Origin of the sequence: Butyrivibrio sp. WCD2001, assembly GCF_000424485.1 — a bacterium.
Classification (GTDB): domain Bacteria; phylum Bacillota; class Clostridia; order Lachnospirales; family Lachnospiraceae; genus Butyrivibrio.
Map to the genome: position 1 here is coordinate 1 of NZ_AUJZ01000020.1, position 50,142 is coordinate 50,142.

The window sequence follows — 50,142 nt, forward strand, 5'->3', positions numbered from 1 at the left end:
TTCTGTCCGTTTTTACCTAAGTTAGGTTGTTTTGTTCTCTGAATATTCTTTTTGGAATTTTCAGGGTTGCATTACTATTTTATTGTCAAAGTGCTGATAAATACTGGGCTCGCGGGCTTTCTGTTTACTGCCGTGCGCCGCAGCGATATTTAATATATCACTAAGGTTATATAGTGTCAACAATAAATTTGAATTTTTTTTCAAAAAATCAAAAAAAATTTTTGCGTTTCCCATATCCCCTGATATATACTGAGTTTTCACGTAATAACATCTCTATATTTTCTTGGATTTTTCATATTGCAATGCCGTTTTTGATAAAAATCCAATTACTTCCACCGGATATTCACCGATCGCAGTCTCTCCCGTAACCATTACAGAGGATGCTCCATCCGCAACAGCATTATAAATGTCGCTTACTTCTGCTCTGGTTGGAATGGGACTGTGTTCCATCGATGCCAGCATCTGGGTAACTACCATAAAACGTTTTGATCTGGTTCGGCATTCTTTTGATATACGCTTCTGTACATACGGCAGCTCCCAAAGAGGCATCGCATTTCCAAGGTCGCCTCTGGCAATTACTATCTCATCGCATTCATCCATTATATCCGGAAGCATTCCAACGCCATCCATGTTTTCGATTTTGGCGTATATCTCTATTTTATCTCCACCTGCATCATCCAATGTTTTTCTAAGTATTTGAAGATCCTGCCTGTTCCTGACAAAAGGCTGCATGACACCGGTCACCCCGAGCTTAACTGCGTCACTGATATTGCTAATATCATCAGATGTAAGTGTTGGCATCAGAATTGTTTTTCCTTTAATCAGAATACTTTTCCTACTATTAAGTATTCCGCCTCTGATTATTTTGAGTATTGCCTCATTGTTGCTCCTATGTTCTACTCCGGCAAGTATCTTCCCGTCATCAAGAAGTATCTCATCTCCTTCTTCCATCTCTTCAAATATTCTTTTATCGAGAGGGATAACATCAGAGATTACTCCATGATAGCCTTCACGCCTAACCGGTATTTCATCTCCGGAACATAAATTTATTTCTTTTTGAAGATTGCCGATTCTAAGCTCAGGTCCTTGCAAATCGATAAGGATTTTGGGATCTATACATACAGATTCGGCAGCCCTTTTTACAAAATTAAGCAGTTCCTCATTATCTCTTAGCATAACGTGTGACAAATTAATTCTTACCCCTGTCATGCCTGCCATAAACATAGCTTTTAGCGTTGCTTCATCATTACAGCTTGGTCCTAGTGTTCCAAAAATATCCACCATAAATTTAATCTCATTCTCCAATCCGACTATACTATCAGTCCCATGTATCTCCCCATACCTCATTGCACAGCTCTATGCACTTTTCTTTTGAAAAGGAACTGTCCTGTGCAATTATTGCATTTACTGCTGCAAGCTCCTCGGGATAATCTCGCAGCGGAAAAACCCTGATTCCGCCTTTTTCATCTGACACATGACAGACAAGGGCCTTTACTCCATAATCAGATATGGAAGTAACACCATCACTGTCCTTTTTTATGGTAACACCTGCCATTCCGCCAACCATTCTGTTGGTGGTCCCTTCACCTGTTCCGGAAGTCCAGTTTACAAAATTGCCTAAAGAATAGTAGACAAGCATTTTGTCGTCAATAAACTCAATAGGCTCTATAACATGCGGATGCGTTCCAATGACAAGATCTGCTCCATGCTCCTCAAATATGCCTGTCCATTTTTGCTGTGACGAGTCCGGGGTAAGACGATACTCCGTACCCCAATGCGGAAATACAACAGTAAAATCAGCATTTTGCTCTGCATATTCCAGATCTTTTATGACTTTATCTTCCTCCAGAAGGTCAACTGCATACGGCATGTCAGCAGGCTGCGAGATGCCATTTGTTCCGTATGTATAATTAAGAAGCGCGATTTTGATCCCGTTTCTTTCTATAATATCTACACGTTCTTTATCTTCCGCTGCCTCGTTTATACCTATGACTGTTATGTCCGGATAGTTTTCGTTCCAAAAGTTGCAAGTATTTAAAAGACCGCTTTTTCCTTTATCAAGTACATGATTTGTTGCATGGCATATGACATCAAAGCCGGAGTTTACAAGGGCATCTCCTATAGCATAAGGAGCGTTGAAAGCAGGATATCCGCTTATGCCCAGTTCTTCACCGCCTATGATAACTTCCTCGTTAACAACCGCAATATCATAAGATGAGATATCATCCTTCATCTCTGAAAATATGGGTGCAAAATCGTAAGTTCCGTTATCGTCGCGTGATCTCTCCTCTATAGGTGTGTGCAGCAAAATATCTCCAACCATGCAAAGTGTCAGGGAATTTTCCGCAGGTTGAGCCTCTGATTGATCGGATTGATCCGGTTTGTCCGGTTGATCTGTCTCTTCTGCCTCTACTGTTTCTATCTCTACTTCTTCCTGCTCAGATTGTCCGGTTTGTCCGTCACTATTCTCTGATGGTTTTTCTGTATTTTCCAAATTTTCCTGATTCACAGATTCAGGCTGCTTTTGAGTCACCGTATGTTCTTTACTGCAACCACAAACAAATAGTAAGATGACAAGCATCTTAGTCAAAGGTCTTTTCATAATATTATCACTCATATTTCCTTAGTAGTTCATTGCTGATAAATGGTTGATTCTTTTGCCTAAGAGCAAAAATTTCTTTGAGATTTCCAAGTACATAGTCTCGGTCGTGAATCGTGTTATCATGACTAAGGACTGCCTTGCTGAAAGTTATACTCTCAAGAAGCGCTATTTCATCATGCAATAGCGATACGTTGTATCCCTTTGTGCTGCTGTAAAAGGAATCACCCAGAAAAAGATACTCATCATTAACAACCACGCAGAGAGAATCTTTTGCATGACTGTTTTTTATAGGAAGAATTCTTATGTTAATTCCGTCATTTATTTTTATTTCTGTTTCAACTATCGTTCCTTTTCCTATAGTTTTCCGGGTGTGTTTTCCAACATAAAGATTATCGTCGGAAATATTGATTCGATTCATGTTTTCGCAGTGATCCTGATGAAAATGAGTGATGATAATTTTCTTTTTATCGATGCTGTTTATATACTCAAATGCTGCATCATTGCTGCCTGCATCTATAATATATGTATATTCGTTTCCTTCTATAAAATATATATCTGCAGACAGCGGTTTTTCAGATGATTCCAGGAATTTAATTTTTTCATCTATTCGTGTCATGTTATGAGCCTCTATTAAAATCCGTCAAATTAAAATCCCAGAATATCGTTTACAAGAATTACATGTATTCTGCCTTCATGTCTTGAAAATCTAGTAATCAAAAACTGACAGCAAATTGTATCCGGAGATTTACAATCCATGCATGCACCGGTTTTTGCACATGGTGTGGAGAGTCCAAAACGCTGAGCATTAATCGGAGCTGCCACATTTCGTGCTCTCTTCATAGCGCCGTCAAGATCGTCACAGATTTTATTCATTCCTACTATAAAGAGAACCTTTTTAGGCCCCTGGGCTATAGCGGATACTCTGTTAGAATTTCCATCAATGTTCACTATTATGCCATCTTCTGTCATTGCATTTGCGCTTGAAAGAAATACATCCGCATCATAAGCCGCAAGCATTGCAGCTCTTTTATCCGTAGCAGCATCTCTGTCGATAAAGTTGTAGTTTCCGTTTTTCACAGCATCTACAAGTCCTATCTCGTGAGCCGACATCGCTCCGCCCATGGTAACCGTGCTGCCTTCCTCAATGATTTCAAGAGCCTTCTTTACAGCTTCTTCTCTTGTAGCTGCGTAGTAACCGCTCATATTTCTTGATTCAAGACCTTTTATTACTTTCTGAGCCAGCAGTTCGTTTCTCTTTGTAATATTCTCGTTCATGTGATCTCCTCCTGTTTTCTTTTAATTTTAACTGTTTCCATTATGAAAACAAAGCCAAACATCGATTTTTATTTTATTGAAAGCTAGCTGCTTTCTGTGATATTATATTTTTGTTAAATATTTTACTTTTATTTAAAGGAGTAGTCATGCTTCATATTAAATCTTTATCAGAAGGGCTCGACCTCTTCAAGGCTCTGGGATCTGATGTCAGAATCGAAATCATCAAAATTCTATTGGAAGAAAACGGAATGAACATGAATGAGCTCGCAAGCAGGCTTAATATTACCAATGGTGCGCTCACAAGCCATATAAGAAAGCTTGAAGAATGCGGTATGATTACTGTCAGCAACGAGACAAACGGACATGGTAATCAAAAAATCTGCTCTGTTCATGTAGACAAAATTCTTATAGATATTCAGGACGAAGAAAAGAACGAAAATATATATACTGCAGACATCAAGGTTGGACAATTCGCTGATTACGAAGTTTTTCCTACCTGCGGTCTTGCATCCTCAACCAATATTATCGGTGAGGTGGATGACACCAGATACTTCTCTCATCCCGATCGCTACAATGCAGATATTCTCTGGTTCACAAAGGGACATGTGGAATATGTAGTTCCAAACTTTATTCCTTTCAATCAGAAAATAGATGAGATATGTATCTCTGCAGAGCTTTCAAGTGAAGCTCCCGGAGTTAATAATGTGTGGCCTTCAGACATTCATTTTTATCTCAATAATGAGTTTCTTGGAAAATGGATTTCACCCGGAGATTTCGGTGATGTGAAGGGTATCTTCACTCCGGACTGGTGGTTCCCCAATTGGAATCAGTATGGATTACTTAAAATGCTGGTGATAAATCATCGTGGTACTTTTATTGATGGCTTACAGATTTCAGACATCAACATTGATCACTTCAATCTGACAAGCAAAAGTTCAATCAAGTTTAAAATGGCTGTTCCCGAAGACACTGAGCATGTGGGCGGTCTGACAATATTTGGTAAGACTTTCGGAAACTACAGTCAGGATATAAATGTAAAGATTGCTTACAGTCCTATTTCTACTGAGGCATAAAAATAAGAGCTTCCCCTCATCCGGCACTTCGTGCCACCTTCCCCCCAAAGGGGAAGGCTTTAATCGATGTGCCACCTTCCCTCCAAAGGGGAAGGCTTTAATTGGGGAAGCTTTTTTATTAATCAAAATTTTATTTAATACCACTTATAGCAATAGATTCAATGATTACTCTCTGGAATAAGAAGAATAATACCAGTGTAGGAAGCATTGCTATTACCGAAGCCGCCATAATAAGCGCATAATCACTCTGGATTGCATAGTACGAATTAAAGGATCTGATAACCACCTGCAATGTCCAGTGTTTCTCACTTCTAAGGAAAATCGTAGGTGCAAGATAGTCATTCCATATTCCCATAAACCAAAGCATAAGCTGTGTTCCAAGAGCACCCTTCATAAGAGGCAGGAATATTTTGTAGTATATCTCAAAGTAGTTACAGCCATCGATTTTTGCTGCATCCATAAGCTCTGTCGGTATGCTGTACAAATTCTGTCTTAGGAAGAATATCATACTGACATTGCCAAAACATCCAGGAATGATAAGCGGAGCCAGTGAATTAGTCCATCCAAGCTTTGTAAACAATACATACTGTGGAATCATAACAACTGCAAAAGGAATCATTATTGTTGCAAGAAGCGCAAGGAATAGTGCATTTTTCCCGCGAAAGTTCATCTTTGCAAATGCAAATGCCGCAAGCGATGATGTAAATCCACCGATTAACAAAACCGGGATCTCAACCGTAACAGTATTGATAATTCCCGAGATAAACTGTCCTTTGCTGAGAACCTGACTATATTTTCCTATAAGAATAGGATTCGGAAATAGTGTCAATGATCCTGATAATATTTGATTTTTTGTCATAAATGATGTTGCTACCATATAAATAAGCGGAAACACCATTGTAATTGCAAACAGAAAAAGAACTATGAAGATCACCACGTTCATGGCCTTCTCTTTCGAAGATGTGACGCGATCACTCTGGTAATCTTTTGCGTTTGCTTTTGATCTTCTTGATGAGTCTGAATTCGCATTTGATTTTGCTTTCAGTGCAAGTTCCATCTGTCACACCTCCTTAATCTATAGTTTTTACCCATTTATCCTGTCCCCAAAAATTGATGGCAGTGATAATGAATATGATAATCGCAAGAATTACTGCTACTGCACTACCGTAGCCGAGCTGACCGTTGGTAAACGCCTTTTCATACAGGTAGAACACTACTGTTGCTGCACTGTAGTTCGGTCCACCTGAAGGTGTCATAACCTGCACTTCTACAAATACCTGGAATCCTCCAATAAGTGAAGTAATAAGTACGTAGAATGTAACAGGTGAAAGCAGCGGCAGTGTGATGCTCTTAAACTTCTGCCAGCTGTTAGCGCCATCGATCATTGCTGCTTCATAATAATCTCTCGGAATGTTCTGAAGTCCTGCAAGATATAGGATAATTGTGCCTCCAAGTCCCTTCCATACCATGAAGATGATGAGGGATATTTTTACCATCAGCTCATCTCCGAGCCAGTTAGGACCATGAAGACCGGTGAGTGCCTTATAGATTCCGTTTAAAAGACCATAGTCATAGTTGAAAACCCAAGCCCAGAGAATCGACACAGCAACCAGTGAAGAAACAACCGGTACATAGTACATTGTAGTGAGAAATCTCTTTCCGGGAATCTTTCTGTTCAATCCCATAGCTACAAGAATTCCAAGAATCATCCCAATCGGGATCCCAATCATATAAATGATAGTAGTTCCCATAGCTTTCCAGAATTTTGCGTCATTTAAGATTTTGATGTAATTCCTAAGGCCTACAATATTACCCCATAGTGAGTTAATGCCTGTCCATTTGCTTGTACTGGCAATCAGGGCAAACACAATTGGATATGCCATAAAAAGCATGAACCCCACGAACGGAGCCGCAATAAAGAGCCACGCCCAGCGTTCTTCTCTCTTTGCCATCGCAGACATCTGAACTTTTACTTTTTTTGATGCCATAAAAAAATACTCCTTAAAAATCCAGCCCCTTCATTTGTGAAGGGGCTAGAATGATAACCCATTAGTTTGTCGCAGAATTCTGAAGCTCGATTGCTTCGTCAAGAGCTTCCTGCATTTCAGGCTCAACCTGCTGTAAATAATCCTCTACACTGATATCGCCATTCTTGATATTGAATACACCTGACCAGAAAGGAGTGAACCACTCAGCATTGTATGTGTAATCTGTTTCCTGAAGTGCTGCTGCATAGTGATCATTACCATCAAAATATCCGAATATTACATCTACATTTGAAGCATAAGGAACTTTGCCGCTGTTTACAGCATCCTTGAACTCACCATAAGCAAGCTCTGTGATATTAGGAAGCTGGATAGACTCACCAGTTGTGATACCTGATACAGCCTTCTGACCTTCTTCGTCTGTTGAAAGCTTAGCTGCGAGCTGTGCTGCAAGATCAGGATTCTCAGATGTTGCAGATACACAGTAACCAACTGATCCCATCCATGTGTGTGATCTTCCGTCACCTGAAGGTCCTACAGGCCATCCGCAAAGGTTCCACTTGTAAGGGAATGTAGCGTCATCCATGAATGCTGCAACGTCCCATGTTCCACATGCATAGAATGCAACCTGTCCATCAAGCCATCTCTGGTATCCACCAAGAGCTGTATCCTGCTCAACTGAAGGTGTAAGACCGTTCTTTGTAAGGTCTGTATAGAATGTAAGCGCTTCCTTAAGAGGCTCATTGTTTGCAACGTTAACCTTAGTCATGTCATCGTTAAGGAACTTAACTCCGTTTGAATAAAGGAAAGGAGTCATACCAAACTGATCAGCGTTAGCTACACCCCACTGGTCAATCTCTCCATCACCATCCTTATCAATTGTGAGCTTCTCACAAACTTCTATGAATTCATCGTATGTATAAGGCTTTTCCGGATCAGGATACTCAAGACCTGCTGCATCGAAAAGATCCTGGTTGTAAGCAAATGCGAAGCAGGAAAGATCCTTGGGAAGTGCGTAAAGTGAACCGCTTCCAACATTCTTACCATCATAACGGTAAATCTCCTGTGTTGTTCCCCATACGCTTCCGATTGTGTCAGCATCAACATAATCGTCAAGAGGAAGAACATATCCATTATCTACATAAGAACGAACTGCTGCAGGTCCTACATAGAATACATCAGGCATATCATTAGCTGTCATGTTAGCAATCATCTTCTGATTGTATTCATCCTGAGTTGTTACTTCAAAAACAACTTCCTTGATCTCGTCCTTGTGCTCATCTACGAACTGCTTTACAAGCTCTTCGTAAATCTTCTTCTCATGCTCCTGCATGTAAAGAAATACATGGAGTGTCTTATCTCCGTTACCTGTAAGTGAGTCAGTTGAAGAACCGTCTGTACTCTCAGCCTCTGCTGCATCAGCAGTTTCTGTTGCATCTCCTGCGTCTGCAGTTTCTGCTCCACTACCTTCCTCTGTCTTAGCTTCTGTGCTCTCAGCCTCTCCAGCTTCCTCAACTGTTGTTGTAGCACAGCCTGTCAGAGCACTAAGCCCCATTACACTTGCCATTGCAATACCTAAAAACTTCCTTCTCATGTTAAATCCTCCTAAAAATCCTCAGTTAGTGATTAACTTATATAGTAATCTTAAACAAACAAATTTAGAACGTCAACAATTATTTTAGATTTTTGTAAAACATTTTACATTTTTGTTGTTTTTAACAAATTTGTAAAATAGTTTTTGTATATTCAAACAAACTTATCAATAATTGCTGAATTCTCTTTACAATATTGCTATTATGTGTTCACTGCCATAATCCATGGTCACAACACTATAGTATAGCCTTCTTATAATTTACCAATGCCTATTGCAGATACTTAACAGCCCATATTGTCTTGTTATCATTACCCTTTGCAGAGATACATAAAGTGCTGTTTCCGGCTTCATCTGTCATGGTAAAAGCGCAGCCTTCATACTCCACTCCGTCAATTGTAATAGTCACGTAAGGCTCGCCACTATTTATAGCATAAGTTCCACCGGTCATTTCGCCGCCTTCATCAGGTGTAATACTGCCATTTTCAAAGGTGCATTTTACGGGCTTATTTACAAACTCATTAACATCAAGACCATGATTCAACAGATAAAATGTACCATTTAACATGTCAGGGGTTACATCCGTTTTTTCACTTATTGAAGACATTCCTTCATCGCCTGTGTACTCAAAGGGCGCTGCCGTAAACCAGCCGTCCTTTGTCATGAAAAGCTTATGTACTCTGGGTTCATGGAATTCCTGTCCATCATCAAAGCGCTGGTGATAAACTATGTAGTATTCGCCATTTTCATCCTGAAAAACAGACTGTCCACCGGGAGCCATGTATGTCACCGACAAACTGGGAAGACTGTAATTCCCCATCATTTTAAGGCCATAGCTCATGTAGTTTTCTTCATCTCCCAGCCTGTTACCGGCTGCATCAACGTATGGTCCTGTGGAATTTTCGCTTCTAAACTGCCTTATCTGATATCCACCATTTGAAGTAAGTCCTCCATAGGATACGAAAAGGTAATAGTATCCGGTTTCCTTGGAATATGTAATATAAGGACCTTCAATAGCGTGGTGTCCACCACCTACAAGTTTGTAGCCATAGTAAGGATCAGGCGCATCCTCTCCGCCCTTTGCTGCTTCTTCAATAGGATGAATAGGCCTCCCCGTTTCAGGATCAAGCTCCAAAAGGAAGATTCCACCTGACCAGGAGCCGTATACCATCCACATGCGGTCATCTTCATCTGTGAAAACTGCAGGGTCTATACAGTTGGGCCATTTGTTATTATCATATCCTCCAAGCTTTAAATATTCTGAAAGATCAGCGTCTTCTCCAAGGACGTCATAAATATCTGTCTCAGCAGCATGGGAGCTAGTAAAACCGGAATACAGGATTGTGTCTGTATATGTATATTTCCCTCCGGGTTCATCCGATACTGCCATGCAGAGATTTGACTTAATATATGAAGAAGTAGTGCAGAAATACATCACATACTTTCCCATTGTTTCATTGTAGAAGGTGTTGGCTGCCCATACGGAATAGCCACCTTCCTCATTTTTCCCGACATATTTAAATGCATCGAGATCTCCTGAAAAGAGATTATCAAAAACATTGTTACCGTTACCTATGTAGCTCCACGACTTAAGGTCATCCGATTTTGCAAGAACCTGATGGCTTCCTGTCATGTAGTAAGTACCATCCGCCAGGATTACCTGAGGGTCATGGCAACAAACGGCATTTTTATAAACTCCTGTCTTTATGCTGGTTTCAGCTTTATCTGTCATACCATCATCCTCCACCTTGGCTTCAAGATTGCTGCTATCTGATGAATTGCTGTTATCTGCCGATTCTACCGTTTTCATCTTGTCCGATTCTCCAGTTCCTTTGGAGCAACTTGCAGAAACCGCGAAAGCTGCTGTCGCAAGAGCAATTGCCGCATAGTTTATATATTTAGTTGAATGCATTTTGTGCTCCTCTTATTTATGTCCTCATCTGCATGAAAAGATGGGATATCCCTTTTCGTCATATCTGATTTTCATTAACATAGTATGGCGATTAGGATTATACAGAGGATCTCCCTCTATCTCAGTTTCAGTTCGTGCATGATATACCATTACATCCTCGCCATCATCATTTACAGTAAATGAATTATGACCGGGGCCATAAACCACAGCTTCTGCATCACTCTTAAGCACAGGATATCTCTCCTTAGTCCATGACTTAGGATCAAGAAGATCTGCGTCTTCATCGGCTGTTAACATGCCGACGCAATATGCAACACCGGTCTCACTGGCTGAATAGGTCATGAATATTTTCCCGTTTCTCTTTAAAATGCCGGGGCCTTCGTTGACCCAAAAGCCAACTCTCTCCCAGTCATAATCGGGAGTTGTAAGAAGAACCTGAACTGTCTTAAGCTCATAAGGGCTCTTCATTTCTGCGATATACAGGTTTGAAATCTGTTTGCCGACGCCAACCTTCTCAGCCCATATGTAATACCACTTGCCTCTATGCTCAAATACAGTAGCATCAAGCGAAAAGGCTCTGAAGGAGAATTCATCATCCTCTGCGCACTTCATCTTACCTTTTTCCACCCAGGGACCGGCAATGGGATCATCGCTCTGACATTCAAGCACGTAAGGTCTTATCTTCCAGATATCCTGGGTCTCACCGCCCGCAAAGTATATGTACCACCTGCCCATAACCTTATGAAGTTCGGGTGCCCAGATGTGCTTACTCATTATTCCACTGTCATGCTTTTTCCAGATTGTGTGTTCCTCTGCATCAGCAATGCCAGCAAGTGTCTCTGATCTTCTAAGCACTATTTTGTCATATTCAGGTACAGACGCCGTAAAATAGTAAAAGCCGTCATCTGCCTTAACAACATATGGATCAGCTCTCTGCAAAATCCATGGCTCATTATATTTAAGCTCTTTTTCCTTGCTCATAATACCTTTCCCACAAAACATAAATAATTTTTGTTTCAAAATGTTCAGCTAATAAGTTAATCACATTTTTAAAATTCATAAGTTAATTTATAAAGTTAATCACTATTATCACTTTCATTATTTGCTGAACTATTTTATATTATTCTAAATTATATTATTATTATCTAAACATTTCAACTATTTTATAAAAAGGTACTTGAAAACAAATTTGCATTGGAATAAAATCATCTGACTGTATAAATTTTGCAAAACTTAATTATTTATTACTAGACATATTTTGAGGAGATAAGAAATGAATGGAAAAATGACTGAAGGGAAGCCCCTTCCGATACTTTTAAAGTTTGTAATACCGATACTTTTAGGATTTATTTTCCAACAGTTCTACAACATGGTAGATACCGTAATCGTCGGACGTTTTGTAGGTCCCGAGGCTCTTGCGGCCGTTGGGTCCACAGGAACTATAATGTTTATGATAATGGGACTTGCCAATGGTATGACAACAGGTTACACAGTTCTCATAAGCCACCAGTTTGGAGCGGGAAGTAAGGAAGGTACAAGGCAGGCTTTTGTAAACGCGATCATTCTTGGTGTTATCAGCACTTTAGTGGTGACGGTAATTGCCATAATCAGCATGCCAAGCCTTCTTCATATAATGAATACTCCGGATGACATCTACGATTATGCCTATGCCTATATCATTACCATATGCGCCGGAAGCTTTGCTCTTATCGGATATAATCTTTTTGCTGCTTCTCTAAGGGCAATCGGAAACAGTAAGACGCCACTGTATTTCCTGATTTTTTCAGCTGCACTTAATATCGTTCTGGACCTTTTATTCATCATTGTATTTGGACTGGGAACCTTCGGTGCTGCCCTTGCTACAGATATATCACAGGGTGCGTCAGCCATTCTGTGTATTATTTACATTTATAAAAAGGTGGATATTTTAAGACCTGTAAAAGGAAGTTGGAAGCTGGATAAGGGCTTTGCCATGAAACAGCTAAACATCGGTATCCCTATGGCTCTTCAGTTTGGAATCACAGCTTCCGGAACAATGGTCATGCAGGCATCAATCAACATCTATCAGTCAGTTGCGATAGGCGGTTTTACAGCTGCAGGAAAAGTAGTAAATCTTATGACTGCCGGAATGCCTTCCATAGGACAGACTACTGCTGCTTTCGTCGGTCAGAACTTCGGTTATGGTGATCTTGACAGAGTACATCAGGGAACGAAGGATGCCATGAAGATCTCTGTAATTTATTCTGTAATAACCGGTATCCTCAGCGTAGTTATGATGCCCTACATTGTAAGTATGTTTTTCGACAAGGGCGTAAACCTGGCTGACTATCTTCCTTATAGCAAGATTTATATTACAGAGGCAGCTCTTTTCTATATCCCGCTTGCCATGATCTTCATTTACAGAAATGCAATGCAAGCCTGCGGATACGGAAAAACAGCCCTGATGCTCGGTATTATGGAGCTTGTATCAAGGCTGCTTACCGCTTTTGTCTCCATGAGAGTTCACAGCTTTGCTATCGCTGTTGCAGGTGATGCACTCTCATGGTTTACGACAGGTGTATTTTCTTACATTCTGTATATGCTTGTAATGAAGCAATTAAGAACAAGATTAAATAAGAACTGATATAGTTTATTTTTTCAAACGGAGCATGAGAACTGAGCAGGCAGGAATCTTTACTGTTACTCCGTTCTCTTTTTCGTTGTAATCAGTAAACTTATCTTCTGTTACAACATCGGGGTTCTCAAAGGTGTTGTGATCTGCCATTTTACCTGTTACCACTGAAGCCTCTGCAACTTTATATGAATCGGAATCACTTGTGAAAGCAATTTCAACATCCTCAGCTGCTTCAAGGGAATTGTTGGTCAGTGTCACTGTCACTACTCCGTTTTCATCCTCGGAAACTGATTCAAACAGCTTGGGAAGTTCATTCTTGCCTGAACCAACCTTACTATTGTTGATAAGTTCACTATCAAGAAGGTTCGCTCCCTGATGATATCTGAACATCTTAAATACGTGATAGGTAGGAGTTTTTATCATCTTCTCATTTTCAGTAAGAATAACTGACTGAAGAACATTAACCATCTGTGCAATGCATGCCATCCTTACCCTATCTGAATGCTTGTTGAATATATTCAGGTTCATTCCTGCTACAAGTGCATCACGCATAGTATTCTGCTGATAAAGGAATCCGGGATTAGTGCCTGGTTCAACATCAGTCCATATTCCCCACTCATCAACCATAAGACCGATCTTCTTATCCGGATCATACTGATCCATGATCGCTCCATGCTTTCTGATAAGTTCATCCATGAAGAGACTTCTCTTAAGTGTCTGATAGAATACTTCCTCTGTGAACTTTGTAGCTGATCCCTTTACATTCCAGTCATCCTCTGTTTCAGGAAGAGTATAGTAATGTAATGAAAGTCCATCCATAAAGCCATGGAACTGCGGGGGTGTATGATCAAAGCAGGTTTCAAGTACATTTTTTGTCCAGTTATAATCATCAACATTAGGTCCACAGCAAATCTTTGAAATTGGCTTAGAACCGTTGTAGTTTCTTACATATGTCTGATATCTTCTATATTCATCGGCATAGTATGTAGGTCTCATGTTGCCCCCACATCCCCAGTTTTCATTACCAACTCCAAGATAGTCTACCGTCCAGGGCTCCTCATGACCATTCTCTTTTCTGAGATCAGCCATAGGTGATACGCCGTTAAAGGTCATATATTCAACCCATTCACTCATCTCTCTTACTGTACCTGATCCCATATTGGCATTAACATAAGTCTTACAGCCAAGCTGCTTTGTAAGCTCAAAGAATTCATGTGTTCCCAAACTGTTGTCCTCAACTACACCGCCCCAATGTGTGTTGATCATCTTCTTTCTCTTTTCTTTGGGGCCAATGCCATCCATCCAATGATACTCATCCGCAAAGCATCCGCCGGGCCAGCGAAGTACCGGTATCTTCATTTCCTTAAGTGCCTTAACCACATCACTTCTCATACCATTCACATTAGGAATGTCAGAATTATCCCCGACATAAAGGCCTTCATAGATACACCTTCCGAGATGTTCTGAAAAATGTCCGTAGATTTCAGGTGCAATCTTTGATTTTTTACTCTCGTTGTTGATTAAAAGTTTAGCCAATTTCTCTTCCTCCTCTAAATAATGGATTTACCATTTTTTCTTAGGGCAATGTGTACCAATGCCCAGTGCTCTTAACTCCACATAGCATCCGCAAACAAGACAGGTCCCTATTGATAGCTTGTCGCACTGTGTACATATACCTAACCTGTTCTCATATACTGTATCCGTAACCCTGCTATCAGGAGTTATGGCATCGCGATATTTTTTTATCATTTTCTTCTCTTCGCCTTCAATATCCCGTAGAAGACAATGCTTACAAGCTCTGGTGTTTTCCATATTTTTCCCATTTATTTTAGACGCATGTAAATTATTTTACATTTTATCATAATGCATTTGTTTTGCAAACACTTATTAGCACTTTCAGGGTAGGAATTATGCTTTTCTCAAAGAGCAAAAAATACCCTCCTTACCGTTTTGTCCGGTAAAGAGGGTACATATCACTCATGAAGCGTTTTTGATAAAGATTAGAAATCTACTTCTGTATCATAGTAGCAGCACTTAAGGAGTTTCTCCATCTCTTCCTGGCTGGGCTGACGAGGGTTGGAACCTGTGCAGGCATCAAGAATTGCGTTAGCAGCAATGTCATGGAGTCTCTCAAGGAATACATTCTCCGGAACAAATCCCTGTTCAGCCGGAAGTCCGTCGGGACCATAATGGTTTATGCTGTGAGGGATGTTAAGAGAATCATTCATCTTGCGAAGATAATCAATGAGGAGTTCAACCTTCTCATCGTCATCCTTGCCGCCGAGGTGCATGTAATCAGCGATAACGCCATAGCGCTTCTTAGCTGTCTCGTCCTTAGCGTTGAATGCAACTACCTTAGGAAGGTACATAGCATTAGCTGCGCCGTGGATGATGTGAGCTCCGAGGTCTGCAAAAGCAGCACCTGTCTTGTGAGCCATTGAGTGAACGATTCCAAGAAGCGCATTGGAGAATGCCATACCTGCAAGGCACTGAGCATTGTGCATAGCATCTCTTGCATCCATGTCTTCATTATAGGACTTAACAAGATTCTTCTGGATCATCTCTATAGCGTGAATTGCAAGCGGATCTGTGTAATCACAATTTGCTGTGGAAACATAAGCCTCAACAGCATGTGTCATAGCATCCATACCGGTGTGAGCAACAAGCTTTTTAGGCATTGTATGAGCAAGTTCGGGATCAACGATAGCTACATCGGGAGTAATCTCAAAATCAGCGATCGGGAACTTAATGCCCTTCTGATAATCAGTGATGATGGAAAATGCAGTAACCTCGGTAGCTGTGCCGGATGTTGATGAAATAGCACAGAATTTAGCCTTTGTGCGAAGCTTAGGAAGGCCAAAAACCTTACACATATCTTCAAAAGTGGTATCCGGATACTCATACTTAATCCACATAGCCTTTGCAGCATCTATAGGTGAACCACCACCGATAGCAACGATCCAGTCAGGCTGGAACTTCTGCATTGCTTCAGCACCCTTCATAACCGTCTCAACTGACGGATCAGGTTCGATACCCTCAAAAAGCTCTGTCTCCATTCCGGCTTCCTTCAGGTACTCTTCTACCTTCTGAAGAAATCCGCCCCTTTTCATAGAACCGCCACCTGTACAAATGATGGCTCTTTTGCCCTCAAAAGTCTTCAGCGCTTCAAGTGCGCCTTTCCCATGATAGATATCTCTGGGCAGTGTAAAACGTGACATACAAATACCTCCTTAAAATAATTATTTTGTTAAATAAATAACATAACCCACAAAATAATTATAAGGAGGTAATTTAAATAAATCAAATCTTGACTTTTATATGAAAGTTGTTTTTTTATTTCATGCCCTCATCCGGCACTAGCGTGCAATTGCTTTCTGAATAGCAAAGTACTGATCAAGTTTATCTCGGAGGGCATCTCTTCCGATGCTCTTAAGAATATAATCCACCGGTTTCAGCCTCATAGCTGTCATGACACTCTCTCGGCTCTTTTGCCCTGTCAGGAACATTACCGGAAGTTCATCTGTTTCCGTATCACTTTTTAGCATTTCAAAAATTTGCGGCCCTGTGGTTATGGGCATCTGATAATCAAGCAACACAAGATCTGCTTTGTTAACCGTAAGCCAACGGATTGCCTTTATACCTGTATTAGCCATAACCACTTGATAGGAATCCTTAAGCCAGTCACGAATCATCTGCATATAGGCCACATCATCATCCACTATAAGCACGACTTTTCGTGTCTGCTGCAACATTCTCTGACTAAATACATCCGACACTGTATCCAGGAACGCCTTCATATCCAAGGGACGTTCAAACCAAGCTGTGATGCACCTTCCCGGTATGGTTTTAATAGCTTCATTGTACTCTTCATGCTTACCAATCAAAATAAGACTTTTTTCCTTCTCCATGCAAAGGTCTTTTAAATATACCAGGAATGAAGCACTATCAGAAACAGTCTCATCCATATAATAAACTATGAGCTCGCAGCTCTCAGTATTGCTTTGTAGCTTTTTCATATCAATCGGTATGTATTTGCTAACACATCCTATTTCAGCAAGCTTCATTTCCATTCCGTGCACCGAAAATGTTTCCTGCGAGCTTAAAATAACCACGTTTTCCTTACCCATTTTTTCCTTACCCATTTGAACCCCCTCAGATGGCATTGGTAATATTACGAATTTCATCCCACTCAAGACTATTCAGATAGATTTTTATCGAAGATATTTTCTTATAGTCTTCAGGCTTTAAAGCACGTTTCATAAGAGAATCCACTATTGACTGAACTATATCAAAGTCTTCTTCTATAGCAAACTCTCTTATTGCCATAAGTGCATCCTGGACCTCCTCATCAGATATTTCTTCCTTCTCCTCCTCTTTTGTCCGATCCAAAAGTGCTTTCTCATGCCTTCTGCATTCTTCAATAAAAGCGATATGATTATTCTTTATAAACTCAATGTTATTTTCATTCGCTGCGTTTTCCATCTCTAAGGCCTTAGCTGATAAAGTCATACATCCTATTATTCTGGATGTACTTTTAAGCCCGTGAGCTTTAATCGTATAATTCTCTATGTCACCTTCTGCAAAACACTTTTCAAGTATTTCAATATTATTCGAAATATGTCTTATAAAAATATCGATTGATGAAAGATATGCCTCGGCAGAAGCACAGTTTTTTATCCCCTCCCGGGCATCGATCAGCGGTTCTTCAATTATCCATTCGGGAAGTTTTTCAAGTTCCCGGTCTATAAATTCATTGTCCTTTGGATCTGTTTTTGAAATATCTGCATTATCATTATCTGAGACTGTTTTACCGGCTGCATTGTCAAAAACACTGTTTACTCTTGAAAGAAGTTCATCGGCCCTGACCGGTTTTTTAATATAATCGGCCGCGCCCATTTCAAGTCCTTTATTCTCGCTCTCTTTACTGTCATCGGAAGTAAGAAAAATAAATGGAACATTCACTCCTGCCTTGGACTTTATCAGTCTCTGCAATTCATAGCCTGACATAGAAGGCATCTTAATATCCGAGATAACCATATCCGGAAGGCTTCTTACGAACAGTTCAACAGCAGCTTCTCCGGAATCAACCAGGATAGTCTCATAATCATTCTTAAGTGCACGATCCGCTATCTTCAGCATCATAAGTTCATCGTCAACTATCAGTATCTTCTTCACTTCGAACCTCCAAGTTTGCTCTCACCAAGACACCATCGTCTACCTGAGCTTACAGGAAAATCATTTTTCCGCGGATGTCCCCACTGTGTACATAGAATCCCTACATTATAAATATTTTAGCTTTATATGAACAAAAAAACTATTAACTGCATATTAAATATGTACCAATATAATGAATTTGCTGTAAATCAAAAAGGAAGACAATCTATTTCGAATAAATCGATAGACTGTCTTCCTATTTTTTTAGATAATGCGATCTATATCTAATTTAACATTATGGTTGATTCATCCTTATGGATTACATCATTCCCATTCCTGCACCGCCTGCAGGCATCGGAGGTACGGGCTCCTTGATTGTAGCAACAGCTGCCTCAGTTGTAAGGAAGCTTGATGCAACAGATGTAGCATTCTGAAGGGCACTTCTTGTAACCTTTGCAGGGTCAATGATACCATCCTTGATCATATCAACGTACTCCTCTGAGTATGCGTTGAATCCAATTCCCTTCTTGGACTCCTTAACCTTATTAACAATTACAGATCCGTCAAGACCGGCATTGTTTGCAATATGGTAAAGAGGAGCTTCGAGTGCCTTAAGAACTACCTTAGCACCTGTCTTCTCATCACCCTCAAGTGAAGCTGCTACCTTCTCAACATCCTTGCAAGCATGAATGTATGCACTACCACCACCAAAGATGATACCTTCCTCAACAGCTGCTCTTGTAGCATTGAGAGCATCCTCCATACGATACTTAGCTTCCTTCATCTCTGTCTCTGTAGCAGCACCTACTCTGATAACTGCAACACCGCCGGCGAGCTTAGCAAGTCTCTCCTGAAGTTTCTCTCTATCAAAATCAGAAGTTGTGTCATCAATCTGCTTCTTGATCTGAGCAACTCTTGCCTGAATGTCGCCCTTATTGCCAAGGCCATCAACGATTGTTGTCTTCTCCTTCTCAACCTTGATGCTCTTAGCACGACCAAGATCATCCATTGTAGTATCCTTAAGCTCAAGACCAAGGTCAGAGCTGATAACCTTACCACCTGTAAGAATAGCGATATCCTCAAGCATAGCCTTTCTTCTGTCACCATAGCCGGGAGCCTTAACAGCAACTACATTGAAGGTTCCGCGGAGCTTGTTAACGATAAGAGTTGTAAGAGCCTCACCGTCAACGTCCTCAGCGATGATAAGAAGCTTAGAACCTGTCTTAACAATCTGCTCAAGAAGAGGAAGAATATCCTGGATATTGGAAATCTTCTTATCTGTGATGAGTATGAAAGGATCATCAAGGTTAGCTTCCATCTTGTCCATATCTGTAGCCATGTAAGCTGAGATATAACCACGATCAAACTGCATACCTTCTACAAGATCAAGCTCTGTGAGCATTGTCTTGGATTCCTCAATTGTGATAACGCCATCATTGGAAACCTTCTCCATAGCGTCAGCGATCATCTGACCAACTTCATCATCACCTGATGAAACAGCGGCAACTCTCATGATCTGATCCTTGCCCTTAACCTTTGTAGCCATCTTGCTGATAGAAGCTACTGCTGCATCTGTAGCCTTCTTCATGCCCTTTCTAAGAACAATAGGGTTAGCTCCTGCTGCAAGGTTCTTAACACCTTCATTGATCATAGCCTGTGCAAGTACTGTAGCTGTTGTTGTACCGTCACCTGCTACATCGTTAGTCTTTGTAGCAACTTCCTTAACAAGCTGAGCGCCCATGTTCTCATAAGCATCCTCAAGCTCGATCTCTTTTGCGATTGTAACACCGTCGTTTGTGATTGTGGGTGCACCATAGCTCTTATCAAGAACTACATTTCTTCCCTTAGGTCCGATTGTTACTCTTACTGTATCTGCAAGCTTATTAACGCCTTCTACCATAGCTGTGCGGGCGTCAGCACCGTACTTAATTGTCTTTGCCATTTTTATATGCCTCCGTATATTGTTTTTCCCCTCATCCGCCCTTCGGGCACCTTCTCCCCAAGGAGAAGGCATAGATGAGATAATTACTTAATGATAGCGAGTATATCGTTCTGCTTAACAATGATGTAGGTAACGTCGTCGAGCTTAACCTCTGTTCCTGCATACTTGGAATAGATAACGTTGTCACCCTTCTTTACCTGCATCTTCACTTCCTTACCATCAACGACTCCGCCGGGGCCTACAGCGATAACCTCTGCCTGCTGCGGCTTCTCCTTCTCTGCACCGGGAAGTACGATTCCTGACTTAGTTGTCTCCTCAGCTTCAAGCGCCTTAAGTACGACTCTGTCTGCAAGTGGTTCTAACTTCATTTTTTTTGCCTCCTTATATCTTCAACATATTATTGACTTTTTATTGTTAGCACTCATATGATTCGAGTGCTAATCACCAAGAAATATATTACCACACACGATAAAAAATGCAATACCCACATGTGAATATTTGCAGAAATGCAAAGAAATAGTGTTTTAATTATTATGCTTTGGGCGCGGGATATCCTTGCCCGACAAATCCACATAGTTTTCCTTAAGAGCCTCTGCCCAGTACTGCTCAGGTATTGCCGGCCATCTTACCATTCCCCTGTCCTCCTCACAAAGCTTCATCGCCTGTAGAAGAATGGATTCGCTTAGATCCACACCGGTTCTGATTGTATGCATAGTTATTGCCGCCCATGCAGGTGCATATTCCATAAGACCGCTTGACTGAAATTCCTTAAGGATTTCATGCCTGTCATATTTTACCTGTACCAGTTCTTCCTCCCAACCGGTCTTACCGCTGTGGATAATGGCGAACTCAGCATAGCAGTTCTTATTTCTGGGAAGTCCCATAGCTCCGGGATTCACCGCTCTTTTTTCTCTGTATAAAAAGCACTCCTGTACATGAGTATGTGCATGCAGGAGCATGTTTGTTTTTATTTTATTAAGTGTGCGCTTGGTGTTTCTCTTATCCCCGAATAGAAGTTCCGACGCATTTGACGGTGATCCGTGACAATATTCAAAGCCTGCCGAACCTTCCGGATTCCATATTCCGTAAATCGGAAGTTCCTCAAACAGATTAAAATCCTTCTCTGTCAATTGCTCATATGTATAAAGAAGAGCGCCGCTTCCTGAACCTTTCATCCAACCGTTCTCACCGGATTTTCTGTAATTCAGCATGCTTTCCTCGCGATTTCCGCGAACAGTATAGCACGTGAAATACTGTCTGAGCACATATATGAGATCCATTGTCTTTCTTACGCCCGGGCAATCCGAAATATAATCTCCAAGTAAAATGTAATTAGTTATCCCCTTCCCCATGCAATAATCTATACAGGCCTGAAGGGCTGAGTGATTTCCATGAATATCACCGAATACTGCAATATCCAATAGTTTCTCCAATCTATTCTCAAGTTTTTTATATTTTTATAATAAGTAGTTAATAGTCAAAAAATAACCTCTGTGCGAAAATATATTCATAAGTTGGTTCAATAATCGCATCTTCGAATGGAGGTTAATTATGGCAGACAATCGTGAAGATTTAATCCGTTCTCTGGCAGGTGTCATGGGCATGAGTGGAGAAGCAAAGAAGAAAGATTCTCACTTTGACCCCTCAACCGGTACACTTTATTGCGGGAGTAAAGTCTTTTCACAAAGTGATATTGCCGAGGCAAAGAAATTCTGTGAAACCAACATGAAAAAGATGGCTGATATAGGCGACAATGCCGCAATGTATTATGAAATTGCTGCATCTGCCGTTGAACTTCTTGAGCAGGACAGTGTTAAAAACGGCGGAAAAGTTGTTGTGAAGGATTCATGAGGTGACCCCCATCCGTCAGCTTCGCTGCCACCTTCCCCCATGGGGGGAAGGCTTTTTTATATCACTATCACCTCCCTTGGGGGAAGGCATTTTTATTTAATCAATTCTCAGTATTAATGTAAGGATATTCTTAGCTGCCATGTTTAGTTCATCTCGTGTGATGGCGCCTTTTTCAAGAGCAGCTATTATTCTGTCCGGATATCCGCATCCCATCTTCATATCATTTCCGGCCTTACATTCTTTATAATTCTCGCCGTGGGTCCACCAGTCGGTAGTAACCATACCATCAAAGCCCCATTCTCCGCGAAGAATTCCATTTATCATATCCTCGTTTTCCGAAGCGCGTCTTCCATTTATGATATTGTAGGATGTCATTATGCTCCAGGGATGAGCCTCTTTAACAACAATTTCAAAACCCTTTAAGTAAATCTCACGGATTGCCCTCTCAGATGCTCTTGAATCACTGTCCTTTCTATTGGTCTCTTTATTATTCAGAGCAAAATGCTTTATTGTTGCAGCAATATGGTTACTCTGAATTCCACGTACCATTCCGGCAGCCATCTTTCCGGTTAGGAGTGGATCTTCTGAATAATACTCAAAGTTTCTGCCGCAAAGAGGCGATCTGTGAATATTCATTGCAGGTGTCAGCCATACTCCGATGTTATTCTCCTTAACCTCTTCTCCTCCGGCAATTCCAACCTTCGTTGCCACTTCCGGATCCCAGGTACATGCAAGCAGTGTTGCACATGGGAAAGCTGTTGTCTTAACACCAACATGAGGCTGAATTCTTAGGCCGGCAGGTCCATCAGCTGTCATAACATTAGGAATACCAAATTCATTATTATTTCCGTATCCAAAGGTATTGGCCACACCAGTATTTGGCTGTCCTCCTACAAGCCATGCCAGATCTTCATCCGATAATCCTTCTATGAATTTATCAATAGAAATTTTCCCTGTGAAAACATCGATAAACTGAGGTTTGTCTGCGGGCTTATAACGGTTCACGGACTTTTCAGGTCTAATTGCAGGTGACATACCTTCCAGTTCATCTTCGGAAAGAGGTGTAAGCTCATTCTCATTATATTTAGAAGCATCTCCCTGCTCTAACATTTCATATGTACCGTCCGCAAGAAGTCTCTTCTTTAAAGCAACAGGAGCCATCTTCTGGGTGAGCTGGCACACAATCTTATTATCATCAAGGACATATTCCTGCTCAGCAGATCTTGCATTTCTTACATCTGTCCCTACAAAAAATTTATATCTTCCCTTTTCAAGGACGTAAGCAGACTTCTGAATCTTTCCAAGGTCATCATAGGATGCAAAAACATCAACAGGAAATTCAACTACTACCCTCTGTGTCTGTCCGGGCTCAAGTAAAGCAGTCTTTTTAAAACCTACAAGTGTTTTCTCAGGTTTTCCGAGCTTGCCCTGCGGCGACGAAACATAGATCTGAACCACTTCTTTTCCTGCATATTGACCATTGTTTGTCACATTTGCCTTCACAGTGATTATGCCGTCGTCTTCTCTTATTTTGACGCGGCTTACGCTAAAGTCCGTGTATGAAAGACCATATCCGAAGGGATATATTACCTTATCGGATGCATCCTTGATTGTCTCAAAATATCTATAGCCTACATAGATATCCTCTTCGTATTCAACATAATCATCAGAATCATGGAAATGTTCTGTTCCCGGATAATCAGAGAGGTTCCTCGCAAAGGTATCCGCCAGTTTACCACTGGGATTCCCAAGTCCACATAAAAGCTCAGCTGTAGCAAGGCCGCCTTCCATGCCGCCCTGCCATGCGATAAGAGCAGCGTCTATGTCCTTGCTGTCTTTAATCCATGAAACATCAAACATGCCGCCGATATTCAATACTATAACAGTTTTCTCGAAAGCCTTACTTACAGAATTGATTAACTCCTCTTCAGCCTTTGAAAGATAAAAGTCACCTCTTTCAAAAATGCCATTTGTCATATCTATTAGGGGCTGATCCACTCCCTTAAAAGTGCGATCGATTACCTTATCACTCTTTCTGTCCCAACCTTCACCCGAATATCTGCTGATTGAAATAATTGCAGTATCAGTAAACGCTTTTGCCTTAGTCAGAATATCCTCAGGAAGCGCGGGCTCTGCTATAAGTCCCGGCATCTTGCCTTCCTTATATAATCCTTTTACATAATCCTCATAAAAATCAATAGAATCTTCGAAAAGAGAAACCCTCGCTCCAAGTTTCTTAAATCCCTCAGCGAGGTTTGTAACGTAGGGAACGGTAACATCACCTGATCCGCCGCCTCCCTTTACATAATCTATCGTTGCTTTTCCAAAAAGAGCGACCTTTTGTCCTCTTGCAAGAGGCAGTATACTCTTTTCATTTTTTAAAAGAACCATACCTTCTTTTGCAGCATTCTTAGAAATCGCTATATGCTCAGCAGAAGCAGTAACCTTATTTCCATCCTCTCCTAAAGGAAGATTCGGATGATACATTATTCTGGACCATTTTCCCATTGCATAACCTCCATAAGCTTTTCATAAAAAGTATATATGCAATTATTATAGCTGTATTTCATGTATGTTTAAATACACATTTACACCTAAAAAAAGATTCCCCTCTTGCATTAAACAAAAGGGGAATCTCTTATATTTTACTCATTCACACCGAACAAGTTTTAAGCCTTAGGCAAAAATTACTTGTTTGCGATAGCTGCCTGAGCTGCTGCAAGTCTTGCAACAGGTACACGGAAAGGTGAGCATGAAACATAGTCAAGGCCAATCTTGTGGCAGAACTCAACTGATGAAGGATCTCCACCGTGCTCTCCGCAGATACCAACGTGAAGCTTAGGATTAACGGGCTTACCAAGCTTAAGTGACATATCCATAAGCTTACCAACACCTGTCTGATCAAGCTTAGCGAAAGGATCGTTCTCGAAGATCTTCTCATCATAGTAAGCGTTAAGGAACTTACCAGCGTCATCACGAGAGAATCCAAATGTCATCTGTGTAAGGTCGTTTGTACCGAAGCAGAAGAAGTCAGCCTCAGCAGCGATCTCGTCAGCTGTAAGAGCAGCTCTCGGGATCTCGATCATTGTACCAACCTCATACTCAAGCTTAGCACCAGCTGCAGCGATCTCAGCATCTGCTGTCTCACATACAACCTTCTTAACGAACTTAAGCTCTTTAACTTCACATACAAGAGGAATCATGATCTCAGGCTTAACGTTCCAGTCAGCGTGCTCCTTCTGAACCTCAAGAGCAGCACGGATAACAGCCTTAGTCTGCATCTTAGCAATTTCAGGATATGTAACTGCAAGACGGCATCCTCTGTGACCCATCATAGGGTTGAACTCGTGAAGAGAAGCGATGATAGCCTTGATCTCCTCTACGCTCTTACCCTGAGCATCTGCAAGCTTCTTAATGTCTTCCTCTGTTGTAGGAACGAACTCATGAAGCGGAGGATCAAGGAATCTGATTGTTACAGGGCAGCCCTCAAGTGCCTCATAAAGAGCCTTGAAGTCTTTCTGCTGATAAGGAAGAATCTTCTCAAGAGCAGCTTCTCTCTCCTCAGCTGTGTCAGAGCAGATCATCTCACGGAATGCAGCAATTCTGTCTTCCTCGAAGAACATGTGCTCTGTACGGCAAAGACCGATACCCTCAGCACCAAGCTCACGAGCCTTCTTAGCATCAGCGGGTGTATCAGCGTTTGTACGAACCTTAAGCTTTCTGAACTGATCAGCCCAATCCATGATACGACCGAACTCACCGGCGATCTGAGCGTCTACAGTCTTGATAACGCCATCATAGATGTTACCTGTTGTACCGTCGATAGAGATGAAGTCTCCCTCGTGGAACTCTTTACCAGCAAGTGTGAACTTCTTGTTCTCCTCGTCCATGTTGATGTCGCCACATCCGGAAACGCAGCACTCACCCATACCACGAGCAACAACGGCAGCGTGTGATGTCATACCACCACGAACTGTAAGGATACCCTGAGCAGCCTTCATACCTGTGATATCCTCAGGTGATGTCTCAAGACGAACAAGGATAACCTTCTCACCTCTCTCAGCCCATGCTACAGCATCATCAGCTGTGAATACAACCTTACCGCAAGCAGCTCCGGGTGAAGCACCAAGACCCTTACCCATAGGAGTAGCAGCCTTAAGAGCAGCAGCGTCAAACTGAGGATGAAGAAGTGTATCAAGGTTACGAGGATCGATCATTGCTACAGCTTCTTCAGGAGTCTTGTGTCCCTCATCAACAAGATCACAAGCGATCTTAAGAGCAGCAGGAGCTGTTCTCTTACCGTTACGGCACTGAAGCATATAGAGCTTCTTGTTCTCAACAGTGAACTCCATATCCTGCATGTCGTGATAGTGGTTCTCAAGTGTATCACAAACCTTGATGAACTCAGCGTATGCTTCAGGGAATTCCTTCTCCATCTGAGCGATCGGCATAGGTGTACGAACACCGGCAACTACGTCCTCACCCTGAGCGTTGATAAGGAACTCACCCATAAGCTTATTCTCACCTGTTGCAGGGTCACGTGTGAATGCAACACCTGTACCAGACTCATTATTAAGGTTACCGAATACCATAGGCATTACGTTAACAGCTGTTCCCCAAGAATAAGGGATATCGTTGTCACGACGGTAAACGTTTGCACGAGGGTTATCCCATGAACGGAATACAGCCTCGATAGCGAGCTTAAGCTGCTCTACAGGATCTGAAGGGAAATCAGAACCAAGCTGGTTCTTGTACTCAGCCTTGAACTGCTCAGCAAGCTCCTTAAGATCAGCTGCTGTAAGATCTACGTCAAACTTAACACCCTTCTGCTCCTTCATCTTGTCGATGAGCTGCTCGAAGTACTTCTTACCTACTTCCATAACAACGTCTGAGAACATCTGGATGAAACGACGATATGAATCATATACGAAACGCTCGAATGCAGGATCAGGATTGCCCTTGATCATTGCAGCAACAACCTCGTCATTAAGACCAAGGTTAAGAATTGTATCCATCATACCAGGCATAGATGCACGAGCACCTGAACGAACAGATACAAGAAGAGGATTGTTAAGATCACCAAACTTCTTGCCGTTGATCTCTTCCATCTTCTTAACGCCTTCCATAGCCTGAGCCATGATCTCGTCGTTAATCTTACGTCCGTCCTCGTAGTACTGTGTGCAGGCCTCAGTTGTGATTGTGAAACCCTGTGGTACCGGAAGACCAATGCTTGTCATCTCAGCAAGGTTAGCACCCTTACCACCGAGAAGGTTACGCATTGTCATGTCACCTTCGCTAAACATATAAACCCACTTGTTTGCCATGTTCACTACCTTTCTTACCGATTATTCGATTCGGTAAAACCCTTTCCATTTATGTTACATTTTTATAATTAACTATGTCGTACATAGTAATTACCAATTGATTATGAAGGAATGAATCCCTCAAAAATAAAGATATCAAAGAAATTTCTGTTCTTATCCAATTCTTCCTGGCTCTTTATTGTCCAGGCCGCTGCTGTGTTCTTATATAATCCGCGGCAAAGCTTCCTTGATAAGTTACGTTGATATTTGTGATTATATGCCACAAAATCAGGTCTTGTAAGAAAATTAAATATGAGGAATGCGAGTGCATAATACAAAGGTGTATGCCATAATTTCTCAGGTTCTCTGAAAAATTCCTCTGAAAGCTGTCCTCTGAAAATATCTTTGTGATGACGCTTAAACCAATATAATCCAAGCGGATTAAAGGACTCTATGCAATAAACTCCGGTATAGCCGCGAAGTATCTTATCCACTACCGCACATACCGAAACATCAAACAGTTCTATCTTGAGCTCAATGATAAGCGGAATCTTACCATCCACAAGTTTAAGAAAGTCTTCAAACTTCGGAATCTTCTCATCAGATTCAAGCAAATGAAACTGTTGCAGTTCTTCATAGGTGTAATCTATCACCTTACCTGCTACCCCAAGGCTACCGTCCTCATTCCTTACGGCATCCTCAGGTACATGTCCCTCTTCATATCTGGCTACTCTGGCCAATGTAAAATCATGGAAAACTACGGGAACCCCATCCCTAGTGAGCTGAACATCAAGCTCTATTCCATACCCCGCATCGACAGCCTTTTTAAAAGCAGCCATTGAATTCTCAGGTGCTTCAGTATTATTGTCGTGCAATCCTCTGTGTGCGTACAAGTTCTGTTTGAGAAGTTTCTCTGCTGACGGCCTTCCAATCATCCTTGGCATGATCGCCAAAAGGTAAAGAACTACCAAAACTACTATTATAATCAGAAGAGTTTTCAACATATTACATAACTTCCTTCAAACCCTTATTTAAAACGCCTAGGATATTTTAATATCTAACTTAAAATTTGACAAGTACAAAAAAGACGAATGTCAAGACTTTTTTTACAAAAATCTTGACATTTTTGATAATAATCACTATAAAAAGCTTATTTTACAACTAATTCACACTTAATTCCGGCCTTTTTGAATAGAATTCTTACTCATCCGGTGAATGTCCGGAGTTTCCATATGGCTCCAAGGCATCAATTTTTGCCATATCTTCGTTAGAAAGTTCAAAATCAAATATTTCAGAATTAGACTTAATTCTGTCCTCATGCACCGACTTTGGAAGCGGCAAAATATCATGTTGCAAATCCCATCTTAGGATTATCTGAGCCGTACTCTTACCATACTTTCCCGCCAATTCCACCAAAACAGGATGTTCCAGTGATCTGCCACGGCCGAGCGGACTCCAGGCTTCCACAAGAATACCGTTGTCCTGACAGAATTTCACTGTGTCCGCCTGCATAAATCCCGGATTAATCTCAATCTGATCAACTGCAGGTATGATCTCCGAATCCATAAGTGCGTTCAGATGATGAGTTAGGAAATTGGACACTCCGATAGATTTTACTCTGCCACTCTTATATATCTCCATCATGGCTTTCCAGGTTGATCTGTTTGTATTTTCCCAATCGTCGTCAAAAGCATATGAAGAAGGCCAGTGAACAAGATAAAGATCAAGATAATCAAGACCTATCTCATCCATTGTTTTCTCAAACGCACGAAGTGTCTTATCGTAACCGGCTTCCGTCTTCCAGACTTTACTCGTCACAAATAGATCCTCTCTCTTGCATCCCGAAGCCTGAATATAGTCCTTAACTGCATTGCCTACATACTTCTCATTTTCATAAAAAGCTGCTGTATCAATATGAATATACCCAAGTTCCAGAGCTGTTTTCACAGACTGATAAGCTTCATTCGGATCTTTAATTTTGTAAGTACCAAATCCCAGGCATGGAATTGAAGTTCCGTTATTTAATTTAAATTGTGTCGATAATGACATTCTGCTCCCTCCTGCTCATAATCAATTAAAATGTCTACTAAATAATAGCATAAAAAAAACAGCATTATCATTTATTCGACAATGCTGTTTAATATCATGTATTATTTTATATTACAGTTTCTTTCCGGTCAAAAGTTCATAGGCTTCTTCATACTTAGCGATAGTCTTATCGATTACGTCCTGAGGAAGGTTGTAGTCGCTTTCAGGGTTAGCCTTGAGCCAGTCTCTTACAAACTGCTTATCGAATGAGGGCTGTGATTTTCCGGGTTCATAACCTTCTACAGGCCAGAAACGGCTGCTGTCGGGAGTAAGCATCTCATCACCAAGAACTACCTCACCGTTTTCGTTAAGACCAAACTCAAACTTGGTATCTGCGATAATAATACCTTTTGTGCGAGCATAATCAGCGCATTTTTTGTAAAGAGCGATAGTATAATCGCGGAGCTTTTCTGCGTATTCCTGACCATGTCCGGGGAAATCTCTTTCAAGCACTTCAACAGAACGCTCAAAGTCGATATTCTCATCGTGATCACCGATCTCAGCCTTGGTGGAAGGAGTATAGATAGGTTCAGGGAGCTTGTCACATTCCTTCAGTCCCTCGGGAAGTTTTATTCCACATACGGTTCCGTTTTCCTTATAGCTGTTCCAGCCGCTACCCGTAATATATCCGCGGACAATGCACTCAATGGGAAGCATTGTAAGCTTTTTGCAGAGCATACTGTTGCCGGTAAACTCAGGCTTTCTGAAAAACTCGGGCATATCAGCGGTATCTGTGCTGATCATGTGGTTGCTTACGATATCCTTAGTGTAATCAAACCAGAACTTTGACATCTGGGTAAGAACAGTGCCCTTCTTCTCAACCTTGTTCTTAAGGATTACATCAAATGCTGAGATTCTGTCGGTAGCTACCATAATGAGTGCATCACCTACATCATAAATCTCACGAACCTTACCTTCTTTTACCGGACTATATTCCTGCATACTTCTTTCCTCCCTTTGGCTTTAACGTTGTTAACCTCATCCGCCTGCTACGCAGGCACCTTCCCCAGAGGGGAAGGCTTTATATTCAGTTGCTCCGTAGGCTCTTTTTCCCAAAAACAACTTCATATGCATACATAATGATCAGTCATCATTATCTTCGTCTTCGTTAGTGCTGTAAACTGTACGTTTTCTTGCCATCGCATCACTTTCGAGATACTCATCGTAAGTAGAGCGCTTATCGATAAGTGAGCCGTCAGGCAGGATTTCCATTATTCTGTTTGCTGTTGTCTGAACTACCTGGTGGTCACGGCAGGCAAAAAGCTCAACACCGGGGAACTTGATCATACCCTGGTTAAGCGCTGTGATTGATTCCATATCAAGATGGTTAGTAGGCTCATCAAAGATGAGGCAGTTTGCACCGCTTATCATCATCTTACTGAGCATGCAGCGAACTCTCTCACCTCCGGAGAGAACCTTAACCTTCTTAACACCATCCTCACCGGCAAAGAGCATACGGCCAAGGAATCCGCGGACATAGGTTACGTCCTTAATCTCGGAATAGCCTGTAAGCCACTCGGTGATTGTATAGTCATTGTCAAACTCGCTTGAATTATCCTTGGGGAAGTAAGCCTGTGAAGTAGTTACACCCCATTTATAAGTACCCTCGTCGGGCTCAATCTCGCCGGAAATAATTTGGAAAAGAGTTGTCTTTGCAAGCTCATTTCCACCGACAAATGCGATCTTGTCATCATGCTGAACAACGAATGAAATATTATCAAGAACCTTCTCGCCGTTAACAGTCTTGCTGATTCCGTCAACTGTAAGTACTTCGTTTCCGATTTCTCTCTCAGGTCTGAAATCGATATAAGGATATTTTCTTGAAGATGGCTTAATTGTATCAAGCTCAATCTTCTCGAGAGCCTTCTTACGTGAAGTAGCCTGCTTAGACTTACTTGCGTTAGCTGAGAATCTTGCAATGAACTCTTTAAGTTCCTTGATCTGCTCTTCCTTCTTCTTATTGGCTTCCTTCATCTGACGAATCATCAGCTGTGAAGACTCATACCAGAAATCATAGTTACCTGCATAGAGCTGAATCTTACCATAATCAATATCAGCGATATGAGTACATACCTTATTAAGGAAGTAACGGTCATGGGATACAACAATAACAGTGTTCTCAAAATTGATAAGGAACTCCTCGAGCCATGCTATAGCATCCATATCCAAGTGGTTGGTAGGCTCATCGAGAAGCAGAATGTCGGGATTACCGAAAAGCGCTCTCGCAAGAAGTACCTTGACCTTCTGATTACCGTCAAGTTCCTTCATAAGCTTGTAGTGGAACTCAGTCTCGATTCCAAGGCCGTTAAGAAGGCTCTCTGCATCTGACTCAGCTTCCCATCCGTTCATTTCAGCAAATTCAGCTTCAAGCTCACTTGCACGGATACCATCTTCATCAGAGAAATCTTCCTTTGCGTAAATAGCGTCCTTCTCCTTCATGATCTCATAGAGACGGGCGTTACCCATGATAACTGTATCAAGTACAGTGAATTCATCATATTTGAAGTGATCCTGCTCCAGGAAAGAAAGACGCTGGCCGGGAGTAATAGCAATATCTCCGTTGGTGGTCTCAAGCTTACCTGATAATATCTTAAGGAAAGTAGATTTTCCCGCACCGTTGGCACCAATTATTCCATAACAGTTGCCCTCGGTGAATTTTATGTTTACATCCTCAAACAGAGCCTTTTTACCGACTCTTAGTGTGACATTGTTTGCACTGATCATATTGAAAAACTACCTCCGATCGTGTTTCTTCTATAATTAAGTAACCAACTTGGTATTATATGGGATACCCCTCAAAAATGCAATGTCTATTTATTGACAAAATACCTTGAAAGTCGTTAAATTATTATCGTATGTGAGGGGAACTATTCATTTTATTTCTATGGAGGAAAAAGTATGAAAACAAGAAACAAAATTGGGGTAATGAAAAGAGTATTATCACTCGTAATGGCAATGGTATTTGTACTCGCTATGCCGTTAACAGTAGAAGCTAAGGTTAAGACTGTTAAACCTGTAGCACACAAATTCGCTACACGCGCTTCTGAGTTAGAGCCAATCTCAACAGAAATATCAAAGGGCACTCACAATGTTGTTGTCAAAAAAACCGAAGGTGTTTTCTGTGAGGGCTATGTAAAATTCGTAGCACCGGAATCAAGAACATACACCATTACAGTCAGCAATATAAAAGCAAAGGGTGCAAAAAGCTGCCTTGGATCACTTTTCGGACAGACCCGTCCTGTAAATTCAGATTCAGACGTTCTTGATTTTGCTTATTTTGACACAAAAGGAAAAGAGCACAATTGGCTGAATGTAGGCTCCAGAAAGTATAAAAATTATCTTGCCAAGAGAACCGGAAAAGTCACTCTTGAAGCAGGACAGACTCTTTATCTTCAGTTGTCCTTAGTTGCCAGCAAGAAGACTAAGTCCGCTTCTGCAAGAATCAAAATTAAATAATTTTCAGAAACAGAATATATAGAAAGAACAGCATCGCCATACTGACGATGCTGTTTTTATTTCCTATACTCTTTAATCTTTTCCACCACCTCATACGGAACAACCATCCTGCCGGTACCGCAGCCAAGATCTATATGCGGTTTATTCCCGCCATGAAAATCCGAACCGCCACTTATCAGAAGGTTGTACTTAGCCGCAATACTTTTCATGTCCCGCTCATCCTGTGCGGTATATGTTCCATATATAGCTTCGATACCCACAAGCCCCGCATCCTTCATGGAATGAACAAGCTCATCCATCGCATCTCTTCCAAGTCCGTATAGTACAGGATGGGCAAGAATCGGAATTCCGCCACCTGAAATAATCTGCTCTATTGCCATTTCAGGTGTTATTTTTTCCCTGGGTACATAGCATGGGCAATGATCTCCGATGAATCTGTCGAACGCCTCCTTAATGCTTGTTGTATAACCCTTTGCAAGAAGGAGTCTTCCGAAATGAGCCCTCGTAATTACAGCTCCGGGATTATTCTCCACCAGTTCCTCATAGGTTATCGGCATTCCGGCGTCTGTCAGCTTTTTACACATTTTCCTGTTGCGTTCTTCCCTGGAATCAATAAAGCTTTGAAGTGATCTTTTGAAATCATCATCCTTATAATTGATATAAAGGCCGACCACATGAACATCCTTGCCATTTCTTACAGTTGAATATTCGATACCGGGAATTACTTCAAGATCAGGATACTTATCTCCCTCTTCTATCGCCTCCGAAAGGCCGGAAATAGTATCATGATCGGTAAGAGCTATTGCAGAAAGCCCAATTTCATGGGCATACCTGATAAGCTCGGAGGGGCTGTAGGTCCCATCCGAAGCCGTAGAATGAGTGTGTAAGTCAACTTTTTTCATACCTGTCTCCGTATAATCAAATTATATAACCAGTAGCAATAATCTTCGTTTTTCGCAGTTACTATTTTAACATACTATCAGTCTCTCGTTGCCCGCATCTCTTTCTTATTTTCATACATCATACTGTCAGCTCTTTTAAATACATCACTTACATTCTCATCAATTCCCGGTGAATATACTGCAAGTCCAATAGCGGCTGATATTTTTTCCCAGGGCTTAAGAGTATCATCTTTTTCCATCTCTTTTAATTTATTCGCAAACTCATTAAGAAGTGCATCTTTGTTATTAAAATCACTTCCCCATAATACCACGGCAAATTCATCTCCGCCCAAACGAAATACAGGCGAATGACAGAAGATTTTACATACGATATCGCAAAGTCTCTTAATTGCTATGTTCCCCTGCTCATGACCATAATTGTCATTTATGCGTTTCAGGAAATTAAGATCAATCATGGCAATAGCAAACTCAACATCAGGATTACGCCTAAGCTCCCTGTCCAGCTTTATTATCTCTTTGTCATAGGCTGTCTTGTTACGGATTCCCGTAAGGGCATCCTTATGAGCAAGCTCCGCCATCTCTGCTGCATGTTCCTTGGTGCTATGAAGCTCCTTTGAGGTCTTCATCAGGTTCAGCATATAATCGTTAAGTTCACGAATCATAGCAGCTGTTCTTCTTGCGAGATTTGTAATCTCATGGTTTCCCAAACTGATGTTATCGAATTTATCAGCCGTGGAAACCTCTTTATTATCTGCATATTCGTCCATGAACTTTTCCATCTTACGAAGCTTTAAAATGTATTGGTGGTTTATAAACCACAGCATGCTATACATACATAGCAATAAAATAACAGCCACTATTACCACTTCTTTAATAGTGTTATTCAGAATTCCTTTGTTGACCGCTTCCACGGTGATATCCGCACATACTATGCCTATCATCTCCCCGCTTACATATAGTGGAGTATAGTATCCATAAGTCTTGCCGAACTGATTATCATAGGAATCATAGCCGCTGGGACTTTTTCCAGTCTGATATGTCTCCCATAGCTTGGGATAACTGTCTTCAGGAACCTCCACATCAAAATCGAACTCCATGATGCTCTTTCCGTCTACTACCTTTTCTGTTCTGAGTCCGTCGAAGACATAGTACATAAGCGGCGGCGTATCAGTCGGTACAAGGTAATAAACATATTCAGTACCAAACTCCTCATTAAATTCTTCAAATATATTCAGCCATTGCTCATATTTATATGTAGTAAAAGCTATTTTAGCTTCATCAGTCATATCAGAAAACGCTATGGTTTTCTCAAAAACTTCTCCGCCGTATTGCTCGGAAAATATTCTCTCCCATTCGTTTCTGGCAGGAATATAATTGCCGTCGTAATCATATGGAATAACTATGCTCTCATGGTTCTCAAGGAAATATTCCTGCATAAGCCTGAATTCATCTCCGTCAGCTTCAATTAAAGCTTCAAGACAATTAGTAACTTCCTTGATTCGCCTCTCCTGCTGCAATGTGTAGTTGTCTTCCTGGATCATATAGGTAGCTACCGCGCTGATTACTATCATAATTATCATGAATAAAAGAAAAATAATAGTAAATCTCGCCAGAAGCCCGAATCTTTTCTTCATAAGCGAATGCTCCCTATGGCTAAAGTCCCCTACTTTCATTATATGCGCCAAAACTAGTATCAAAATTAACGTAATCTTATAAAAAAATAAACTTTTACAGATGTGATGTAAAAGTTTATAATGCAAAAAGTATTGTCATTTTGTTTTTGAACGGAGTTTTATATGAGTAAGATTTTTTTCACAGATTTGGATGGTACGCTTTTGACCAAAGAAAAAAAGGTGTCTCCCGCTACCATGGAGGCCCTTATACAATTTACAAATGCCGGTAATCATTTTGCCATTAATACAGGCCGTGCTTGGGAGAGTGCAATGTCTGTACAGAGAGAAAATAATCTGTTTTTCCCCGGAAGTTTCCTTATTGCCTATAACGGTTCACAGATCTATGACTGCGACAATAAGAAAGATGTATACAGAACCGGTATCCCTTTTGATATGATTCCCGACATCTTTGCTTTATCAAAAGAATACGGTGTTCACTGCCACACCTATACAGATGAAAATATAGTTACTCCGGCCGAGGATGAAGAGCTTAAATACTATAGAAGAGTGATACATACCCCATATATAGTTTCAGAAGACATAAACTCTGCTCTCACCGATATCCCCTGCAAAATAATAGGAATAGAGCTTCATGACAGAGAAAAAATAGATCGTTTCAAAGCTGCTGTCGAAGAACTTGCCGGAGATAAGCTTACTCTTCTGTACTCCAATCCCTACTATCTCGAAATATTTAATTCAGAGGCGGGAAAAGGAAGCGCAGTTACAAGGCTTGCAGATTACCTGGGCATTCCTCATGAAAACACTTTGGCGGCAGGTGACGAAGAAAACGATATCTCAATGATTGAAGCCGCAGGTCTCGGAATCGGCATGATCAACGGAACAGAGGATGTAAAAAAAGCCGCCGATATTATCACCGAAACCGATAATAATAACGACGGCCTTGCAAAAATTCTTCTGGCGAATATTTAAAACTCTCTATTTAAGCAATTTCTCGAATTCAGCTTCGGGCAAAGGCTTGTAAAAATAGAATCCCTGAATATAGTCACAGTCCGCATCCTGAAGGAACTTAAGCTGTTTCTCATTCTCCACTCCTTCAGCCGTAACCTTGGCACCTATGGAATGTGCGAGCTTTATCGTAGAAATAATTATGGATTCGGATTTCTTGTTGATACCGATTTTCCTAATAAAGCCTATGTCGAGTTTTATAATATCAAAATCAAAGGTTTCAAGCATTGATAATGAACTCATACCGCTTCCGTAATCATCAAGAAGGATCTGAATTCCATGCTTTTTTAGTTTGCCAAGATATTCAAGAGCCTTTGTCTCAAGATCCGCATAGGCAGACTCGGTTACCTCAAATCTGACCATAGCAGGCTCTATCTTCTTGCCTTTTATTGATTCGAATATATTTTCCATAAATAATGAATCATAAAAATCCACTCTGGAGAGATTAATCGCACAGGGTACCGCCATTTTTCCGGCAGCATAACACCTTTCAATAAAATCAATCCCGCTTTCAAGCATGAATTTATCAAGAATAGCTGTCTTTCCCTCCGATTCAATAATAGGAATAAAATCTCCGGGAGATACCATACCAAGATCTCTGTGCTGCCATCTTATAAGCATCTCCGCACTGACAATCTCTCCTGTCTTCGCATTGACTATGGGCTGATAATACGGCATAAACTCATTATCTGCCAGTGCACGCTCAAAATCAGACAACAAAAATCTCTGCTTTACATAATTCTCCTTCATCGAATCATCATAGTACGCAAACAGCTGATTTCGCTTGTTGTTTCGAATACTCTTTTCAGCGAGCTTCGCCCCGTCCAAAATAGCGGATATACCAACTCTCGGATTTGTTATACGGAAAATTCCGCAGTATATTTCGTAGCTGTATTTTATGGATTCAGTCCTGAAAACCTGCCGGCACATCGATTTTATATTTTTTTCAACAAGGTTCTCATCCGCAGTTATAAGGGCAAAGTTATCCCCCTCCAGTCTCCCCATAAGAACAGGATGAAGATACTTTCTGAGGGCATCCCTCGTCTGGAATATTACAAGATCTCCCTTTTGATTGCCAAACAATTCATTTACGGCTTTCAGCCCTTTTACATTAGCAAACACGAGTGAATAGTGGTCATCTCGGTGCAATTCGGACAGGAAGAGCTTTGCTCTGTCCAAAAAGCCTGTCCTTGCATATTCATCTGTCATCCAGTCATAATCAAGAACAGATGTTATGTCAATATAAATAATCATCAGCCAGTCCGGATACCCCGGAACTTCCTTTGCCCTGATGTTCTTAGCGCGGCGACCATCCTCATAATCCACATGAACAGTTCTTACAAACTCTCCTCGCTTCGCCAGTTCTTCCTGTATTGAGGATATTCTGACCTGTTCAAGGAATATCTCCTGCTCCTCTTTTACAAGTGTCTGAGAAAGTCTTTTGCATATTTCTTTATAATCGAATCTGCTCTCTGTGAAAATTCCCCAGAAGCTCATATCCAAATGATAGACCTCACATCTTTCTTCATTCTTTTCTACAGCAAAGATCATGTCATAGCCTTCGGAAATAAGGCTTCTTATCACAGGCTGTTCAACATAACTCATAAACGGAATAATTTTTCCCGGTTTAACGGGATAAATAACTCCGTCTTCAATTACTTCACCTTTTCCGAAAAACGAGGTCTCTCCGTTTTTTACTTTAAAATAACTGCCGTCGGATATCAGATAAAATTTACAGCCAAAGCTGTCAGGAATAACAATATCATCTATTAAATTCAGACCATCCACACTTCGCTCTCTTATATAATCTCTGTGAGGAATTATCTGAATGTTAGTCAGATCCAGGCCATCCGAAAACCTGACATAGTTGGGATCTACCGCTTCACCTTCAAGTTCCGGCGTATGATACACATAGAATGCAGCATTCATCGCACCTGCACCCTGTCCGATAATAACGCCATCATATCCAGAAAGTGCTTCCTTTAATCCTATACGCTTCATAAATGCAAGCTGCGACGGAGCATGACCGCTTGCGAGGAATATCACATCTGACCATGCCACCATGTCATTAGCCGAATCCTCTTCCGTTAGAGTTTTACATTCACTGACAGATAAATTTGCAGAAGCAAATATATCCAGAATGATCTGCCTTTTTTTCCCGTTTTCTTTAACCTTCTCCGGATTGCAAGGCACATAGAGGAGTTTTGCGTCTTTAGGCCATTCAGTTTTAAGTTCATCAAAAAAGCCGTAGTTATCCAAGGGTTCTGCTTTTTCTCGAGCCCCCTGCCCTTTATATGGGATAAAACTACTTGTCAGATAAAGAACCATGCGCCTTCTCCTTAGTCATATCCTTGCAGGTAAATAATGCAAGTAACTAAATTCAGAATATAATCGGTTGACTCATTGTTCGGAAGTGTATATTGAAGCACATACCACAACCTATATGTGCTCATTATCAGTGTCTTATCGCATAACTCCCCAATAATATAATCATACATTTTTATTATAAACTTATCTTATTCACAATTGGCGCAGTTTAGATTTTTTTAAGATAGTTTTCAATGATAAAAAACCTGAGACATATAAATGCACTCAGGTTTCTCATACTTCTTCACTTATATATATTCTTTTGCTCTTAAGCCATTTCAACGCGTCTTCGTCACTGTCAAAAGAGTAACCAGCCGCTTCGCAAAATGAATCAAGATCCGTGATTTTGGCCATTATGATTGGGCTATCCGGTAAAACTTCTCCGCTATCCTCCGCTCTTAATGCTTCTTCCTTGTTCATTCTCCTTATATAATCTTCATCTCTCATACAAAAAACATCATAGCGTTTCCTGATCTCTACAAAATCCCGGATTCTTTCTGTGATAAAGTCGCATATCTTTTCAAATCCCATCCAGGAGTATATTGATTCATCCACGGGCATGAGATAAATAAATGGAACGCGTTCTTCTTTCATAAGCTCAAAAGCTTCCCGAAAAACTGCGGACATCTGCCCCTCATGGCGTCTGCCCTCTTTGGTTGCCACAGCCACCACATAGTAACTCTTAACAACCTTTCCGCACAAATTTATATAATATGGATTCAGATGAAGCATTGATATTACCTCACCATCCTCCAGGCTGACTATCATACGATTGTCCAGGCACTTATCCGAATAATAATAATCAACAAAGGCTTTAGGGTCATCAAAAGCCTCTTCATACAATTTTCTTGTTTTGTTTTTTTCAGAATACTCTGTTATCATGCTGTTTTCTCGTATAAATGATTGCACGCTGCCTTCTCACAGACTCTGTATTTCCTGGCATAACCAATTGGATTATAACTCTCCTTAGCCCGTCTTAGTCCTTCGATGCCCATGTCATCCTCTCTGTTGACAATTTTAGCATCCTCATACGAATTAAGTAAAAACTGCTGATTTATAACCTGATATATACCGGGGATATTGGAATTGCCTTTTTCGATGCTAATAACTGCCATCTTCTCCCTGCTGTTATAAGAGCCGATTGTAAAGGCTTCCAAAACTTCATCGATAAAAATACCGCCTACTCTAAAGGTCACCTTATCACAGTTACGCAAAATATCAATAACTCCATCCTTTTCAACAAGAAGCGTATCTCTGCTCTCTACACCTTCGGATAATCTGGTCTCCACCCATTTTTCCATAAAAATTTCAAGAAAATACTCATCGACACAGCACATGGTCTTATACTCCCATCTGCCCTCATACTCCTTCATGAATTTGTTTATAAGATTTCTCTTCTTCTGGTATTTCTTACCCGGAAGAGTTCTAAGCTCTTCAGCATCATAGAGATAATCCTTAAGGTCACTTTCCTCTTCTACTATATAATTAGGATTGTTCAATAATCCCAGCGCGTCAAGCGCATCTTCATCCGCCAGGTCTATCCTGAGCGGGCTGTTCAGTTCATCGTTAAAGAATTTCTTCAACAGTTCAAAGTACCCGGGAAGCTCCACTTCTCTGCAATAGGGCATCGCCGCAAAATTTCCTGCTTCATCCTTCATAAGAATAATTGAAGCCTCGTCCTCTATATATACCTCTGTGTTATATAAATTCTTCCAAATATAAGTGTCAAGAACTGTGCTGTCACATGTCTTATTTCCTCTTAGTGCATAAATCTCCGAAAGCTTTGCAGCCTCTTCAAATGACGGTTTGTGGAATGTAAGCTTTTTATCCATGACTTTTTCTCCATATCGCAATATTGCCGTTTGCACTACTTGATTGCATGCAATCAATATATATTATTATTCGGAAAATGTCAATTTATTATTATCTCATAAAATTCCTGATCGTGATTGCTACTGATGCTACTACATAACAAATCCCGAAAAATGTATTCAGCATCCATCCCTCGGGCCCGGCTGCTCCCTCGATGCCCAAAATCATCATTCCTGCGTATCCGGTCGCAAAGCTGATAACACAGCAGACTATGACCATCAGCATCATTATGATGTCTAACTGCCTGTTTGTTCCGTTTGCAAACAAAAATGCCACAAATGCGGCAGTGCCGTAAGCAACGCCAAACATTCCTCCAATAAGCCCAATCATAAGCACTGTAGGTATCGTTCCTAAATCAAATGTCTTCCAATGCAAAACATGATCCAGTCCTATTGTGGATAAATATAAAAATACCGGGATTATTCTAAGTAACGGATATTTCTTTTTCATCATATGTCACCTTTTATTTTTTCATATACTCCATGATGTGTGCTCCATGCTGTTCTACTAATAATACAGTCAGCATCCGAAAAATGTTGCAATTAGTCGGTAATATGCATTATTTTGTATAGGAACACATGTTAAAAATCACTCTTACTGTGGAGGTGTAAAATGTTAAATAAACAGTATTTAAAAATAAATGTTATAGCTGCGATGTTTTCAGCTCTTGCGATTGCATTTGCAACAAGCGGATGTGGTACTCCCGCAGCTAAAAATAATACCGGTGAGTCCGAATCAACATCAGAAAAAGTTGAAGTTTCTACTGACAACACAAATGAATCCAGCACAGAAAATACTACAGAAGAGGACGACAACCGCGTTCTGTATCAGAGCTACCTGAATAACACGCTTCGCGTAGAGGGTAGCTATTTCCTGGAAAAATATCAGGAAATGATAGATCTATATGGCGAGCTGCAGGCATATTATTACGATGTTGATGAGGATGGAGAAAAAGAACTTCTTATCAATGAACCTTCCTACGGCTTTGATATTTTTGATGTAAAGGACGGATCTGTTTATCTTCTTACCTGCGGAGACGGAACTTCGGCTTTTTGCTCAGTTTATGAAGGTAACGGACATACATATATCAGCCACAGCGACTTTTCTCATATGGGAAGGCAGTACCAGGATCTGGCCAGATATGATGCTGAGGGCAGGATTGTCGAACAGATGAGCATCTATGCTGAGTACTTCGATGCTGAGGAAGACGTCTATAACGAAAACAGTGACTTCACCTACAATGGTAAGCCCATAACCATGCAGGAATACGAAGCCTACATGGATACTTACAAATATGTTGACCCTGATGTAATGGAAAAAGCAGTTTTTGATATGCCTGCTCCTACTGCCAAAGCAAAAACTGACTACAATATTTATGAAGAATACTACACCATCGTTGATCAGGCTGATCCGCTTAAATGGGATGGTTTTCAGCTGATTGACCTTGACGAAGACGGCACACCGGAACTATTCGCGACCTGTACCAATGAAAACAGGCCTGATCCCGGAATGCAGCCCTACATGATAGTCGGATATAATGATCAGGGCGTTGTTATGAATGATGATTTAGGTGACGGAGTCGCTTCAGCCGGAGGTTACAGAGGAACTCTCTACTATCTTCCCGGCACCGGCAAGCTGCTTGACAGCGCAATCCAGGCTCCTCTGGGCCTCCCTTCCGACACAATCTATGAGATGAAGGACGGCTCAATCAACTATACTCAATATGGCGGATTTGATGTGACAGAATACCCGGATGATGACGATTATAATAGCTGGGATCCGATGGAACACGGCGAATGGAATTGGATGAATGAACCCGTTTCAGAAGATGAATATAAGCAAAAATTTTTAGAGGCCACGGAAAACACTTCCGGTATAGCCATGAGTGAAATTGACTACATGGATAAGGAATCAATACTAAAAAAATTGAAAGAACTGATGTAGGGCAATCAAATCCTGCTGGCAAATATAGAAAATGTGCACTGGAATCCGGCTTTTCCAGACTCATATCTTACACGTAATCAGTTAAAGAGTAAAAGGGAGCTGTGTACAGGCATCTGCTTGGCCTGGTGCACAGCCCCCATAAGCTCAGTTATTTTTTGTAGTTGTAGGCTATCTTACTTTACTGTTACGCTTACCTTCTTCGCCAGGCCATTTCTTGAATATACATAAACCGCGCACTTACCGGCACTGACGCCTGTTACCTTTCCGTTCTTGTCAACCGTTGCGATACTCTTATTGGTTGATTTGTAGCGGAATTTTGCAGCATGGCTATCGGAAAGTTCTTTTTTCTTTCCTTTTTCAAGGGTCGTTGATGCCTTGATCTTGGAGGTCTTTCCTACTGCTACAGTTATGGTCTTTGTGGAAAGCTTAAGCTCTTTGACGTTCTTATATTTCTTATTGTCTTTTCCTGCGAAGTGAGCTGATACAGTCTTTCCAACCTGATTTCCATCACTGTCATATGCAACAACATAGAGCTTAAAGTTCTTCTTAAAGTTAATCTTCTTACCGTTTATCTTTTTTATTGTTACGGTGTTCTTCTTTGTTGTAGCTGTCGCTTTCTTGGGATATTTGTTTCCACAGTAGGTTGCGTATGCTTCATACTTTGCTACTCCCTTAGTCTTATCCCATGAAATTCCAATCTTTCCATCTTTCTGAGTTATCTTGACACCTGAGAAGAAAATGTCATTTGCTGCTTCATCAGCATATGCCAAGGCAAAGGTTGAAAATCCATCCAGGCTCAGCGGTATAGACATTGAAGTAGTTTTTGCTATTACTTTTGCAGCCTTGTTATGGATGTGAATCACAAAAAATTTTCTCTTTACTCCTGCAGGTGCTTTGAACTTGTCAGGCACCTGTATTGTGACTTTAACCACCTTTTTACCTGTTTCTGTAATCTGTCTTGCATTCCCCTGACCTACCTTAAGCCATAGCGAGATATCAAAGAACATGCCGACTTTACTGTTCTTGTTCTCATTTTTAAGAGCATCATCAGTAAGATTTTTCTCTTCCTCCGGAACAGTAGAATCAATATTTGTCATCTCCAAAGTAAGTGATACGTTATCACCGGCCGCGACCTTTGCCTTCTCTTCGTCAGTCATAACGCTTTGAGCAAGTTCAGAATCAAGACCTTCTACCTTTGCTTCAGGAGTATCATCCTTTTTCTCTACTTTTGTTTCGATAGTACTATCGTCTTTCTTTTCTTTTATTTGAACTTCTACGCATGACAGATCAGAGTCTTTATGTGAGTCATCTCCTACAACTTTGTACCATACATAATAGGTTCCAACATTGGTGGCTGTAGGGATTGATGTACTCCATCCGTCTGTTGGTGCTGTTTTTGCATCTTTGCCAAGTGCGTACTGCATGGTGCCACCTTCAGCTTTTCCTGCAGTTACAAGTTCCTGTGCAGAACCATTTTCAGTCAAATCAGCCTTTGCTGTAGGTTCTTTAACTACTGTAGCCATAGACTTAGCCGCCAAAAATTGAACTTTTTTATAGTTCAAAGCCTGTCCTGTAGTACTGATTTCTATATCTGCTTCGCCTTGAGTTCCATCTTTATCTGTCCATCCAGTACCTTTCAATGCATTAATTACAGGAAAATCTGTAGCCTTTCCCTTTCCTGAAATAACTACTGATTCAACATCAGAACCTATGACTAGCTTATATTTTGTCTCGTCTCCTGTTATTCCATAATTTCCATATACATCAAGACTTCCACCGTTAATCTGAGCACCTTTTTTTGCATATATTCCATTGCTGGTTGTCCTCATAACTATATTTCCGCTATTTTGGGTAAAAGCCGCCTGATCACACCAGATACCTTGTGATTTAGTATAGCTTGATGCCACAATTTCAAGAGTTCCTGTGCCATCTATAGTGACGTCTTTTGTACTGTAAATACCGCATGGTAAATTCGCAGTATGTGTATTTTCTATACTGTTATTTCCACTAATCTGGATTTTTAGAGGATCCTCACCATCATAATAAATTCCGCCATAATGAGGATTTGCTGCATTATCATTATGTCCTACTCCACTATAAAAGAAATTATTTAATGTCAACGTATTACTATCAGGAGCGTAACTCCAGCCATAATCGGATTTCTTGTTTTTAGTAACAGCTGTATCACCAACCCATAACCCATATGATTCTACCCATAAAGGTGTTGCATATATATCGTCCTTGGTTATTGAGATTGGTGCACCTAGTACAGTTTCGCCCCAGGTTGCATTATGAAATAGCCATCCGTCAAGCACTTTCCCCTCAGGAGCTGTCCAACCCGCAGGCATTGAAGTCAGTGCTTTTGATCTTTTGTTTGCATCGTTGACTACATAATTCGGATATTGAGGACTAGTAGAATCATCATATTTATATGTAAGAGTATGTGATGGTAAATATGGCGCAAACGTTATAACACCATTCTCTACACTTTGAACTTCAAGTCCTTCTGATAAATCCTCTTTAAATGCTCCTCTATTACGAAGACCATAAACTGTATTTGCTTGATCCACAAATACATAGTAGTTTCCGTCAGTACTATACGCCACTGTGTAACTATTTGTTCCGCTATTATAGTTTCCGGTTCTCAAAGTCAACGTACCACTACTTAATTCAGTAAGCCCCTCGATATTCCCAAATTTTAATGTTGCGGAGTCATAACTGATTTGATCATATACTGTTAGATGATTACCTTCTTGTAATGACGTATATGAAGTCGCCTTAGCTGTAATATTTACAGCAGGTGTCAACCATAATACCAAGAGCATCATCAAGAAAATTCCAAACACTGTTTTTATCTTCTTCATTCTCTAACCTCCTAACTAAAACAAGATTTTTTGCCCTCAGGGGACGGAGTTAATATTTCATTTGTGAGCACATAAAAAACCGCCGAATCTGACAAGGTAAATTACCCCTCAGAATTCGCCGGTTATCCATCATGAATATTGTATTTCATTTCATATGCCGCGCTGTTGCAGGGCATTAAAATATCGCAGTTATAATTTATAATCTGCTCTGAAGTGTATCCATTATGGGAATATACTGTCACATTTTTCTTTGAATAAATCACTCTTTTTCCTCAAAATATCTGACATAACCATATTACTCACCCCCATAAAGATTCTTCTATACAGATAGTTATCTCATAATTTTATAATACCTTTTTTTATCTAAAAAGAGCGTAAACTATTCTGAAAAGAATCTAAAAAAACATATGCCTTCCTGCGGACAAATATGGAAAATGTCCACATGAATCTGGCTTTTTCAGACTCATATCTTACATGTAATCGATTAAAGAGTAAAAGGGAGCTGCGCACAGGCCTCTGCTTGGCCTGGTGCACAGCCCCCATAAGCTCAGTTATTTTTTGTAGTTGTAGGCTATCTTACTTTACTGTTACGCTTACCTTCTTCGCCAGGCCATTTCTTGAATATACATAAACCGCGCACTTACCGGCACTGACGCCTGTTACCTTTCCGTTCTTGTCAACCGTTGCGATACTCTTATTGGTTGACTTATAGCGGAATTTTGCTGCATGGTTATCGGAAAGCTCTTTCTTCTTGCCTTTTTCAAGGACTGTGGACGCCTTGATTTTAGAAGTCTTTCCGACAGCTACAGTTATGGTCTTTGTTGAGAGCTTAAGCGTTTTGATGTTCTTATATTTCTTGTTGTCTTTTCCAGCGAAGTGAGCTGAGACGGTCTTTCCGACCTGATTTCCATCACTGTCATATGCAACAACATAGAGCTTAAAACTCTTCTTAAAGTTGATCTTCTTATTGTTTATCTTCTTTAATGTTATGGTGTTCTTCTTTGTTGTAGCTGTTGCCTTCTTGGAATAACTATTTCCACAGTAGGTTGCATATACTTCATACTTTGCAACACCTTTAGTTTTATCCCATGAAACAGCGATTTTTCCATCCTTCTGAGTTATCTTTACACCTGAGAAGAAGATGTTACCTGCTTCTGTATCAGCTTCATCAGCATATGCCAGAGCAAAGGTTGAAAAACCATCCAGGCTAAGAGGTATGGACATTGATGTAGTTTTAGCTATTACTTTTGCAGCCTTGTTATGTATATGAATCACATAAAAGTTTCTCTTGACTCCTGCCGGTGCCTTGAGATTATCCGGTACCTGTAAAGTAACTTTGATCACTTTTTTACCTGTTTCAGTCACTTGCCTTGCTTCGCCCTGACCTACCTTAATCCATAGAGAAATATCAAAGAACATGCCGACTTTACTATTCTTATTCTCATTTTTCAGTGCATTGTCAGTAAGATTCTTTTCTTCTTCCGGAACAGAAGAATCAATATTTGTCATCTGCAGCGTAAGTGATACGTTATCACCGGAATTAGCCTTAGCCTTCTCTTCGTCAGTCATAACGCTTTGGGCAAGTTCAGAATCGAGACCTTCTACCTTTGCTTCAGGAGTATCATCCTTTTTCTCTACTTTTGTTTCGATAGTACTATCGTCTTTCTTTTCTTTTATTTGGACTTCTACGCATGACAGATCAGAGTCTTTATGTGAGTCATCTCCTACAACTTTGTACCATACATAATAGGTTCCGGCATCGGTGCCTTTGGGGGTGGATGTGCTCCAGCCATTTGTCGGAGCTGTGGTTGCGTCCTTGCCTAATGCATACTGCATCGTGCCGCCGGAAGCTTCGCCGGCTGTCACCAGTTCTTGTGCCGCACCGGTGTGGGTCAATTTCTTGGCTGTCGGAGCAGTTGTTACGGTTGCAGCTGGTTTTTTGTAAGGGAACAATAATTTTTTGTAGGATCCCAGGCTTCCACCGCTTGTATTTATGGGGATTTCTGTTCCATCACCAGTTCCTTCTACTGTGGACCAACCCTTGCCTGCGACAGAATTAATGACCTTTTTATTAGTATAAATTGCCCTTGTTGTACCAGTTATGGTTACGGAAGTAATGTTTGAACCGATTTCTATATCATAAGAACCGCCCATGTTAATCCCATACTTTCCACCTTTCACTGTCACATTTCCACCTGTAAAACTATGTTTACCATTATGACCGGAAATTGCAGCATCATCATCATTACTGTCGTCCTCCGCTATCGCAGTAACATCACCGCCTTTTATGCTAACACCATAACCAGCAACAATTCCTTGTTTAGCTCCCTTCGCTTCCACAGTTCCACCATTTATGACAACTTCAAATTTAGCGTTTATTCCGCTAGAAGAATCTCCCAATGCATTGATTGTTCCGCTATCGATTTGTACGCCTCCACCTCGCATATAGATTCCGGATGATGTTCCTTGTGTAGTAAGGGTACCATTACCTGAGAAATTAAATTTACCATAATAGTCATAACCGCCACACATTCCAATACCGATGTCATTCCCGGAGATAATGTTATTTCCACTTAATACAATATTGAGGGCATTATTGTTATTTTTATTATAATAGATTCCTGCCTTACCCCAGCCATCCTGGAAGTTATACCCACTTGTAATAGTCGCATTATTCAGGGTAAGTGTGTTGGAAGCCACGTCATAGCTAACTGTTGGCGTAGCCGCTCCTGTGATATTCGCTGCATTAGCGCTTGTCACCTGCACGTTGTTGACCCAGAGGGTGGGGTAATCATCAGCATACGCCGTCAAACTCATCCCCGGCATCAGCCCAAGCACCAGCGCCAGGCTGAACAGGAATCCTAAAAAACTTTTCTTAATTCTCACAAGCTATTATCTCCTCGTATATTAGTTTTATAAGTTAATAAGTTATATATTTACTCTTAGTTTTAAGAGCATATCTCTGTTAATTAGGAGGAATCCCTCCACCCTTAAGAGCATTTGTTCTACGCACCTTGAAAATAGATCAATCGGTTTGTTAATGCCCATGATATAATTGCCCACAGTGTCAATCAGGTATAAGTTCTGTTTTCTCCTGTTGGGTCTGTTTAGACCGCTTCAAGTAAAGTCTGTTCCCCTGAGCCGAAAGTTAGCTTCAAACCGCTGGCTGTTTGCTGGAGACTTAGGACTGCCTTCTAGCAGTGAGGTTCGCATCAGTCCATCACCAGCTGGATTCTTATACGCGAGGATGTTGATGCTTCGGTGTCGTGGGTATTACCAAACCGATTGACCACAAATATTGGACAAAGGAGGTGATATTGTATGAACCCACTTTACGTCGGTATTGATGTAAGTAGCACAAACAACGTGGTTTACTTTATGAAGCCCGATGGAACCAAAATCAAAAACTTCTCTGTTCCAAACTCGAAAGACGGTTCCAAAAAGCTTGTAAAGGATGTCCTGTCGGCACTTACTTCTTATAGCCTCACAGACGTCATCTTTGGGCTTGAAGCCACTTCAGTCTATGGTGACAATCTCGTCTGTTTTCTGAGAGAAGACGGCTCTCTTACGCCGTACAACCGCAAAATACATGTCCTCAATCCCAAGCAGGTTAGTAAGTTCAAAGAATCTTACAACGATCTGCCTAAGAACGATTACGTGGACTCCTTTATCATTGCGGACTGCCTGCGTTTTGGAAGAATCAACAAAGAGGTGTATCTGGATGACTATCGCCACAAAGCTCTCCAAAACCTCACACGCGCACGTTATGTCACTGTTCAAAACCTGACCAAGGAAAAGCAGCGTTTCATGAACGTGTTGTTCAAGAAGTATTCTTCTTTCACACAGGAGAAGGTGTTCTCCGATAAATTCGGAGCTACAGCCTTAGCTGTCTACGAAGAGTTTGACTCCGCAGACACACTTGCCTACATGGACTTACATGAACTGACGGAATTCCTTCAGAAGAAAGGAAAAAACCATTTTTCTGATCCGGAAGCCATCGCCAAAGCCATCCAAAAAGCTGCCCGATCATCCTATCGTTTGCCTAAAACGGTAAACGACTCTGTAAACCAAGTGCTTGCTATATCCATAAGCTCCATAAAAGCACTGGAGTCACAGATTAAGGAGTTTGATAAGGCCATTGCTAACCAAATGCAGTTGATTCCGAATACACTTACTTCGATCAAAGGAATCGGACCAGTATACTCTGCAGGAATAATCGCAGAAATTGGTGATATCAACCGCTTCCCGAGTCAGGAAAAGCTGGCAAAATATGCCGGACTTGCCTGGACTCAACATCAATCCGGTGGATTTGAGGCACAAAATACTCGTCTCATAAAAACCGGAAACCGTTTCTTAAAGTACTACCTGGGCGAAGCAGCCATGTCTCTTGTAAGATGCGATGCAGAGTACAGCCGCTTCTACCACCTCAAATATAATGAGGTGAATAAGTACCAGCATAAACGTGCACTTGCGTTAACTGCCCGTAAACTTGTGCGGTTAGTCTTTCGACTGCTGAAAGACAATCGTCTATACGTAGAAAGGTAACTCATCCCTGTAGATGAGGATTTTCCGTCTACGCCCGGCCATGTAATCCTCTTTTTTTACGCAGATCGGCGGGGCTTAGGTAGGTGTTTTTAACCTTTTGCGAATGACATAAAAATAATGCGAATTTTATTCATTCCTGGGTTGACATTTCACCGCTGGACTT

Annotated in this window: 38 protein-coding genes; 7 read left to right on the forward strand and 31 right to left on the reverse strand. The window is 41.0% G+C overall.

The features are described 5' to 3' along the window. Positions 1 to 273: 273 nt before the first annotated feature. Genes pyk through G630_RS0114520 form a run of 4 tightly spaced genes read right to left on the reverse strand, consistent with a single transcriptional unit; the run spans position 274 to position 3,877 of the window. Positions 274 to 1,284 carry a pyruvate kinase gene (gene pyk, locus G630_RS0114505; protein ID WP_022763136.1) on the reverse strand — a complete coding sequence of 337 codons (1,011 nt, stop codon included), beginning with the start codon at positions 1,282 to 1,284 and terminating at the stop codon, positions 274 to 276. Positions 1,285 to 1,318: 34 nt separating this feature from the next. Next, the gene (locus G630_RS0114510) at positions 1,319 to 2,602 is read right to left on the reverse strand and encodes a CapA family protein (RefSeq protein ID WP_026498999.1); all 1,284 of its coding nucleotides are present in this window, start codon (positions 2,600 to 2,602) and stop codon (positions 1,319 to 1,321) included. Positions 2,603 to 2,609: 7 nt separating this feature from the next. After that, positions 2,610 to 3,218 (reverse strand): MBL fold metallo-hydrolase, encoded by a 609-nt coding sequence (locus G630_RS0114515; RefSeq protein WP_022763134.1) that lies wholly within the window; start codon positions 3,216 to 3,218, stop codon positions 2,610 to 2,612. Positions 3,219 to 3,247: 29 nt separating this feature from the next. After that, positions 3,248 to 3,877: a lactate utilization protein gene (locus tag G630_RS0114520; RefSeq protein WP_022763133.1), complete on the reverse strand. Its 630-nt coding sequence runs from the start codon at positions 3,875 to 3,877 to the stop codon at positions 3,248 to 3,250. 146 nt (positions 3,878 to 4,023) lie between these two features. On the opposite strand from G630_RS0114520, the gene G630_RS0114525 reads away from it, so the two are divergent. Further along, positions 4,024 to 4,950, forward strand: a complete 927-nt coding sequence (locus G630_RS0114525; protein WP_022763132.1) for an ArsR/SmtB family transcription factor — start codon at positions 4,024 to 4,026, stop codon at positions 4,948 to 4,950. Positions 4,951 to 5,080: 130 nt separating this feature from the next. On the opposite strand, the gene G630_RS0114530 is transcribed toward G630_RS0114525, so the two are convergent. The 5 genes from G630_RS0114530 to G630_RS0114550 all read right to left on the reverse strand — a co-directional run bounded on the left by G630_RS0114530 (position 5,081) and on the right by G630_RS0114550 (position 11,419). Continuing rightward, positions 5,081 to 6,007, reverse strand: coding sequence for a carbohydrate ABC transporter permease (locus G630_RS0114530; protein ID WP_022763131.1), 927 nt, complete (start codon positions 6,005 to 6,007; stop codon positions 5,081 to 5,083). A 13-nt stretch (positions 6,008 to 6,020) separates the two neighbouring features. Then, positions 6,021 to 6,938, reverse strand: a complete 918-nt coding sequence (locus G630_RS0114535) for a carbohydrate ABC transporter permease (RefSeq protein ID WP_022763130.1) — start codon at positions 6,936 to 6,938, stop codon at positions 6,021 to 6,023. Positions 6,939 to 6,999: 61 nt separating this feature from the next. Continuing rightward, positions 7,000 to 8,529 carry an ABC transporter substrate-binding protein gene (locus G630_RS0114540; protein ID WP_022763129.1) on the reverse strand — a complete coding sequence of 510 codons (1,530 nt, stop codon included), beginning with the start codon at positions 8,527 to 8,529 and terminating at the stop codon, positions 7,000 to 7,002. Positions 8,530 to 8,797: 268 nt separating this feature from the next. After that, on the reverse strand, positions 8,798 to 10,438 hold the full coding sequence (locus tag G630_RS22125; protein ID WP_049946239.1) for a glycoside hydrolase family 43 protein: 1,641 nt from the start codon (positions 10,436 to 10,438) through the stop codon (positions 8,798 to 8,800). A 24-nt stretch (positions 10,439 to 10,462) separates the two neighbouring features. Beyond that, positions 10,463 to 11,419, reverse strand: a complete 957-nt coding sequence (locus tag G630_RS0114550) for a glycoside hydrolase family 43 protein (RefSeq protein WP_026499001.1) — start codon at positions 11,417 to 11,419, stop codon at positions 10,463 to 10,465. A 292-nt stretch (positions 11,420 to 11,711) separates the two neighbouring features. Between G630_RS0114550 and G630_RS0114555 the strand changes: the two genes are divergently transcribed. Continuing rightward, on the forward strand, positions 11,712 to 13,061 hold the full coding sequence (locus G630_RS0114555; RefSeq protein ID WP_026499002.1) for an MATE family efflux transporter: 1,350 nt from the start codon (positions 11,712 to 11,714) through the stop codon (positions 13,059 to 13,061). A gap of 6 nt (positions 13,062 to 13,067) precedes the next feature. On the opposite strand, the gene G630_RS0114560 is transcribed toward G630_RS0114555, so the two are convergent. From G630_RS0114560 to G630_RS0114595, 8 genes are all read right to left on the reverse strand, one after another. Then, entirely contained in the window at positions 13,068 to 14,588 is a 1,521-nt protein-coding gene (locus tag G630_RS0114560; RefSeq protein WP_026499003.1) for an alpha-N-arabinofuranosidase, read from the reverse strand. A 27-nt stretch (positions 14,589 to 14,615) separates the two neighbouring features. After that, a complete protein-coding gene (locus G630_RS0114565; RefSeq protein ID WP_022763124.1) occupies positions 14,616 to 14,864 on the reverse strand; it encodes a DUF6171 family protein in 249 nt (82 codons plus the stop codon). 188 nt (positions 14,865 to 15,052) lie between these two features. Then, a complete protein-coding gene (locus G630_RS0114570) occupies positions 15,053 to 16,270 on the reverse strand; it encodes an iron-containing alcohol dehydrogenase (protein ID WP_022763123.1) in 1,218 nt (405 codons plus the stop codon). A gap of 138 nt (positions 16,271 to 16,408) precedes the next feature. Beyond that, on the reverse strand, positions 16,409 to 17,194 hold the full coding sequence (locus G630_RS0114575; RefSeq protein WP_022763122.1) for a response regulator: 786 nt from the start codon (positions 17,192 to 17,194) through the stop codon (positions 16,409 to 16,411). Between the two features lie 10 nt (positions 17,195 to 17,204). Continuing rightward, positions 17,205 to 18,227, reverse strand: coding sequence for a response regulator transcription factor (locus G630_RS23800; protein ID WP_049946240.1), 1,023 nt, complete (start codon positions 18,225 to 18,227; stop codon positions 17,205 to 17,207). Positions 18,228 to 18,525: 298 nt separating this feature from the next. After that, positions 18,526 to 20,148 (reverse strand): chaperonin GroEL, encoded by a 1,623-nt coding sequence (gene groL / locus G630_RS0114585; protein ID WP_026499004.1) that lies wholly within the window; start codon positions 20,146 to 20,148, stop codon positions 18,526 to 18,528. A gap of 83 nt (positions 20,149 to 20,231) precedes the next feature. Next, the gene (locus G630_RS0114590; RefSeq protein ID WP_022763119.1) at positions 20,232 to 20,516 is read right to left on the reverse strand and encodes a co-chaperone GroES; all 285 of its coding nucleotides are present in this window, start codon (positions 20,514 to 20,516) and stop codon (positions 20,232 to 20,234) included. 156 nt (positions 20,517 to 20,672) lie between these two features. Next, entirely contained in the window at positions 20,673 to 21,569 is an 897-nt protein-coding gene (locus G630_RS0114595; protein ID WP_026499005.1) for a metallophosphoesterase family protein, read from the reverse strand. 130 nt (positions 21,570 to 21,699) lie between these two features. Between G630_RS0114595 and G630_RS0114600 the strand changes: the two genes are divergently transcribed. Further along, positions 21,700 to 21,999 (forward strand): hypothetical protein, encoded by a 300-nt coding sequence (locus G630_RS0114600; RefSeq protein WP_022763117.1) that lies wholly within the window; start codon positions 21,700 to 21,702, stop codon positions 21,997 to 21,999. Positions 22,000 to 22,095: 96 nt separating this feature from the next. Here G630_RS0114600 and G630_RS0114605 read toward each other — a convergent pair whose 3' ends face one another. From G630_RS0114605 to G630_RS0114630, 6 genes are all read right to left on the reverse strand, one after another. Continuing rightward, positions 22,096 to 24,507, reverse strand: a complete 2,412-nt coding sequence (locus tag G630_RS0114605; protein ID WP_026499006.1) for a glycoside hydrolase family 3 protein — start codon at positions 24,505 to 24,507, stop codon at positions 22,096 to 22,098. 179 nt (positions 24,508 to 24,686) lie between these two features. Beyond that, positions 24,687 to 27,323, reverse strand: a complete 2,637-nt coding sequence (gene ppdK / locus G630_RS0114610) for a pyruvate, phosphate dikinase (RefSeq protein ID WP_022763115.1) — start codon at positions 27,321 to 27,323, stop codon at positions 24,687 to 24,689. Positions 27,324 to 27,424: 101 nt separating this feature from the next. Then, positions 27,425 to 28,306, reverse strand: coding sequence for a glycerophosphodiester phosphodiesterase family protein (locus G630_RS0114615; RefSeq protein ID WP_044959441.1), 882 nt, complete (start codon positions 28,304 to 28,306; stop codon positions 27,425 to 27,427). A 196-nt stretch (positions 28,307 to 28,502) separates the two neighbouring features. Continuing rightward, positions 28,503 to 29,351, reverse strand: a complete 849-nt coding sequence (locus tag G630_RS0114620; RefSeq protein ID WP_026499008.1) for an aldo/keto reductase — start codon at positions 29,349 to 29,351, stop codon at positions 28,503 to 28,505. A gap of 111 nt (positions 29,352 to 29,462) precedes the next feature. Further along, complete coding sequence (locus G630_RS0114625; RefSeq protein WP_022763112.1) at positions 29,463 to 30,332, reverse strand: phosphoribosylaminoimidazolesuccinocarboxamide synthase; 870 nt, start codon at positions 30,330 to 30,332, stop codon at positions 29,463 to 29,465. A gap of 141 nt (positions 30,333 to 30,473) precedes the next feature. Continuing rightward, on the reverse strand, positions 30,474 to 32,114 hold the full coding sequence (locus tag G630_RS0114630) for an ABC-F family ATP-binding cassette domain-containing protein (protein ID WP_026499009.1): 1,641 nt from the start codon (positions 32,112 to 32,114) through the stop codon (positions 30,474 to 30,476). A gap of 174 nt (positions 32,115 to 32,288) precedes the next feature. Between G630_RS0114630 and G630_RS0114635 the strand changes: the two genes are divergently transcribed. After that, complete coding sequence (locus G630_RS0114635; RefSeq protein ID WP_022763110.1) at positions 32,289 to 32,846, forward strand: hypothetical protein; 558 nt, start codon at positions 32,289 to 32,291, stop codon at positions 32,844 to 32,846. A 56-nt stretch (positions 32,847 to 32,902) separates the two neighbouring features. Here G630_RS0114635 and G630_RS0114640 read toward each other — a convergent pair whose 3' ends face one another. Further along, entirely contained in the window at positions 32,903 to 33,748 is an 846-nt protein-coding gene (locus tag G630_RS0114640; RefSeq protein WP_022763109.1) for a PHP domain-containing protein, read from the reverse strand. Positions 33,749 to 33,825: 77 nt separating this feature from the next. Further along, positions 33,826 to 35,382, reverse strand: a complete 1,557-nt coding sequence (locus tag G630_RS23805) for a GGDEF domain-containing protein (RefSeq protein WP_022763108.1) — start codon at positions 35,380 to 35,382, stop codon at positions 33,826 to 33,828. A 162-nt stretch (positions 35,383 to 35,544) separates the two neighbouring features. Between G630_RS23805 and G630_RS0114650 the strand changes: the two genes are divergently transcribed. After that, the gene (locus G630_RS0114650) at positions 35,545 to 36,351 is read left to right on the forward strand and encodes a Cof-type HAD-IIB family hydrolase (RefSeq protein ID WP_026499010.1); all 807 of its coding nucleotides are present in this window, start codon (positions 35,545 to 35,547) and stop codon (positions 36,349 to 36,351) included. A 6-nt stretch (positions 36,352 to 36,357) separates the two neighbouring features. On the opposite strand, the gene G630_RS0114655 is transcribed toward G630_RS0114650, so the two are convergent. The 4 genes from G630_RS0114655 to G630_RS0114670 all read right to left on the reverse strand — a co-directional run bounded on the left by G630_RS0114655 (position 36,358) and on the right by G630_RS0114670 (position 41,079). Beyond that, positions 36,358 to 38,715: an EAL domain-containing protein gene (locus G630_RS0114655; RefSeq protein ID WP_026499011.1), complete on the reverse strand. Its 2,358-nt coding sequence runs from the start codon at positions 38,713 to 38,715 to the stop codon at positions 36,358 to 36,360. A 273-nt stretch (positions 38,716 to 38,988) separates the two neighbouring features. Continuing rightward, positions 38,989 to 39,636 carry a GNAT family N-acetyltransferase gene (locus tag G630_RS23810; RefSeq protein WP_049946241.1) on the reverse strand — a complete coding sequence of 216 codons (648 nt, stop codon included), beginning with the start codon at positions 39,634 to 39,636 and terminating at the stop codon, positions 38,989 to 38,991. Continuing rightward, the gene (locus G630_RS22145) at positions 39,633 to 40,586 is read right to left on the reverse strand and encodes a DUF2156 domain-containing protein (RefSeq protein ID WP_044959443.1); all 954 of its coding nucleotides are present in this window, start codon (positions 40,584 to 40,586) and stop codon (positions 39,633 to 39,635) included. Before G630_RS22145 ends, G630_RS23810 begins: the two co-directional genes overlap by 4 nt. A 91-nt stretch (positions 40,587 to 40,677) precedes the next feature. Beyond that, positions 40,678 to 41,079, reverse strand: a complete 402-nt coding sequence (locus G630_RS0114670) for a hypothetical protein (protein ID WP_155831996.1) — start codon at positions 41,077 to 41,079, stop codon at positions 40,678 to 40,680. 159 nt (positions 41,080 to 41,238) lie between these two features. Between G630_RS0114670 and G630_RS0114675 the strand changes: the two genes are divergently transcribed. Beyond that, positions 41,239 to 42,570 carry a hypothetical protein gene (locus tag G630_RS0114675; protein WP_026499013.1) on the forward strand — a complete coding sequence of 444 codons (1,332 nt, stop codon included), beginning with the start codon at positions 41,239 to 41,241 and terminating at the stop codon, positions 42,568 to 42,570. Between the two features lie 173 nt (positions 42,571 to 42,743). On the opposite strand, the gene G630_RS0114680 is transcribed toward G630_RS0114675, so the two are convergent. Both G630_RS0114680 and G630_RS0114690 read right to left on the reverse strand, forming a co-directional pair. Continuing rightward, positions 42,744 to 45,434 carry an Ig-like domain-containing protein gene (locus G630_RS0114680; RefSeq protein ID WP_026499014.1) on the reverse strand — a complete coding sequence of 897 codons (2,691 nt, stop codon included), beginning with the start codon at positions 45,432 to 45,434 and terminating at the stop codon, positions 42,744 to 42,746. 576 nt (positions 45,435 to 46,010) lie between these two features. Then, complete coding sequence (locus tag G630_RS0114690; RefSeq protein ID WP_026499015.1) at positions 46,011 to 48,320, reverse strand: Ig-like domain-containing protein; 2,310 nt, start codon at positions 48,318 to 48,320, stop codon at positions 46,011 to 46,013. 435 nt (positions 48,321 to 48,755) lie between these two features. Here G630_RS0114690 and G630_RS0114695 point away from each other — a divergent pair, with 435 nt between their 5' ends. Beyond that, positions 48,756 to 49,979 carry an IS110 family transposase gene (locus tag G630_RS0114695; RefSeq protein ID WP_026498554.1) on the forward strand — a complete coding sequence of 408 codons (1,224 nt, stop codon included), beginning with the start codon at positions 48,756 to 48,758 and terminating at the stop codon, positions 49,977 to 49,979. Positions 49,980 to 50,142: the final 163 nt, after the last annotated feature.

What these genes read in the sequence shown, in the direction of transcription:
- pyk (WP_022763136.1), bottom strand. Translation starts at nt 1,284, where the DNA reads ATGGTGGATATTTTTGGAACACTAGGACCAAGCTGTAATGATGAAGCA.
- G630_RS0114510 (WP_026498999.1), bottom strand. Translation starts at nt 2,602, where the DNA reads ATGAAAAGACCTTTGACTAAGATGCTTGTCATCTTACTATTTGTTTGT.
- G630_RS0114515 (WP_022763134.1), bottom strand. Translation starts at nt 3,218, where the DNA reads ATGACACGAATAGATGAAAAAATTAAATTCCTGGAATCATCTGAAAAA.
- G630_RS0114520 (WP_022763133.1), bottom strand. Translation starts at nt 3,877, where the DNA reads ATGAACGAGAATATTACAAAGAGAAACGAACTGCTGGCTCAGAAAGTA.
- G630_RS0114525 (WP_022763132.1), top strand. Translation starts at nt 4,024, where the DNA reads ATGCTTCATATTAAATCTTTATCAGAAGGGCTCGACCTCTTCAAGGCT.
- G630_RS0114530 (WP_022763131.1), bottom strand. Translation starts at nt 6,007, where the DNA reads ATGGAACTTGCACTGAAAGCAAAATCAAATGCGAATTCAGACTCATCA.
- G630_RS0114535 (WP_022763130.1), bottom strand. Translation starts at nt 6,938, where the DNA reads ATGGCATCAAAAAAAGTAAAAGTTCAGATGTCTGCGATGGCAAAGAGA.
- G630_RS0114540 (WP_022763129.1), bottom strand. Translation starts at nt 8,529, where the DNA reads ATGAGAAGGAAGTTTTTAGGTATTGCAATGGCAAGTGTAATGGGGCTT.
- G630_RS22125 (WP_049946239.1), bottom strand. Translation starts at nt 10,438, where the DNA reads ATGCATTCAACTAAATATATAAACTATGCGGCAATTGCTCTTGCGACA.
- G630_RS0114550 (WP_026499001.1), bottom strand. Translation starts at nt 11,419, where the DNA reads ATGAGCAAGGAAAAAGAGCTTAAATATAATGAGCCATGGATTTTGCAG.
- G630_RS0114555 (WP_026499002.1), top strand. Translation starts at nt 11,712, where the DNA reads ATGAATGGAAAAATGACTGAAGGGAAGCCCCTTCCGATACTTTTAAAG.
- G630_RS0114565 (WP_022763124.1), bottom strand. Translation starts at nt 14,864, where the DNA reads ATGGAAAACACCAGAGCTTGTAAGCATTGTCTTCTACGGGATATTGAA.
- G630_RS0114570 (WP_022763123.1), bottom strand. Translation starts at nt 16,270, where the DNA reads ATGTCACGTTTTACACTGCCCAGAGATATCTATCATGGGAAAGGCGCA.
- G630_RS0114575 (WP_022763122.1), bottom strand. Translation starts at nt 17,194, where the DNA reads ATGGGTAAGGAAAAAATGGGTAAGGAAAACGTGGTTATTTTAAGCTCG.
- groL (WP_026499004.1), bottom strand. Translation starts at nt 20,148, where the DNA reads ATGGCAAAGACAATTAAGTACGGTGCTGACGCCCGCACAGCTATGGTA.
- G630_RS0114590 (WP_022763119.1), bottom strand. Translation starts at nt 20,516, where the DNA reads ATGAAGTTAGAACCACTTGCAGACAGAGTCGTACTTAAGGCGCTTGAA.
- G630_RS0114600 (WP_022763117.1), top strand. Translation starts at nt 21,700, where the DNA reads ATGGCAGACAATCGTGAAGATTTAATCCGTTCTCTGGCAGGTGTCATG.
- G630_RS0114605 (WP_026499006.1), bottom strand. Translation starts at nt 24,507, where the DNA reads ATGGGAAAATGGTCCAGAATAATGTATCATCCGAATCTTCCTTTAGGA.
- ppdK (WP_022763115.1), bottom strand. Translation starts at nt 27,323, where the DNA reads ATGGCAAACAAGTGGGTTTATATGTTTAGCGAAGGTGACATGACAATG.
- G630_RS0114615 (WP_044959441.1), bottom strand. Translation starts at nt 28,306, where the DNA reads ATGTTGAAAACTCTTCTGATTATAATAGTAGTTTTGGTAGTTCTTTAC.
- G630_RS0114620 (WP_026499008.1), bottom strand. Translation starts at nt 29,351, where the DNA reads ATGTCATTATCGACACAATTTAAATTAAATAACGGAACTTCAATTCCA.
- G630_RS0114625 (WP_022763112.1), bottom strand. Translation starts at nt 30,332, where the DNA reads ATGCAGGAATATAGTCCGGTAAAAGAAGGTAAGGTTCGTGAGATTTAT.
- G630_RS0114630 (WP_026499009.1), bottom strand. Translation starts at nt 32,114, where the DNA reads ATGATCAGTGCAAACAATGTCACACTAAGAGTCGGTAAAAAGGCTCTG.
- G630_RS0114635 (WP_022763110.1), top strand. Translation starts at nt 32,289, where the DNA reads ATGAAAACAAGAAACAAAATTGGGGTAATGAAAAGAGTATTATCACTC.
- G630_RS0114640 (WP_022763109.1), bottom strand. Translation starts at nt 33,748, where the DNA reads ATGAAAAAAGTTGACTTACACACTCATTCTACGGCTTCGGATGGGACC.
- G630_RS23805 (WP_022763108.1), bottom strand. Translation starts at nt 35,382, where the DNA reads ATGAAGAAAAGATTCGGGCTTCTGGCGAGATTTACTATTATTTTTCTT.
- G630_RS0114650 (WP_026499010.1), top strand. Translation starts at nt 35,545, where the DNA reads ATGAGTAAGATTTTTTTCACAGATTTGGATGGTACGCTTTTGACCAAA.
- G630_RS0114655 (WP_026499011.1), bottom strand. Translation starts at nt 38,715, where the DNA reads ATGGTTCTTTATCTGACAAGTAGTTTTATCCCATATAAAGGGCAGGGG.
- G630_RS23810 (WP_049946241.1), bottom strand. Translation starts at nt 39,636, where the DNA reads ATGATAACAGAGTATTCTGAAAAAAACAAAACAAGAAAATTGTATGAA.
- G630_RS22145 (WP_044959443.1), bottom strand. Translation starts at nt 40,586, where the DNA reads ATGGATAAAAAGCTTACATTCCACAAACCGTCATTTGAAGAGGCTGCA.
- G630_RS0114670 (WP_155831996.1), bottom strand. Translation starts at nt 41,079, where the DNA reads ATGATGAAAAAGAAATATCCGTTACTTAGAATAATCCCGGTATTTTTA.
- G630_RS0114675 (WP_026499013.1), top strand. Translation starts at nt 41,239, where the DNA reads ATGTTAAATAAACAGTATTTAAAAATAAATGTTATAGCTGCGATGTTT.
- G630_RS0114680 (WP_026499014.1), bottom strand. Translation starts at nt 45,434, where the DNA reads ATGAAGAAGATAAAAACAGTGTTTGGAATTTTCTTGATGATGCTCTTG.
- G630_RS0114695 (WP_026498554.1), top strand. Translation starts at nt 48,756, where the DNA reads ATGAACCCACTTTACGTCGGTATTGATGTAAGTAGCACAAACAACGTG.